Source organism: Colwellia sp. 6_MG-2023 (assembly GCF_030547765.1).
Taxonomy (GTDB): domain Bacteria; phylum Pseudomonadota; class Gammaproteobacteria; order Enterobacterales; family Alteromonadaceae; genus Colwellia.
The window spans coordinates 1-57,671 of record NZ_JAUOPP010000007.1 but is presented as its reverse complement, the minus strand read 5'-3'; the positions used below and the strand labels follow the sequence as shown (position 1 = coordinate 57,671).

General features: G+C 36.2%; 47 protein-coding genes. 35 read left to right on the top strand and 12 right to left on the bottom strand.

Annotation, left to right across the window (positions count from 1 at the left end):
* Nucleotides 1-198: 198 nt before the first annotated feature.
* Nucleotides 199-696 (bottom strand): hypothetical protein, encoded by a 498-nt coding sequence (locus tag Q4503_RS06380; protein ID WP_303601732.1) that lies wholly within the window; start codon nt 694-696, stop codon nt 199-201.
* Between the two features lie 225 nt (nt 697-921).
* On the opposite strand from Q4503_RS06380, the gene Q4503_RS06375 reads away from it, so the two are divergent.
* Together Q4503_RS06375 and pssA are read left to right on the top strand one after the other, a co-directional pair.
* A complete protein-coding gene (locus tag Q4503_RS06375) occupies nt 922-2,988 on the top strand; it encodes an FAD-dependent oxidoreductase (protein WP_303601731.1) in 2,067 nt (688 codons plus the stop codon).
* Between the two features lie 298 nt (nt 2,989-3,286).
* Nucleotides 3,287-4,651 carry a CDP-diacylglycerol--serine O-phosphatidyltransferase gene (gene pssA, locus Q4503_RS06370; RefSeq protein WP_252727644.1) on the top strand — a complete coding sequence of 455 codons (1,365 nt, stop codon included), beginning with the start codon at nt 3,287-3,289 and terminating at the stop codon, nt 4,649-4,651.
* Between the two features lie 17 nt (nt 4,652-4,668).
* On the opposite strand, the gene Q4503_RS06365 is transcribed toward pssA, so the two are convergent.
* The gene (locus Q4503_RS06365) at nt 4,669-6,303 is read right to left on the bottom strand and encodes a hypothetical protein (RefSeq protein ID WP_303601730.1); all 1,635 of its coding nucleotides are present in this window, start codon (nt 6,301-6,303) and stop codon (nt 4,669-4,671) included.
* A 227-nt stretch (nt 6,304-6,530) separates the two neighbouring features.
* On the opposite strand from Q4503_RS06365, the gene Q4503_RS06360 reads away from it, so the two are divergent.
* The 8 genes from Q4503_RS06360 (at nt 6,531) to Q4503_RS06325 (ending at nt 15,482) form a co-directional block, all read left to right on the top strand.
* Nucleotides 6,531-6,926: a thioesterase family protein gene (locus Q4503_RS06360; protein ID WP_215974221.1), complete on the top strand. Its 396-nt coding sequence runs from the start codon at nt 6,531-6,533 to the stop codon at nt 6,924-6,926.
* 190 nt (nt 6,927-7,116) lie between these two features.
* The gene (ssb, locus tag Q4503_RS06355; RefSeq protein WP_215974222.1) at nt 7,117-7,788 is read left to right on the top strand and encodes a single-stranded DNA-binding protein; all 672 of its coding nucleotides are present in this window, start codon (nt 7,117-7,119) and stop codon (nt 7,786-7,788) included.
* A gap of 94 nt (nt 7,789-7,882) precedes the next feature.
* Nucleotides 7,883-8,110, top strand: coding sequence for a glutaredoxin family protein (locus Q4503_RS06350; RefSeq protein WP_303601729.1), 228 nt, complete (start codon nt 7,883-7,885; stop codon nt 8,108-8,110).
* A 108-nt stretch (nt 8,111-8,218) separates the two neighbouring features.
* Nucleotides 8,219-10,165: a diguanylate cyclase gene (locus tag Q4503_RS06345; RefSeq protein ID WP_215974224.1), complete on the top strand. Its 1,947-nt coding sequence runs from the start codon at nt 8,219-8,221 to the stop codon at nt 10,163-10,165.
* The gene (locus Q4503_RS06340) at nt 10,155-11,345 is read left to right on the top strand and encodes a hypothetical protein (protein WP_303601728.1); all 1,191 of its coding nucleotides are present in this window, start codon (nt 10,155-10,157) and stop codon (nt 11,343-11,345) included. Before Q4503_RS06345 ends, Q4503_RS06340 begins: the two co-directional genes overlap by 11 nt.
* A 10-nt stretch (nt 11,346-11,355) precedes the next feature.
* Entirely contained in the window at nt 11,356-13,518 is a 2,163-nt protein-coding gene (gene ovoA / locus Q4503_RS06335) for a 5-histidylcysteine sulfoxide synthase (RefSeq protein ID WP_303601727.1), read from the top strand.
* Between the two features lie 198 nt (nt 13,519-13,716).
* Complete coding sequence (glnK, locus tag Q4503_RS06330) at nt 13,717-14,055, top strand: P-II family nitrogen regulator (RefSeq protein WP_159817380.1); 339 nt, start codon at nt 13,717-13,719, stop codon at nt 14,053-14,055.
* 146 nt (nt 14,056-14,201) lie between these two features.
* Complete coding sequence (locus Q4503_RS06325) at nt 14,202-15,482, top strand: ammonium transporter (protein WP_303601726.1); 1,281 nt, start codon at nt 14,202-14,204, stop codon at nt 15,480-15,482.
* A gap of 125 nt (nt 15,483-15,607) precedes the next feature.
* Here the strand turns inward: Q4503_RS06325 and Q4503_RS06320 are convergent, their stop codons facing one another.
* Nucleotides 15,608-16,381, bottom strand: a complete 774-nt coding sequence (locus tag Q4503_RS06320; protein ID WP_303601725.1) for a peptidylprolyl isomerase — start codon at nt 16,379-16,381, stop codon at nt 15,608-15,610.
* A 164-nt stretch (nt 16,382-16,545) separates the two neighbouring features.
* Here Q4503_RS06320 and Q4503_RS06315 point away from each other — a divergent pair, with 164 nt between their 5' ends.
* Both Q4503_RS06315 and Q4503_RS06310 read left to right on the top strand, forming a co-directional pair.
* Nucleotides 16,546-19,437, top strand: coding sequence for an ATP-binding protein (locus Q4503_RS06315; RefSeq protein ID WP_303601724.1), 2,892 nt, complete (start codon nt 16,546-16,548; stop codon nt 19,435-19,437).
* Nucleotides 19,438-19,580: 143 nt separating this feature from the next.
* Complete coding sequence (locus Q4503_RS06310; RefSeq protein ID WP_303601723.1) at nt 19,581-20,513, top strand: Dyp-type peroxidase; 933 nt, start codon at nt 19,581-19,583, stop codon at nt 20,511-20,513.
* 31 nt (nt 20,514-20,544) lie between these two features.
* Here Q4503_RS06310 and Q4503_RS06305 read toward each other — a convergent pair whose 3' ends face one another.
* Nucleotides 20,545-21,507 carry a hypothetical protein gene (locus tag Q4503_RS06305; protein WP_303601722.1) on the bottom strand — a complete coding sequence of 321 codons (963 nt, stop codon included), beginning with the start codon at nt 21,505-21,507 and terminating at the stop codon, nt 20,545-20,547.
* Nucleotides 21,508-21,740: 233 nt separating this feature from the next.
* Between Q4503_RS06305 and Q4503_RS06300 the strand changes: the two genes are divergently transcribed.
* From Q4503_RS06300 to lpxC, 18 genes are all read left to right on the top strand, one after another.
* Nucleotides 21,741-23,549: an acyl-CoA dehydrogenase C-terminal domain-containing protein gene (locus Q4503_RS06300; protein WP_303601721.1), complete on the top strand. Its 1,809-nt coding sequence runs from the start codon at nt 21,741-21,743 to the stop codon at nt 23,547-23,549.
* Between the two features lie 489 nt (nt 23,550-24,038).
* Complete coding sequence (locus Q4503_RS06295; RefSeq protein ID WP_303601720.1) at nt 24,039-25,085, top strand: GGDEF domain-containing protein; 1,047 nt, start codon at nt 24,039-24,041, stop codon at nt 25,083-25,085.
* A 502-nt stretch (nt 25,086-25,587) separates the two neighbouring features.
* Nucleotides 25,588-26,046 (top strand): division/cell wall cluster transcriptional repressor MraZ, encoded by a 459-nt coding sequence (mraZ, locus tag Q4503_RS06290; protein WP_215974233.1) that lies wholly within the window; start codon nt 25,588-25,590, stop codon nt 26,044-26,046.
* A 33-nt stretch (nt 26,047-26,079) separates the two neighbouring features.
* Nucleotides 26,080-27,030, top strand: a complete 951-nt coding sequence (rsmH, locus tag Q4503_RS06285; protein WP_215974234.1) for a 16S rRNA (cytosine(1402)-N(4))-methyltransferase RsmH — start codon at nt 26,080-26,082, stop codon at nt 27,028-27,030.
* Nucleotides 27,031-27,047: 17 nt separating this feature from the next.
* A complete protein-coding gene (gene ftsL, locus Q4503_RS06280; RefSeq protein WP_215974235.1) occupies nt 27,048-27,374 on the top strand; it encodes a cell division protein FtsL in 327 nt (108 codons plus the stop codon).
* A gap of 57 nt (nt 27,375-27,431) precedes the next feature.
* A complete protein-coding gene (locus Q4503_RS06275) occupies nt 27,432-29,198 on the top strand; it encodes a penicillin-binding protein 2 (RefSeq protein WP_215974236.1) in 1,767 nt (588 codons plus the stop codon).
* Complete coding sequence (locus Q4503_RS06270) at nt 29,191-30,816, top strand: UDP-N-acetylmuramoyl-L-alanyl-D-glutamate--2,6-diaminopimelate ligase (protein WP_303601719.1); 1,626 nt, start codon at nt 29,191-29,193, stop codon at nt 30,814-30,816. Before Q4503_RS06275 ends, Q4503_RS06270 begins: the two co-directional genes overlap by 8 nt.
* On the top strand, nt 30,813-32,339 hold the full coding sequence (gene murF, locus Q4503_RS06265; protein WP_303601718.1) for a UDP-N-acetylmuramoyl-tripeptide--D-alanyl-D-alanine ligase: 1,527 nt from the start codon (nt 30,813-30,815) through the stop codon (nt 32,337-32,339). Before Q4503_RS06270 ends, murF begins: the two co-directional genes overlap by 4 nt.
* Complete coding sequence (mraY, locus tag Q4503_RS06260) at nt 32,339-33,418, top strand: phospho-N-acetylmuramoyl-pentapeptide-transferase (protein WP_215974239.1); 1,080 nt, start codon at nt 32,339-32,341, stop codon at nt 33,416-33,418. The genes murF and mraY overlap by 1 nt, the downstream gene beginning before the upstream one ends.
* 57 nt (nt 33,419-33,475) lie before the next feature.
* Nucleotides 33,476-34,933, top strand: a complete 1,458-nt coding sequence (murD, locus tag Q4503_RS06255; protein WP_303601717.1) for a UDP-N-acetylmuramoyl-L-alanine--D-glutamate ligase — start codon at nt 33,476-33,478, stop codon at nt 34,931-34,933.
* Nucleotides 34,930-36,213 carry a cell division protein FtsW gene (gene ftsW, locus Q4503_RS06250; RefSeq protein WP_303601716.1) on the top strand — a complete coding sequence of 428 codons (1,284 nt, stop codon included), beginning with the start codon at nt 34,930-34,932 and terminating at the stop codon, nt 36,211-36,213. Before murD ends, ftsW begins: the two co-directional genes overlap by 4 nt.
* Entirely contained in the window at nt 36,203-37,378 is a 1,176-nt protein-coding gene (gene murG, locus Q4503_RS06245; RefSeq protein WP_303601715.1) for an undecaprenyldiphospho-muramoylpentapeptide beta-N-acetylglucosaminyltransferase, read from the top strand. Before ftsW ends, murG begins: the two co-directional genes overlap by 11 nt.
* A gap of 20 nt (nt 37,379-37,398) precedes the next feature.
* Nucleotides 37,399-38,847 (top strand): UDP-N-acetylmuramate--L-alanine ligase, encoded by a 1,449-nt coding sequence (murC, locus tag Q4503_RS06240; protein ID WP_215974243.1) that lies wholly within the window; start codon nt 37,399-37,401, stop codon nt 38,845-38,847.
* The gene (locus Q4503_RS06235) at nt 38,848-39,789 is read left to right on the top strand and encodes a D-alanine--D-alanine ligase (protein ID WP_215974244.1); all 942 of its coding nucleotides are present in this window, start codon (nt 38,848-38,850) and stop codon (nt 39,787-39,789) included.
* A gap of 29 nt (nt 39,790-39,818) precedes the next feature.
* The gene (locus Q4503_RS06230; protein ID WP_303601714.1) at nt 39,819-40,751 is read left to right on the top strand and encodes a cell division protein FtsQ/DivIB; all 933 of its coding nucleotides are present in this window, start codon (nt 39,819-39,821) and stop codon (nt 40,749-40,751) included.
* Nucleotides 40,744-41,979, top strand: a complete 1,236-nt coding sequence (ftsA, locus tag Q4503_RS06225; protein ID WP_215974246.1) for a cell division protein FtsA — start codon at nt 40,744-40,746, stop codon at nt 41,977-41,979. Before Q4503_RS06230 ends, ftsA begins: the two co-directional genes overlap by 8 nt.
* A gap of 83 nt (nt 41,980-42,062) precedes the next feature.
* Nucleotides 42,063-43,226: a cell division protein FtsZ gene (ftsZ, locus tag Q4503_RS06220; RefSeq protein ID WP_215974247.1), complete on the top strand. Its 1,164-nt coding sequence runs from the start codon at nt 42,063-42,065 to the stop codon at nt 43,224-43,226.
* A 326-nt stretch (nt 43,227-43,552) separates the two neighbouring features.
* Nucleotides 43,553-44,473 carry a UDP-3-O-acyl-N-acetylglucosamine deacetylase gene (lpxC, locus tag Q4503_RS06215; protein WP_215974306.1) on the top strand — a complete coding sequence of 307 codons (921 nt, stop codon included), beginning with the start codon at nt 43,553-43,555 and terminating at the stop codon, nt 44,471-44,473.
* 167 nt (nt 44,474-44,640) lie between these two features.
* Here the strand turns inward: lpxC and Q4503_RS06210 are convergent, their stop codons facing one another.
* Nucleotides 44,641-45,177: a DUF721 domain-containing protein gene (locus Q4503_RS06210; RefSeq protein WP_303601713.1), complete on the bottom strand. Its 537-nt coding sequence runs from the start codon at nt 45,175-45,177 to the stop codon at nt 44,641-44,643.
* A gap of 85 nt (nt 45,178-45,262) precedes the next feature.
* Between Q4503_RS06210 and Q4503_RS06205 the strand changes: the two genes are divergently transcribed.
* From Q4503_RS06205 to mutT, 3 genes are all read left to right on the top strand, one after another.
* Entirely contained in the window at nt 45,263-46,027 is a 765-nt protein-coding gene (locus Q4503_RS06205; RefSeq protein ID WP_303601712.1) for a M23 family metallopeptidase, read from the top strand.
* 181 nt (nt 46,028-46,208) lie between these two features.
* On the top strand, nt 46,209-48,914 hold the full coding sequence (gene secA / locus Q4503_RS06200) for a preprotein translocase subunit SecA (RefSeq protein WP_303601711.1): 2,706 nt from the start codon (nt 46,209-46,211) through the stop codon (nt 48,912-48,914).
* Nucleotides 48,915-48,927: 13 nt separating this feature from the next.
* Nucleotides 48,928-49,353 (top strand): 8-oxo-dGTP diphosphatase MutT, encoded by a 426-nt coding sequence (gene mutT, locus Q4503_RS06195; RefSeq protein ID WP_215974250.1) that lies wholly within the window; start codon nt 48,928-48,930, stop codon nt 49,351-49,353.
* 42 nt (nt 49,354-49,395) lie between these two features.
* Here the strand turns inward: mutT and yacG are convergent, their stop codons facing one another.
* The 7 genes from yacG to Q4503_RS06160 form a co-directional block, all read right to left on the bottom strand.
* Nucleotides 49,396-49,632 carry a DNA gyrase inhibitor YacG gene (gene yacG / locus Q4503_RS06190; RefSeq protein ID WP_215974251.1) on the bottom strand — a complete coding sequence of 79 codons (237 nt, stop codon included), beginning with the start codon at nt 49,630-49,632 and terminating at the stop codon, nt 49,396-49,398.
* A gap of 98 nt (nt 49,633-49,730) precedes the next feature.
* Nucleotides 49,731-50,477: a cell division protein ZapD gene (gene zapD / locus Q4503_RS06185; RefSeq protein WP_303601710.1), complete on the bottom strand. Its 747-nt coding sequence runs from the start codon at nt 50,475-50,477 to the stop codon at nt 49,731-49,733.
* A 156-nt stretch (nt 50,478-50,633) separates the two neighbouring features.
* A complete protein-coding gene (gene coaE / locus Q4503_RS06180) occupies nt 50,634-51,257 on the bottom strand; it encodes a dephospho-CoA kinase (RefSeq protein WP_303601709.1) in 624 nt (207 codons plus the stop codon).
* 82 nt (nt 51,258-51,339) lie between these two features.
* On the bottom strand, nt 51,340-52,224 hold the full coding sequence (locus tag Q4503_RS06175; RefSeq protein ID WP_303601708.1) for an A24 family peptidase: 885 nt from the start codon (nt 52,222-52,224) through the stop codon (nt 51,340-51,342).
* A gap of 137 nt (nt 52,225-52,361) precedes the next feature.
* The gene (locus tag Q4503_RS06170) at nt 52,362-53,609 is read right to left on the bottom strand and encodes a type II secretion system F family protein (protein ID WP_215974255.1); all 1,248 of its coding nucleotides are present in this window, start codon (nt 53,607-53,609) and stop codon (nt 52,362-52,364) included.
* Between the two features lie 42 nt (nt 53,610-53,651).
* Entirely contained in the window at nt 53,652-55,355 is a 1,704-nt protein-coding gene (gene pilB, locus Q4503_RS06165) for a type IV-A pilus assembly ATPase PilB (RefSeq protein WP_215974256.1), read from the bottom strand.
* A gap of 206 nt (nt 55,356-55,561) precedes the next feature.
* On the bottom strand, nt 55,562-56,011 hold the full coding sequence (locus tag Q4503_RS06160; protein ID WP_303601707.1) for a prepilin-type N-terminal cleavage/methylation domain-containing protein: 450 nt from the start codon (nt 56,009-56,011) through the stop codon (nt 55,562-55,564).
* Between the two features lie 531 nt (nt 56,012-56,542).
* Here Q4503_RS06160 and rplM point away from each other — a divergent pair.
* Nucleotides 56,543-56,971, top strand: a complete 429-nt coding sequence (gene rplM / locus Q4503_RS06155; protein ID WP_215974257.1) for a 50S ribosomal protein L13 — start codon at nt 56,543-56,545, stop codon at nt 56,969-56,971.
* A gap of 3 nt (nt 56,972-56,974) precedes the next feature.
* Nucleotides 56,975-57,367 (top strand): 30S ribosomal protein S9, encoded by a 393-nt coding sequence (rpsI, locus tag Q4503_RS06150; protein WP_114326795.1) that lies wholly within the window; start codon nt 56,975-56,977, stop codon nt 57,365-57,367.
* The last annotated feature ends 304 nt before the right edge of the window (nt 57,368-57,671 follow it).

The window sequence follows — 57,671 nt, the reverse complement described above, 5'->3', positions numbered from 1 at the left end:
ACTAGGGTTATGTAACTTACTTTGTTGACTTAAAAAACCTCATATTGAACTAAGTTCATGATGAGGTTTTTTTTGAAAATTATAGTGCTATTTTCTCAAAATGACGGTCAATATATCCTCGTAATTTTATCGCTATATTGATAGGAAATCTCTTGAATCAGTAGTATAAAGCTTGAATATCTTAATGAATAAGGCTTTTTATTGTATTGAAAAAATATAATCACTTAGCTTATTAGTACCAAGTGTAATATCGACCTCATCACCTTGATATTTATCAAGTAACGCTAATCCCATTGGGGATTGCGGTGTGATTACCGTAATATGTTGCCCGAATAATTCACAACGAAACCCACCTGCTGCAGGGCCGATAAAAAACCAATGTTGTTTAGTGTTGTCTTTAGCAAGTTGCACTAATGCTGTTAATTTTATTGGCTTGTCTTCATCAAAAACTAGCAAATTTGAGTCTTGATACGCTTTAAGTGCCGTTTGTAATTCTTGCACACGTCGAGATTGCCCTTCAGCTAAATAGCTGGCCTCAATCGCTAGCGTATCATATTGGGTTTCGGCAACACTTTGATCGTCTACTGCGGCAGCATGAGCCTCATTTGCGGCATTAATCGCTTGATTTAATTCTTTCTTTAGCTCATTTGTTACTAACGAAGTTAAAGCTATTTTATCAATCTTTGCTTGATTCATATTAATTATTTTTGTAGTTAATCGTATTTGATAATGAGGATATTTAAGGGCTAAACACTTAGATGAAATAAGTATATTACCTTTAGGTATATATACTACTAATATTAATGCATTATTAATATTTTAAAATTAATCTGACAGGTGTCAAAATATGCTTGTGTTTTTGTTTGAAGATGAGTAAATTAACAGCAACTATACTATCTGGTTTGACCAATAGGAAATAATATGACAGCACCAAATGAAATAAATAATTCATCTATAGAGCAGGCTTTTCCTCACTTATTAGCCCCTTTGGATTTAGGTTTTACTCAATTAGCTAACCGCACGTTAATGGGATCTATGCATACCGGGCTTGAAGAAGAGCGTGGGGGTTTTTCAAAATTAGCGGCTTTCTATGAAGAGCGTGCCAAAGGCGGTGTTGGGCTAATTGTTACAGGTGGTGTTAGCCCTAACAAGCGTGGCACAATTGCCCCTTTGGGCAGTGAATTAAGCCATTTTTGGCATGTAAATAAGCATAAAGAAGTGACAGCAGCGGTTCATAAATACCCAACAAAGATCTGTTTACAGTTATTACACACAGGTCGTTATGCTTATCATCCCTTTAGTGTAGCGCCGAGTAAAATTAAATCGCCAATCAATCCTTTTACTCCTAAAGCAATGTCTGATGGTCAGATTCGAAGCACGATAAAAGATTATGCTTACGCCGCTCATTTAGCTAATAAAGCTGGTTATGATGGTGTTGAAATAATGGGTAGTGAAGGTTATTTAATTAATCAATTTGCTTGTCTTCGTACTAATCAACGAGATGACGATTGGGGCGGTAGCATTGAAAACCGTATGCGCTTAGCCATTGAAACAATAAAAGCGGTGCGTGCAAAAGTAGGTGAAAATTTCATTATTATCTTCCGATTATCTATGCTGGATTTAGTTGAAGGTGGTAATACTTGGGATGAAGTAGTTTTAATGGCAAAAGCTGTTGAGAAAGCGGGGGCTACCTTAATCAATACCGGTATTGGCTGGCATGAAGCACGTATCCCTACGATAGTGACTTCTGTACCAAGAGCAGCGTTTACTTGGATTACTGAGCGAATGAAAAAAGAAGTATCGCTACCGTTAATAACTACAAACCGTATTAATACCCCTGAAGTGGCTGAAGAAATATTAGCAACAGGGCAGGCGGATATGGTGTCAATGGCAAGACCATTTTTAGCTGATGCAAACTTTGTTAATAAAGCAGCGGCCAATAAATCAGATGAAATTAACACCTGTATTGGTTGTAATCAAGCTTGTTTAGATCATGTGTTTCAACAAAAAAGAGCGTCATGTTTGGTAAACCCTAGAGCTTGTTATGAAACAGAAATAAATTTTGAACCCACAAATAATCGTAAAAAATTAGCTGTTATTGGCGCAGGGCCTGCAGGTTTAGCTTTTAGTGTTTATGCATCTGAGCGAGGGCATCAAGTTGAGTTATTTGACAAAATAAGTGAAATTGGCGGGCAGTTTAATGTTGCCAAACAAATTCCAGGTAAAGAAGAGTTTTATGAAACATTACGTTATTTTAATAAGCAACTTACATTACATAATATTCCGGTACATTTGAATAACGAACAAAGCGCAGAATCTCTATTATCGGCTGGCTTTGATGAAGTTGTTCTAGCGACAGGCATTAAACCTAGAAAATTAGATATTGAGGGCATTGATCATCCTAAAGTGCTGAGCTATTTACAAGTGTTGCGTGAGAAGATGCCTGTAGGAGAAAAGGTCGCAATTATTGGTGCTGGTGGCATTGGTTTTGATGTTGCTACTTACCTAGTGGAGTCGAACGAGTCACTGACAACTAACCTTGATGCGTGGTTAAAAAATTGGGGGGTCGATAAGAATTATCAAAGTTCGGGGGCATTATTAGAGCCGAGCGCAGCGTCTTCTGATAAACCAGAGAGACAAATTACGTTGTTACAGCGTAAAGCCACAAAAGTCGGTAAAGGTTTAGGGAAAACATCGGGTTGGGTACATCGTGCTAATTTAGTTAAACATGGTGTGAAAATGGTACCCGGTGTGAGTTATAAGTCGATAACTGATGAAGGATTAATTATCGAAGTAAATGGCGAAGAAACACTGCTTGATGTTGATAATATTATTATTTGTGCAGGACAAGAATCAAATCGTGATTTACAACAAGCGCTTGAAAATGGCGGCTTAAAAGTACACTTAATTGGTGGAGCTAATGTAGCCTCTGAACTTGATGCTAAGCGTGCTATTCGACAAGCTGCTGAATTAGCGATGATAATATAAGTTTTTCAATAGAAACAAGTCGTTGTTCATTGTTATTCCACCCTATATTTATATGCTATTTCTTTTGAAAGTCGGTAAGTAAAAAGGAATAGCAATGAATATTCTTTGTTGTGGCTTGCTTAAATGAGAGTATTAAAAACATACCTAAAGTATTTCATCAATGAGGCTGAAGTTATTCAGATGTTCAAAATATAGGGTGAACTGGTAAAAAACTGTTACAACTCGCTAATAGTTTATCGAGACAATTAGCAGAATTTATTTTAGAAAAATAAAAACTGACGTATACTGCTGAAAATGCATGTATAGTAAAGCCCCTCAACCTTTGACCTTTGAAATGAAAAATTTAGTGATCAGTAATTCCGATATTGAAATATTCTCTACTCCGAAACAATATAAACAACAACTATTATCATTAATTGCTAATGCTCATCGTCGTATATATATAACAGCACTTTATCTACAGGATGACGAGGCTGGCAGAGAAATATTGCATGCTTTGTACAAAGCTAAAGGAATTAGGCCTGAGCTAGAAGTTAATATTTTTGTCGATTTTCATCGAGGTCAACGAGGGTTAATTGGAGAAAAAGATAGTTTAGGTAATCGTGCTTTATATCTTGATTTAGCTGCACAATATGAGCAAAAAATTTCAATATACGGTATTGCTGTTAAGCGAAAAGAGCTATTTGGTGTTTTACACTTAAAAGGTATGGTTTTTGATGATAATCTTTTTTATACCGGTGCAAGTATTAATGACATATACATGCATCAAGGTGCTCGCTATCGTTTAGACAGATATTATCAAATTCAGTGTTCTTCATTAACGAACAGCTTTTGTCAGTATTTAAGTAATACTTTTATTCATTCAAATCTAGCGCCATTACTTAATGAGCCTGATTTACCGAGTTCTGTTGATCAAAAACGTAATATTTTAGCGTTAAAATTATTATTGAAAAAATCAGCTTACGCAATAGACTCCACGAGTACCAACAAAAATTCGGGAGTTATTAATAACCCTATATCAATAACTCCTTTAGTAGGATTTGGCAGAAGAAAAAATCACCTAAACAAAGTTATTCGCAAAACAATTCGTAATTCACAAAAGCAGTTATTAATTTTTACGCCTTATTTTAATTTACCTCCTGTGCTGGCAAAAGATGTTGTTAATGCATTAAAACGTGGTGTGAATATCACCTTAGTTGTTGGTGATAAAAAGGCTAATGATTTTTATATTGCTGATGAATCGGAGTTTAGTACTATTGGTATCGTTCCTTATATTTATGAAATGCTCTTAAAGCGCTTTGTTAAACGCTATCAAAACTATATTGAACAAGGGTTATTGAATATATATTTATGGCAACACGAAGATAATAGCTTTCATTTAAAGGGAATTATTAGTGATGAACGTTATCATTTATTAACAGGTAGTAACTTAAATCCACGGGCATGGACATTAGATCTTGAAAATGGCTTACTACTTGATGACCCATCACAAAGTTTAATGACAAAAGTTGCACCTGAGCTTGTTACTATTATGGAGCATACTCAAAAAATTAATCATTTTAGTGAGCTTGAAGCGGTAAGTGACTATCCAACAAAACCGAAGAAGTTACTGAATAAGATTCGCATCGCTCAACTTGATCGTGTTTTAAAGCGGTTCTTATAGATTATAATCAAGCTGGATTAAAAAGATTGTTTAGCTTCAATTCTAATTTCAAAAGTATCAATATTTGGGTTATCACTTTGAGGAAAAGCAAAGTCGACATGTATTACTTGTTGATTTCCTGCTGCATGTGGTGAATAAAACCTTGCTCCCATACCCACTGAATATAGCCAACCATTTTCAGCATTAGCTTCAATGCCTGCGACATCAATGTCACCAAAGGTTCGTGCGGTATCTAAAAATGCAGCACCAGCAAGATCAAATACCTTAAATAGATTGATTTTGGGATAATAACGTATTTCGTTGGTAAATTTCACACTATGCTCACCATGCTGATACTCTAAAGGAAAGCCTCTTAAACCAGAATCACCTCCAATACTAACAAGTTGGTCAAGATATTGATTATTACTGATTACATTGGTGTTGTTGAAGTAATATCCCCAGTTGTCATTGAAATTATAAAAGTATTCAGTATCAATATTCAGTAATAGTCGATCTTCACGTTGATGATATATGTCACCACTTAATTCTATATTGAGTAGCACCAGAGCATTATCATGTACTTCAAATCCTTTATGGATTTTTGCTTGAAATAGCGCCCAAGCATTATTTTCTCTTTCACCATCACTAATACCTAAACGAGAACTAAATTGCCAACCATGATTAAAATCTTCTATTTGTGTAATTAAATGAATATTTGTGAGTTTTTTAAAGTCTTTTTCTATGTAATCAAAACCGACCCAAGGGTAGATAAAATCACGATCTTGAGGTAATAAAAGTGAATGAGGGTTATCGTTTGCATTATCAGCATAATAAAATTTATGTTGTTCTTGTGTAACACCAACATGGTATCGTGCGAGCGCATTTTTATGGTTAAAGCCTAGCCAAGAATATTCGGCATTTTTATAGTTAAGGTCATGGGCAAATATCGCCAATTTATTATTATTTTGATAAATAGTGTCATTACGAGACTCTTCATCAAAGCCAATCATATAAGCATTGTTAGTATAAAAACTAGCAAAGTGCTTTTGTAAAAATATCGCTTGTTGAGTACCATCGTCATTGTCAGCAAAGTGTAATTTTAAATCAATATTCTTTTGGCTAAACAAGGGAATAGTGGTTCTTAGTTTATAGCCCTTACGTTGCGAGTTTCTATAAGTTTCGATTTCTGCATCTACGCCTAAGCCAGCAAGATTTCGCTCCTTAATACCAAAACTATAGGTACTTTCTCCTCCCTGACGACCAAAACTAACAGTTGGCATTAATGACCAATTATCCCAAGTAGTAATAGTGATATTTTCTACCGCTTCATCACTACTAACTTTAGCGGCACGTAAGTATTTTCTACTACGTAAATGTCGCTCTAACTCGGCCATATCAGCGATAGTTTTTGTACATTTATTGATAAAAAAAGCAGCTTCATTTTCTAATGTAAGTTGCTTCGTGGTTATATGAATTGCATTTGCCCAGCGATGTATAAAAAGGAAACCTTTTTCATTTTCATCAAAAATCGTTTGTGGATTAAAGATAATCTTTGGCTGTTCAAGGCCGCATTCTTCTATTTCGAGAATTTCGTTCTTGCTATTAGGTTCTTGTGCATAAGCCTTAGTTATATTACTAGTGAGTACCAAAGGAATGGTAGTGGTTATGATCAATAGTAAATATGAAAGTTTACTGTTAATAGGAATGATTAGAATCCTTCTGTATAGTCTAGTGAAATAATCACAAACAAGATAAACGAGCGTTTCAACGAATTTCAGTATAACTTAACTATTGTATTTAATTGATATGTTATTTAATCTTTTCTTTATTTTAGAAAATATACTTTAATCGATGTAAATTACTAGTCATTACAAACGACTATAACTAAAGAGAAATAATAATGTTCACAGAAAAGTTAATGCCACGTTTTAATGATACAGACGCACTTGGTCACATCAACAACACGACTATTCCTGTGTGGTTTGAAGGTGGCAGAGAGCCTATTTTTAGATTATTTATTCCAGATTTAGATCTATCAAAATGGAAATTAATTATTGCCAAAATTGAAGTGTCTTATCACGGTCAATTATTTTATGGGCAAGAGGTTGAAATACGTACTTTTATTGGTCGAATTGGAGGCTCTTCGTTTGATGCTTATCAAGAAGTTTGGCAACACGGTGAAAAATGTGCCTCTGGTAGTGCTTCAATGGTTCACTTTAATTACCAAACACAAGCCTCTGAAAAAATACCAGATGATATTCGTATTGAATTAGCAAAGCATTTATATCAACAATAGGCTTTACTTTTCGCTAATACGATATAAATCAACTAGCTAAAAATAAATAACGTTTTAAACGCAAAAAGCACTCGAATTTGATCGTATCTCACTATAGAATTACTCTCTTAATCAAATTTTTTAAACTCTAGAATAACTGTGTGTTAAGTACACAAATTGTTTTAGAAAAGCACAATCAATAGGATGTTTCATGGCGGGTGTAAATAAAGTAATTATTGTAGGTAACTTAGGTAAAGATCCTGAAGTGCGTTTTATGCCTAATGGTGGTGCGGTGGCAAATATCACTGTGGCAACATCTGACACATGGAAAGATAAGCAAACTGGTGAGCAAAAAGAAAAAACAGAATGGCACCGTGTTGTTATGTTCGGTAAATTAGCTGAAATTGCAGGCGAATACTTAAAAAAAGGATCAAAAGTTTATCTTGAAGGTTCATTGCAAACGCGTAAGTGGACTAATCCACAAGGACAAGATCAATATACTACTGAAATTGTATTACAAGGGTTTAATGGTGTAATGCAGATGTTAGACGGTAAACCGTCGGGTCAAAATACAGGTTTTCAGCAACAAGCACCTCAACAACAAGGTCAAGCTCAAAATACTGGTTTTCAGCAGCAAGCACCTCAGCAGCAAGGTGGTTATGCACCACAAGGGCAGCAACAGGCTCCACAACAAGCTTATAATAAACCAGCACAACAAGGTGGCTATCAGCAAGCTCAACAAGCGCCTCAACATCAAGGTGGTTATGCACCACAAGGTCAGCCACAAGGTGGCTTTGCTCCACAGGGACAACAACCTCAACAAGCACCTAAAGTGAATCCACAAGAGCCATCAATTGATTTTGATGATGATATACCGTTTTAACCAGAATCAAAATAAATTGTAAAGCTTAAGCTAAATAAGACCCTGTTAATTCAGGGTTTTTTGTAATGTTTTTAATATATTTATAGGTAAGCCCATGAAACGTATTGTACTTTATACCATGGAAAAATGTCCGCATTGTCAAACCGCAAAACGCTATTTAGATGAGCAAAGGATCCCTTATCGTTTATGTAATGTGCAAACACCAAAAGGTCAAAAAGAGTTTTCTGCAATAGGCATGCGAGCTGTGCCTGTATTAAAAATAGGCGATCAACTATTGAATGGCTTTTCGATCGCTAACTTTAATAAGCTATTTAAAAGTTAAGCAGTACCGCTAGTTATTAACTTTAACTTCATGTTAGGCTATATCTACTTATAATTCTGCTATTTACTGCTTGCGGTATATAAAATTTATTTTTAAGGATAAATTACCTTGCAGCTAGTTTTTCGATATGTTTTTCTGGTATTTGTTACCTGTTGTTTTTTTGTGGCTAATGCAGCGAAGTTAACAGATAGTTTGGCATTGCAAAATATAGAGCATGCCTTACATAAAGAACCATGGACAACATATCAATCATTACTCGAACAAGCTGATCAAATAGATGAAATGTCACCGAATTACAAACTTTGGTGGCTATTACGTAAAGCAGAGGCCGAAAATTTATTGTATTTCTTTGATAGGTTTGAGGCAACAGTTGAAGAGTCTCTTGCAGCTGTACATGAAAATACCCCCGCTAGAATACTTATTAACCTTGATATTTTTCGTGGTCTAATCCTTCAACGCGAAGGTCACTACCTTCGCTCACAAAAGTTATTGAAAAAAGCGCAAGAATCCGCACTAGCAAATGATTATATTGCTTTAGCTGTGCAAGCTAAACAAGAACTGGCGTATACCCTTAGCTTAACTGGCGTTTATGAATTGCCATTAACTGAATTACAACAGGCTTATATGGAAGCCTTTATGTTAAATAATGAGTTCTTAATTGCTAGAATTAATGAGGTCTATGGTGCCATTTATGGTTATATGCATGATTATGCTAAATCAATCGAGTATTACCATAAAGCATTAATAAGTTATCAACAATTAGCGTATCCATATTATGAAGGTGAGGCTGTATACGGTTTAGCGGTCACTTATCGTTATTGGGGGAAATATGAATTGGCAATTGAGTACTATAAACGGTATCGAAAAATAATTGAATTTAGCCCCAACAATATTAATGGTAAATTTTTTGCGGCTTATGGCATTGCCATGAGTGAAGCGAGTCGAGGAAGTTGTGAGCAAGCATTAAGGTCTATTAATTATGCTGTAAGTATTGAAGGATTAAGTGATTACAAAGCTGAATTATACAAAAGGAAATCGGAATGTTTGATTACAGAAGGTAAGTTAGATGAGGCAAAAATAGCGTTAAATAAAGCAGAAGAAATATTTTACTCGCTACCCGAACTACTTGGAACTCGCTGGCAAATAGAAACATTAAAAATTGAGGCTAAATTAGCAGAGGCTCAAGGTAATCATAAAGAGGCATACAAACTATTGGAACAATTTAATGAAAATGAAATTGAATTGTTAAAAGAAAATATGTCTGATCGGCTATTACATGTCAGAGCAACACTAGAAGCAGATCGGCAAAATGTAGAAATATCACTATTGCAACAACGTACTAAAGTACAGCAGTTGGAATTTGAACAACAGAAACAAGCTAATACGTTACAAGTATATGTGATTTTTTTTGTCGCTACCCTGGTTTTAATTATGCTGTTTTTCACTTATTTTCAATGGCACCACAATAAAAAATTAAAACAGTTATCGATTAGAGATCCGCTGTCTAATTCATTCAATCGCCGATATGTATTTAATTTTCTACATAAATTAATTGATGCTAACTACGATGAAAAAAATACTATTTCAATTATGGTGATAGATATAGATGATTTTAAGCGCGTAAATGATTTATATGGGCATCCTTTTGGAGATGAAGTAATTCGCCAAGTAGCAAACATAGGTGCTAATATTTTAAGAAAAGAAGATGTAATTGGTCGTGTCGGTGGTGAAGAGTTTCTTTGTGTTTTGCCAAGGATTGATGCTGTACAAAGTTTGCATATTGCGCAGCGTTTTGTAAACACTGTTAATCAGCACGAGTTCATTACTGAAAGCAATAATGGTGGTATTCAAAAAATTCAAGTGAGCGTAAGCATAGGTTTAGCAACAACCTCTAAAAAGGTTAACACGAGTACTGAGCTTTATTTGCAAGCAGATAAAGCGCTTTATCACGCAAAGCGTAGTGGTAAAAACCGTGCTATACAATATCAAGAGTCCATGCAATATATGAATAACAGCAAAAAAAATTACGAAATTCCTACATTTGATGAGAAATAATTACTTAAGTCAATCAGTCTCATCACCCTCTTTTTTAGCGTCTGTACCTTTATTCAATTGTGCCATCACGTTACTGCAAGACTATATAAAACAGTTAGGTTATCAGCCTCAAATTCATTTTGAACTTGAGGGGTGCTATCAAGTAAATAATGTAAAAAGTCGTACACAAAAGTTAAACTTTGATCTTATTAATCAATATTTACGTAGTGTAGATATAGACGGTGAAATTGTCAGTGAATATTGGCGAAACCAATGGGAGTACGTTTCTTTATTTAATGGCCAAAGTCCGCTAAAAGAAGCAATGAATTTGCATCAAATGCTTATTCAGTTGCCACAAATATTTCAACGGTTGTATGGTCAACATGGTGTTATTAATACGTTAATTGAACCGGTAGTTTGGTCTGGTGATCAAGGTAAGTTAGCAAACGGTTCTAGTCAAATTTTTACCGATGACACGAGAGCTGTTCATATCCCTAATGCTATTCAACTTAATGCTAGCGTGCTTAATAAGCAAGGCATGAACCTTATTGCCGAAAAAAGTTTTGGTGAGTACTTACAATTTTGTTTTTTACGTACTAGCTTTGAATGTTCTTTATTATATCTACCCGAAGAAGCAGCTTTTGAGCGTTTATTATTAAAAAGTCACTATGGTTTAGCCCAAGAATTATGTTCACCAGTAGATATTTCAGGGGGACATCAAGGGAGTATCGCGTTATACCAAAAAGTAGGTAAGCATAATCAGAATATGGGGGAAGAGCCTCTATTATTTGATAGATATAATCAGGTGATGTCTGTGCAACAAAACTGGCAAAAAACGGCTAGAATTGAACATCGATTAGGTGCTTCAAGCGTCTACTATAATCCTTATGTTAATGTGATATATGGTTTGCTAAATATTATTGATGCTATTGAAGCTTATGAAAATAATGACGATTTATCTGTGCCAACATTCCCTTCTAACACATTACCTAAGTCATTATTTACTCATAATGATGATGCCGACTCGCTTGGCGCTATCGATATATTTACTGCAAGTTCATGGTTTAGCGAAAGTTTAAATACAGTCCAAGAAAAATACAGTAAAACTAATTCAACACTCGTACTTGAAAGCCCAATGTTGCTGGGTAATAAAATTAAGCAAATAATATTAAATACTTATCAAGTAAATATAACAAAATAAGAAATGATTTATGGAAATAAAACCTATAAAGGCTCCTTTATTAAATGGCACTGATGTTAAGGCTAAAAAGCAAGAGCTTAAAAACTATTTCAGACAAACATGGACAGAATATGAGTCACTATTTTCTCTGATAAATAGTGATAGTGCTTATTTTTTAAGGCCAGAGCCTCTTCGTCACCCGTTAATTTTTTATTATGGACACACGGCTAGTTTTTATATTAATAAGCTTATGCTAGGTAAGTTTATTGCAACACGTATTAATGATCGCATAGAAGCTATTTGTGCGGTTGGTGTTGATGAGATGAGTTGGGATGATTTAAACGATGAGCATTATGATTGGCCGACAGTTGCTGAAGTTAAATGTTATCGAGATCAAGTTGCAATCCTGATTGAAAATCTTATTGATGATATGGAGTTATCGTTGCCGATAACAAAAAATTCACTTGCGTGGATTATTTTGATGGGTTGTGAACATGAGCGAATTCATATTGAAACATCATCCGTTATTATGCGTATGCTACCTTTGCAATACCTTAGTGAGAGTAAAGACTGGCCTACCTGTAAAAAGAGTGCTGATGCGCCCGAAAATAGATTAGTATCGATCAAAGGTAGGCTCGTCGAGTTTGGTAAACCTAAAAGTGATGACTCATTCGGATGGGATAATGAATATGGCTATAACACCCTCAATTTAGATGACTTTAAGGTTTCTAAATACTTAGTGTCTAATCAAGAGTATCTAGCATTTGTTAATGCTGGAGGATACCAAAACCTAACATTTTGGACAGAAGAAGGGCAACAATGGTTACGTTTTTCTAAAGCGAGTAAGCCCTATTTTTGGGTAGAAAAGAGAAGTGAAACTAATGAGAAATTATATTGGCAACGTAATTTACTGAATGAAATCCCGTTACCTTTAAATTGGCCAGTAGAAGTTAATTACTTAGAAGCTAAAGCTTTTTGTCAATGGAAAAACAGCCAGGTTGCCGATACTGAAAGCCAATATATACGCTTACTTACTGAAGCTGAATGGTTATGCTTACGTGATAAAGTTGATGGTGATTTAGCTTCTTGGGAGCAAACACCGGGCAATTTAAACCGTGAACATTATGCATCTTCTTGTCCTATAGATGAATTTGAGCATGATGGCGTATTTGATGTAATTGGAAATGTTTGGCAATGGACTGAATCAACTATTGATGGCTTTGAAGGTTTTGAAGTTCACCCATTATATGATGATTTTTCTACACCGACCTTTGATGGTAAGCATAATTTAATTAAAGGTGGTTCTTGGATTTCTACAGGAAACGAAGCTCAAAAATATTCTCGTTATGCATTTAGACGGCACTTTTTTCAACATGCTGGCTTTCGTTATGTGCAAAGCAATAATAAAAGAATACCAAATCTTGATGCTAACCCTTATGAAACTGACCGTGATATTTGCCAGCAACTCCATGCTCAATATTCGTTGAAAACGGAATCATTTATTAATGAAATTTTTAATGCACCCATTAAAAATTATAGTCAGCAAATATCTGACTATATTCTAGGCGCTATGGAAAAACATAATATAGCCGCCGATAAATGTTTGGATTTAGGTTGTAGTGTGGGCAGAAGTAGTTTTATTTTAGCCCAGTATTTTAATCAAGTGGATAGCGTTGATTTTTCTGCGCGTTATATACGTCATGGTGTTAGCTTGCAACAAGGAAACGCCGTTCGCTATTGCTTAGAAAATGAAGGGGATATAGTTGATTATTATGAGGTTAGTTTAAAGTCGCTTGGCTTACCTTCTCACAATAATATACATTTTAGCCAAGGAGACGCGGGTAACCTAAAAAGTGGTTTTGATAACTATGATATTATTTTAGCTCAACAGGTACTCGAGAGTAGTTATAATCCGCGTCAATTTTTACAAACAGCTCATCAACGCATAAAAAGCCAAGGTTTGCTTGTGATTGTTTCTGATTATTACTTTGGTGAACATCATACCGCAAAGAATAACTGGTTAGGAGGAGTAAAAGTTAATGGTGAAAATGTGACTGGCTTTGACGGATTGTCGGAGCAATTAGCGCCTCATTTTAACTTAGTTGCCCAACAAGAACTAACGCGGGTGATTCAAGTCAATCAACGTAATTTTATTTTAAAGCGTCCTCAATTAAGTATTTGGCAGTTAAAGTAACTCATTAATACTCCTCTTCTTATCTTTTGCACCAAATATAATCTCAGCAGATAATTGCTGTGCAATTTTGGTGCAACGTTTAATGTTTCTAAGTGTAACAAAAACACAAATTGTTGATATTGTTCGTTTAATTTTTATGGCACATGAATTGAATTATATAGTTCAATATTAACTAAAATTAAAAATAAGAGGTCTACAGTGAAAATAGTTAACGCAATAATTAAACCGTTCAAACTCGATGATGTTCGTGAAGCCATCTCTGAAATCGGTGTTGAAGGGATAACTGTTAGTGAAGTAAAAGGTTTTGGCCGTCAAAAAGGACATACAGAATTATATCGTGGTGCAGAATATCAAGTAGATTTCTTACCAAAAGTTAAACTTGAAATTGCTGTTAATGACGACATAGTTGAACGCTTAGTTGAAGCAATTAGTAAAGCAGCGTACACAGGTAAAATTGGCGATGGCAAAATTTTTGTCTATAACCTTGAACAAGCCATTCGCATTCGTACAGGTGAGCAGGATTCAGAGGCTATTTAATCTGTATTCATATTGCTTGCTGTAAAGCTAGGTAATGAATTCACATTAGTAGACTTAAATACTTCGGCTTTGTGTTTTCATTCAAATTTAATCTTACAGCTCATACCTGACCAATTACTGTTACAAAAATTATTATAGGATCAATTATGGAACAAAATATTTTTCAACTTCAATATGCTATGGATACATTCTATTTCTTAGTTTGTGGTGCCTTAGTAATGTGGATGGCCGCTGGCTTCTCAATGTTAGAAGCAGGTTTAGTTAGATCTAAAAACACAACTGAAATTTTAACTAAAAACGTTGCTTTGTATGCTATTGCTTGTGTTATGTACCTAGTAGTAGGTTACGATATTATGTATGGCGGCGGTGTTTTCTTAAGTGGTATTGGCCTTGATGGTGCTGCTGATGCAGACGCTTTAGTTAGTACGGTATTAGCTGAATCTGCCGAAGCGGGTTTCGATGGCGGTGCGGTTTATGCAAATGCAGCTGACTTCTTCTTCCAAGTAGTATTTGTAGCAACAGCTATGTCTATTGTTTCAGGTGCTGTAGCTGAACGTATGAAATTATGGGCATTTTTAGCTTTCACAGTTATCTTAACTGGTTTTATCTACCCAATGGAAGGTAGCTGGACTTGGAATGGTGATGCTGTATTTGGTTTATATACATTAGGTGACCTAGGTTTCTCTGATTTTGCTGGTTCAGGTATTGTTCATATGGCTGGTGCTTCTGCTGCTTTAGCAGGTGTTTTATTACTTGGTGCACGTAAAGGTAAATATACTAAAGATGGAAAAATAAACGCTATCCCGGGTGCTAATTTACCAATGGCTACCTTAGGTACATTTATCTTATGGATGGGTTGGTTTGGTTTTAATGGTGGTTCTGTATTAAAGCTTGGTGATATTAACAGTGCTAACTCAGTAGCTATGGTGTTCTTAAACACTAACGCAGCGGCAGCAGCAGGTGCAATTGCAGCGCTTGTTTTTGCTAAAATCTTATTTAAGAAAGCTGATTTAACCATGACATTAAATGGTGCACTAGCAGGTCTAGTTGCTATTACAGCAGAACCTTCAACACCAACACCATTACAAGCAACAATATTTGGCGCAATTGGTGGTATTATTGTTGTTCTTTCAGTTATTGCTTTAGATAAAGCTAAGATTGATGATCCAGTAGGTGCTATATCGGTTCATGGTGTTGTAGGTTTCTTTGGCCTAATGATTGTTCCAATTACTAATTCAGGTTCTAGCTTTAGTGGTCAGTTAATTGGTGCAGCAACTATCTTTGTTTGGGTATTTGTAACTAGCTTTGTAGTTTGGTTCGCATTGAAGAAAATTATTGGACTTCGTGTAACTGAAGAAGAAGAATATGAAGGTGTTGACCAAGCTGAATGTGGTATGGAAGCTTACCCAGAATTCACTCGAGGTTAATATTAATATACTGATATTAGCACTCTAAGATTGGTATATGTTAAAGTAATAACTGAATATTATTACTAAAAAAAGCAGCGATTTCGCTGCTTTTTTTTTGTCTTGTTCGGAATGACTTTAATTTTCTATGAATATCTTCTTATTAACAAAGGAATTAAGCTCAGCAGAATAAACCAAGCAAAAGTACCGCCACCACTACTATCATTATCAGGCGTAGGTGTTGGTTCAGTAGGTGCTGTGATTAGCGTGTTTCTAACAGGAGATAAATCACCATCAGTTACTTCAGCGGAGTCGACAATAACAATTTGTTCAACAATCACAAAGTTTTCTATACCAGGCGTTGCTAAATCACTACATTGTTGATCATCCGCAATAACCATTGGTATGCCTTCTAAATTTGCAGAATTACATAAAGTAAGTTGAGCTATGTTATCAATGGTTGTCATACCATCACCAATAACTTGGCCAAAAACAGTAAAGCCACTATTTTGTAAGTCTAGGTTGCTAGCGTTATCAGCTAAATTGAAGAACCATTGATCTGTTGCACTGTCAGGATCTCCGCCAAGCTTAGCCATGGCAATAGTGCCTCTGACATTAGAATATATTGGCTCGTTAATCACTGCCGGGTTTGTTTCGATTCGAGTTAGCGGAAAATTACCTTCGAATGTATATCCACCGCCTTGTACAACAAAGTTGGATGAAACACGGTGTACTACTGAATTAGTATAATGCTGCTCTTCAACATATTGAAGAAAGTTATTAACTGTTTCAGGGGTACTACTATCGAATAAATTAACTTGAAAATTTCCTTGTGAGGTTTGAAACTCAACAATTGTCGCATTTACAAGTGTGGTAAAACTAATGGATAACAATATGGTATAAATAAATTTTTTAAACATGATATACAGCCTATATAAGAAACATTGCTGCATCATAGTCGTAGTTGTATAATTATTCAATCATGCTCGTACTCATTACTAAACAGTTACATTCAAGAATTATTAGTGCTATAACTGAACAAGGTACTTCCTTTAATTCATCATCTATTTCCTCAAGGCATACTATGTGGCGCATCTTGTTGCTATTTATATTAATATTTACCGTTGCATTAAATGTTCGGGCGCAAAATATCGAAAATGAGTTGGAAGAGATCGGACAGCAAGCCAATAAAGCTATGGCGATCGTTAAACTCAGTCAATTACTTGAAAGTGAAAAACTGAATAAAACCCAGCGTATTAGAATACTTATACAACAAAGCAATGCTTATTTTACCTTGAGTAATTTACAAAAAGCGTTGGAAATAATTCAACAAGCGAAAGCCCTACTTGATGAGAATAGTTTGTCACAACTACAAGCCGATGTTGACAAACTAATGGGCATTATCTTGTATTTTCAAGGTGAATATGCTCAATCTTTAGTTGCGTATGAAGCAGCGTTAAATTATTTTCAACAGCAAGTTTTCTCAGCAGAAAAAGCAATTAAACAAGCTCACTTATTAAACAATATTGCATTGGTACAAACGTCTAAAGGGGATTCGCTTGCAGCATTGAAAGCTTATAAAGAAGCTGATGAGTTGTATCAATATTATGGTAGTGAAGTTGATAAAATCGATGTTCGCTATAACCTTGCTGTACTTTATTTAAGTCTGCGTCGTTATGATATTGCTATTAACATGTTTGAAGAGGTAATTAGCAAGAGGGAGGTTTTAAATGATGAACACGGCATTGCTAAAGCTTCCGCTGGTATTGGGGTTTCTTATAAACAATCAGGCCAATATCAGAAGGCCGAGAGCTATGTAATGAAAGCATTAACATACTTTCGAAACAATGATTACCATATTGATGCTGCTTCACAATTTCATAATTTAGCAGAAATAAACTATGAACTGTCTAATCTAGATAAAGCTTCAGAATATGCTAACTTAGGTGTGGAATTAAGTAAAAAAATAGGTCATCAAATGACTTATGGAGGTAGCTTACACACTTTAGCGAAAATTTATTTTTATCAAGGTGATATTGAACGCTCTCATATGTATTTAGATCTATCGAATGCGGTCGCAAAAAAAATGGGTTTCCAACAGCTAATTAATGGTAATTTAGGATTAAGTGCGTTGCTTTATGCTGCAGATGGAGAGACAGCAAAAGCATTAATGACTCAATTAGCTTACCAAAAGGAACGTTTAAAGTTATCAAACGAAACACTTAATGAGCAAATAGCACAATTTGAATCTGTACAACTTAGCCAACAAGTAAAAAGTCTGCAGCAAAGTAAGAAGCTACAGGAGTTAGAGTCTACTAAGGCAGATCAACAGCGCGAATTTATTATACTTATCTTCGCTTTTTTATTAACGGTATTGTTTTTGATATATCGACGCTATTTGGAAAGAAGGTTAACCAAAAAACTAGAAAATAGAGTAAAACAACGTACTGAAGCGTTAGAGTTTCTAACAAAAGAATTACAAGATGCCAGTATGGTTAAAAGCCAATTTTTAGCTAATATGAGTCATGAGATTCGAACACCACTTACCGCGGTTCTAGGACAAGCAGAAGCGATTATTCATGGCGATTTCGATAATGAAGATTTGCTCCATGAAGTTGAAGTTATTCATAATAATAGCTTACATCTACTACAACTAATTAATGATATTTTAGATTTAAGTAAAATAGAAGCGAATAAATTTGAACTCGAGAATAGACGTCAAGATTTACATACAATCGTAGATAAATTAAATGATATGTTTACTGAGCAAGCGCAACGTAAAAATTTATCATTTACAGTAAGCCATCATCTACCAACTCCCTTTATTATCGATATCGATGGTTTACGGTTAAAACAGATTTTGATAAATCTATGCTCTAATGCTATTAAATTTACCAAAGAAGGCTGGGTTTCGTTAGATATTGCCATTATAGATAAAACATTACTATTTACTGTCACCGATACAGGAATAGGAATGAATAAAAAGCAAATGGCAAAAATGTTTAATATATTCACCCAAGGTGATAATAGTATTAGCCGACGTTTTTCTGGTTCAGGATTAGGGCTATTTTTATCTGATCAACTAGCAAAAGTAATGTCAGGAAAAATAACGGTTACTAGTCAATTGAATCAAGGCAGTACTTTTGTTCTCAAATTACCTTTTGGCGAGGTGTATTCTGTTTTAGATGATGTTGAGAATAATGAACAAGCACTCGGTATTCGTGTTAACAAAAAGCAGTATACCGGTAAAATATTACTGGCAGATGATCATGATGATAACCGCCGTTTAATTGCTCGTTTACTCACTAACTTAGGTCTAGAGGTGCTTGAAGCATCTAACGGAATAGAGGCAGTCGAGTTATGTAATGAGCATAAACCAATAATAACGTTATTAGATATCCAAATGCCTAGAATGGATGGCATACAAGCATTAGAAGCGTTGCGAGAGAAGGGCTGTGATCGCCCTATTTATGCATTAACCGCTAATGCTATGGCACATGAAATTGCACAATACCTAGCGTTAGGTTTTGCTGGGCATCTTAAAAAACCTATTGAACGAGAGGTTTTTATTGCCACTATTGCTCAGCATTATCCTGAGAAGGCTAGTATTGACAAAAACAATGTTGAAAAAGGTAACATCGGATTCGCGAATTTTGAAGCTAATGTATTACTTGAACAAAAAGTAGATGACATAGATATATCGGATATTACTAAGTCATTTATAAATAATTTATCGCAAGATAAGCAAGAATTGATAGATTATCGTCATAATAATGAATATAAAGCGTTAGCTAAATTAGCACATAAAATTTCAGGTGCGGCACAAATGTTTGGTTTTATAGAAATATCACAAAGTGCTATGGAACTTGAAAGTGCTATTAAGAAACAAAAATTAGAGATTGTTGACGACTTGACTCATTGCTTAATTGATGAAATAAATCTTGTTCTAAGCAATTCTCATAAAGATAAAGATTAATTTACCTAATTTTAATAGACTGTAAGTCAGTTATAAAACTGTATTTTATTTATAGTTTTAACAGCTCTATAGATACTCGCATTTTGATTGGATTTAGGTATATACTCTTCTAATAAAACATAAAATTACTATCAGGATTTCAAATGGCTAGAGAACAATTTGGTGTTTGTGCAGAGCCAAACTTACATGGCAGTTATTTACTTTTTAATGTGTTAGATAATAGAAATGCATTTATTCGGACTGCTTTGTCTCGCTTACCTGAATTATTTGATGATTATGCAGATCAATTTTCAGAAGCTAATTTAACGGGTGTTGTTGCTATAGGTGCAAATTATTGGGACGAATTCTACCCGCAAGCACGTCCTGCACTGTTGAAAGCGTTTCCTTCAATGGATAATGATGACAGAGTCGCCCCTAGTAATAATGTTGATATTTATATCGAAATCCGTAGTGATCGCTCTGATGTTAATCATATTGTTTGCTCTAAAGTGTGTCAGCTACTTGCTGATAGTGTTGAGCTAATTGAACAAGTTCAGGCTTTTCGTTTCTTAGATGGTCGAGATTTAACCGGCTTTGTTGATGGCACTGAAAACCCTCAAGGTATGCAACGTAGAAATGTTGCGTTAGTGCAAGAATCTGATGACGCTAATTTTGCAAGCGGTAGTTATTTACACATTCAGCGTTACAAGCATAATTTAACACTCTGGAGTTCGTTGAAAAATGAAGAACAGGAGGATGTTTATGGGCGTACGAAAGTAGATAATATTGAGTATGAAAGTGATAAAAAACCATTAACAGCTCATACTAAGCGCACTAGCTTAAAAGATGAAAATGGTAAAAGTATTGAAATTTTAAGACAAAGTATGCCTTACGGTGATGTAAAGGAACAAGGGCTATTCTTTGTCTCTTATTGTCATTCACCTGAACCATTTGAGAAAATGTTAAAAAGCATGATTTATGGTGACGGTCATGGCCACGTAGATCATTTACTTAAATATACTCAAGCTGAAACAGGTGCCGCTTTTTTTGCCCCAAGCTTAACTTTTTTAACGGCACTTGGAAATATTTCCGTATAGCTATTTCGTGTAGTGCGTAGCTATTTGGTATTTACGAGTTATTATTGTCAGAATAAAAAACCTCAGCAACATAGCGCCCTTGATCGATAGCTAATTCAGACTCAGGGGCTATTTTACCAAGTTTGTAAAGTGCAGGGCCTGTTGGTTCGGCTAATAGATAAGTAACTCCTTGGTGTATTAAGGTTGTATCCCCAGCTTTAGCGGGAACAGCAATTCCCATGAAAGCATGTTTATCAATATAAACCATTACCATCTCAACGTTTGGCATCAAGGTACGCAATATAGTGGCAGTTAATGTTACTTTACTATCACAATCCCCCTGATTCTCCCATAATAATTTAGCTGGTGAATTAAAGCCTGATCCTGAAGATGTAACACGTGATTCCAACGTAGAATAAGGAATAGACTGTACGAATCCAAGCACGTAATCTGTTACTTTTCTAATGGTTTTTGCAGTAATCTTATCCAATATGATCGGTTTTAAGTGCTTGAAATCTACGAGTGAATCATTAGCAACATCGGCATGATTTATTTTTATTCCTGTTTCGCCATCATGTGTGTTGAATAATTGATAATAATTTTCTTGGAGGTATTGTTTAGTTGCTTCCTGTTTTATTGCTTTTACTTTTTTGTAGGCAAGTGCAATTTGTTGATCTTCTTGCCCTTTAATTTGCACTATCGTTTCGCCATCTTTCTGTAAGAAAAAAGCTTGAGCTGCATTTAACGGCTCTTCATCTAACTGTTTTTTTAATCTATGCATAATCGTTTTGTGGGCGAATTCACTTTGATACGGTTTTAGGTCGCGAAAGTGCTCAAATAATGCAGATTTAGTTAAAGCAAAACTGATCGATTGCTGTTGGTTACTATGATCAAGCCATTGATAGTTGAAATTATAATAATTCTTGTCGGCAGACTTAGAAAAGCTTACTTGCTTCGCATCAACAAAACTGGCGCAGCATAAAAAGAGATAAAATGTAATTTTGAAGGGGTTCACAGCAATTCCTAGTAAATTTTCTATACTTTACTCAGTAGTCATTATTTAACACTAACCTAAGAGAAGTAAAACACCAAATTTAGTGTAGTAATTTATCGTTAAACTTTACTTTAATCATTATTAATGTAGAATTAAAACACTTGTTTGAATTGGTCGTTTGATTTAGTACTCTTCTTATTGAAATAGCACTAATGAAATTAATTATTAAATTTAAGAAATTTTAAGGGGTTGTTGTGGCTGAATATAAAGTTCCATTAAAAGACATGAGCTTTTTGCTTTATGAAGTATTTCAAGCGGATAAAATGTGGCAGAAATTACCTAAGTTAGCGGAACAAGTTGACAAAGATACAGCCGAAGCAATTTTACAAGAATGCGCCAAAATCGCTGAGCAAGCAATTGCGCCTATCGCTCGAGAAGGTGATGAAACTGGAGTGAGCTTTAAGGAAGGCGTTGTCACTACAGCGCCAGGATATAAAGAGGCTTTTAACACTTATGCTGACGGTGGTTGGACAGCACTTGGTGGTGATGTAAATTATGGCGGTATGGGCATGCCAAAAATGCTAACTGCTTTACATGAAGAAATGCTTTGTAGTGCAGATATTTCGTTTGCACTTTATCCTGTATTGACTGCTGGTGCCGCACTTTCGTTAGCAAAACACGGCAGTGAAGAATTAAAAGAACGTTACCTTACTCGTATGTATTCAGGTGAATGGTCAGCTTCAATGTGTTTAACTGAATCTCACGCAGGTTCAGATTTAGGCATTATACGCACTAAAGCGATACCGCAAGAAGATGGTAGCTATAAAGTTACTGGTAATAAAATCTTTATCACTGGTGGTGAGCATGACCTTACTGAAAATATTGTTCACCTAGTATTAGCAAAACTACCTGATGCGCCTGCTGGTCCTCGTGGTATTTCATTATTCTTAGTACCTAAATTTCATGTTAATGATGACGAAACTTTAGGGGCGCGTAATAATGTTAGTTGTGGCTCTATTGAACACAAGATGGGGATTCATGCTTCTGCAACTTGTGTTATGAATTTTGATGACGCTAAAGGTTATTTAGTGGGTGAATTGAATAAAGGGCTAGCTTGTATGTTCACCATGATGAATTTCGAGCGTATTGGCGTTGGTATTCAAGGGTTAGGTGCAGCAGTACGTTCATATCAAAACGCACTAGAGTATGCAAAAGATAGATTACAAGGGCGTTCGCTTGATAGTAAAGTTAATGGCGTTAAAAATCCTAACCAAGAAGCTGATTCTATTATGGTTCATGGTGATGTTCGCCGTATGCTCTTGAACATGAAAGCACTTAATGAAGGCTCTAGAGCGCTTTCAAGTTATATCTCTATGCAATTAGATTATGCCACCTATGGTGAAGGTGAAGAACAAGTTAAGGGTGAAACATTAGCGGCATTAATGACACCTGTTGCCAAAGCCTTTTTTACTGATTTAGGTTTTGAAAACACTGTTGCTGGGCAGCAAGTTTTTGGTGGACATGGCTTTATTCGTGAGTGGGGGCAAGAGCAACTAGTACGCGATGCACGTATTACACAAATATACGAAGGAACAAATGGTATTCAAGCAATGGATTTATTAGTACGTAAAATAGCTACCTCTAAAGGTGCTATGTTAAATGTATTCATTGATGAAGTGACCACTTATATTGAAGCCACTAAAAATAATGCAGCCATGGGGGAGTTTATTACTCCGCTAACATTGGCTGTTGATGATTTAACTGAGCTTACTGATGATTTATTAACTAAATCACAAGCTAATATTAATGAACTTGGTGTATCAGCGAACGATTATTTGCATGTTTTTGGTTATACTGCAATGGCTTATATATGGGCTAGAATGGCTGATGTTTCTTTAGCTCAGCAAGAAAATAATGGTGAAAGTGGTAGTGATTTCTATCAAAGTAAGTTGCATACAGCACGCTATTACTTTTCACGTATACTTCCTCGTCGTATTTCATTAATTGCTTCGGCTAAATCAGGTTGTGATTGCTTATTTAATATTGATGATGAATTGTTTTAATTACTTCACTATATAAACCACAATTGACGTATGTAGACCCCGCCTTAGTGCGGGGTTTTTATATCGTATCCCATAACTCATTCATAGTCTTTTACAAAGTTTACTTTACCGTTTGGTATATAAAAAGGTATCATTTCGCTATAATATTTTGACTTAATGTCTAATATTAACTTGAAAAACAGTAAATTAACTGCTTTTATTAATATAGTTAAACTTATTATTAACAGAGTTTTGTTAATAATTACAATAATAATGTCTTGGTTTAATTCTTGGTGAAGGAAGCCAATATTAGTTTTTTTATACCGATATTAAAGCAAGGTTATTTAAGAGTTCCACTCTACCATTTGTAAAATAAATGAATTCAACTCGAAAAAATTAACAGATATTTAATCTTTTTCGTGCTGGTGTTCATCGTTTATTTTACATTGGTTAAAACAACAGATGAAAAATAGTTGCCGTGCCGTAAAGTGTTGTAACAAGAGAAGTTATATGCTGAATAATTTAGATCAAAATTTACAATATAGACGTAGTGTTATGCGTGTAATGTTACTGTTAGTAATGGTAGGCGGGGCAACATTCTCTGTTATTAATTTTTATCGTGGACTCTGGTCGTTAGCAATATTAGAAATGATATTTGCATTTTTTGCTTTTTTTTTATGGCGTAAAATTTTATATATTTCTAATTTTCAACGGTGGGTTAGTATTTTCTTGTTACCGTTTTTTACTACTATGGTTTATGCCATGTATGTACCAAACACATCGGTATCTATTTTTGTTTGGATAATCGCTATTCCCATGATTTCATATCTTATGATGGGACGTGTACAAGGTTTCTGGGTTTCAATATTCTTTATTGTTAGTGGTGTTTCTGTTTATCACTATCGTTTTATAGAAGGCAACTCAGTGATAGATATTGCTGATTCATTGAATATAATTCTTGGCGCTTGTTTGATGATCTCTCTAGCTCACGTATATGAAGTGAATAGAGAAAAAAATGAAGAACGTTTGCTTGAGTTAGCAAGTACAGACACATTAACGGGTTTAGCAAACCGTATGAAGTTAAAAGAAAATTTTACCTTATATGCCGAATATGCCAAACGCCATAAATCTTCCTTAGCCGTTGCTATTTTTGATTTAGATTATTTCAAAAAAATTAACGATGAACATGGTCATCACGTTGGGGATGCAACTTTATGCTATATCGCTAACTTTATTAAAGATAGAGTTCGAAAAACTGATTTATTAGCTAGGTTTGGCGGTGAAGAATTTGTTTTGCTTATTGTTGGCTCTAAAGATCAAGATTGTTACAAGCAGGTAGATTCACTAAGACAACAATTACAGGATACGCCTTTTATTTATGATGAAGTAACGTTAGCTATGACTGTCAGTGCAGGCATTGCTACCTATGGTAATGATGGCTTAAGCTTAGATGATCTATTATTAAAAGCTGATCGACGTCTATATTTAGCTAAAGATAATGGTCGAAACTGTGTAGTTGATGGTAGTAAGGAAAGCGAAATAAAAAATCATAATTAACATATTTATTAACTTATCGGTGTTAATTATGAGCTTGAGCTATGGACTTCAATTGCTGACTATAACTTCATTTAATAATTAACTTACACGTATTTATTCAATAATACTGATACTTATTTTAGATCTAATTTAATTAAGCTTTACTGGTGTTGTTAATTTAATCATCAAAGTAAAGTCTTGTTACATAAATTATAAACCTCAGTTTACTCATAAAAATCTTTTGATGATCATTTTTTATAACTTTTTGGGATGAAAGATCCACAAAAACCCACAAATTCATCCACTTCCTAAATATCTTTATCTAGGCCTTAATTTTACTAGTGTTTTGACCCGTGTTCCTATCTTGGTTTTCACTATTATTCACTTGACATAACTTTACTTTAGTCACTAAACTGTATCATTGTGGTAAAAAGTGGGTAATTGTGGATCATGGCAGCTACCTTATAAATAAACGAGTAAATTATCAGCGAATAACTTTAGTCAATAAGGCAAGTATTCAACTATGTTCAGAGGCGCTAGCGCAATTACACTTGATAGCAAAAATAGAATCACAATACCAACACGGTATCGTGAGGAATTGTTTGCCGATTGCCAAGGGAAAATGGTGTGCACTGTTGATATTCAACATGCGTGCCTATTGCTGTATCCCTTACCTGAATGGGAAGAAATTGAATTAAAGTTGTGTAATTTATCAAGCATGAATCAGCAAGAGCGTTTATTGCAGCAAGTTTTGTTAGGTAATGCGACAGATTGTGATATGGATAAAAATGGTCGTTTATTACTTAATGGGCCATTAAAAAAGCATGCAGGTTTAGAGAAATCAGTAATGTTGGTTGGGCAATTGAAAAAGTTTGAAATTTGGAGCGAGTCAGCATGGCAAGCACAATTACAGCAAGGTATAGATAAAATTCAATCAGGTGAAATTGAACTGACTGATCGTTTGTTAGATTTATCTTTATAAAATAATTAAATTAATAAGGTTATAAAAAACAACATGGAATTAGATAAAGCACATATTTCTGTTTTATTGACAGAAGCGATTGATGGCTTAGACATTGATCCTAATGGTTGCTATATCGACTGTACTTTTGGTCGTGGCGGCCATTCGTCTTTGATTTTATCTAAATTATCTACCAATGGTCGATTGATTGCGATTGATCGTGATCCTAGTGCAATCGCTGCAGCAGAAAAGTTTAGCAGTGATGAGCGTTTTCATATTGAACATCAAGGTTTTGCTAATCTCGCTGAAATAGCTGAACAGCATGAATTAACCGGTAAAGTTAATGGGATTTTACTGGATTTAGGTGTTTCTTCCCCACAACTTGATGAGGCTGAACGAGGTTTCAGCTTTATGAAAGATGGTCCGTTAGATATGCGAATGGATACTTCGCGTGGGCAAACAGCAGCAGAATGGTTAGCTGTTGCTGATGTTGAAGATATTACTTGGGTACTTAGAACGTTTGGTGAAGAAAAACATGCATGGCGTATTGCAAATGCGATTGTTGATGCTCGTGAAGAAACACCTTTCACACGCACTAGTGAGTTAGCTAAATTAATCAAAACCACCGCGCCACAAAGAGAAATTAAAAAACATCCAGCTACACGTAGCTTTCAAGCTATTCGAATGTATATCAATAGTGAGTTGGAGCAAATAGAAAAAGCCTTAGCAGCTTCTTTATCGGTTTTGGCCGAAGATGGTCGTCTAGTCGTAATAAGTTTTCATTCGTTAGAAGATCGACTAGTAAAACAATTTATGAAAAAGCACTCTCAGGGTAAGAAAGTTCCTCGAGGTATGCCAATTAAAGAAGAAGAATTAAATAAAGGCAAAAAACTTGAATTGATTGGTCGCAAATTAAAACCAAGTAAAAGTGAAGTGGAAGAAAATGTTCGTTCACGTAGTTCAGTATTACGTATTGCTAAACGTTTATCCCACTCAGTTGACTAATTTTGGTAAATGAACACGTGGCGCTCAAAAAAACAACATCAAGCCAGGTACTAGTACTGGATATTTGGCAAGATATTGTAGAGCATTTTATCACTTATATTTTATTGTTATTAGTGGTGGTGTCAGCATTTTCAGTTGTTTATTACACACATATGAATAGGCATAAAACGAGTGAATTAGAGCAGTTATATACACAACGAGATGAATTAGATATTGAATGGCGTAATTTATTGTTAGAGCAAAATAGTTTGGCAGAGCACAGCGCCATAGAAAGTAGAGCGAATAAAATGTTAAACATGAAGCGAGCTGATGCCGATTCAGAAATAATTGTCACCTTAAAATAATCCTTTATCGGTTGGGCTTTAGTCCGAAAGAAAACAACCATTAAGCACGTTAGTTAAATGAATAAAAAAGTAAATAACCGCAGTAGTCAACCTACAACAACAGCATGGCGTTATTACGTTGTGATAGGTGTTGTTGTCTTGATTTATAGTGGATTACTAGCGCGTAGTGCTTATATTCAGGTTATCGAACCCGATATGTTAAAAAAGCAGGGTGATATGCGTTCTATGCGTGTTGCTGCTAATACGGTACAACGAGGCACCATTGTTGATAGAAACGGTGATAAATTAGCGATTAGTGTGCCAGTAGAAACGGTGTGGGCTGATCCTAAAATTATTATGGATAACAATGCTTTGTCAATGAAAGAGCATTGGCAAGCCCTTGCTGATGTTTTGGGACAAGATGTTAAAGAGCTTACCTCGCGTGTTGCTGGTAGTTCGAGTAAACGATTTGTTTATTTAGAACGAAAAATTTCTCCAGCAATGGCGACATATATTCGTGAATTAAAAATACCAGGCATTTATTTACGTAAAGAGTCAAAGCGTTTTTACCCTACAGGTGAAATCAGCGCTCATATAGTTGGTTTTACAAATATTGACGATAAAGGCATTGAAGGTATTGAACGCGTATATGATGAAGTTTTAACGGGTAAAGGCGGTAATAAGCGTTTTAGAAAAGATGCTTCTGGCAGGAAAATTGAAATACTGTCAGTAGAAAAAGCACAAGCAGCGCAAAATGTTAAATTAACTATTGACCAACGTATTCAAGCGATAGCCTATAAAGAGTTAAAAGGCGCAGTACAGGCATTTAAAGCAACTTCAGGCTCTGTGGTGGTGGTTGATATTCATACAGGTGAAATACTAGCGTTAACTAATAGCCCCTCATATAACCCAAATAATCGTAGTAATACGGCAATTCATCGCTTTAGAAATCGTGCAATCACCGATGTTTATGAGCCTGGCTCTACCATGAAGCCATTAACAGTGTTAACCGCATTAGAGTTTGGCTCTGCGAATACTAAAACTATTATAGATACTAGCCCAGGCTGGATGCGTCTAGGTGGTAGACGTGTTAATGATCCTATTGATAGAGGAAAGCTTTCGGTTGAAGATATTTTAGTTACTTCATCAAATATGGGCACGACTAAGTTAGCTCTTTCTGTGCCTAAAAATTTCTTATTAGATAAGTTTTTTGATGCCGGGTTTGCTGATAGTACTGGTACCAATTTAGTGGGTGAAAGCTCAGGTATGATGCATGACAGGCAACGTTGGTCAAAGTTTGAATTGGCAACTTTATCTTGGGGATATGGTTTAGCAATTACACCGTTACAGCTAGCCCGATTTTATGCAACTTTAGCTAATGGCGGTATTAAGCGTGAGTTATCACTGGTTCAAAGAAATGATCAACCAAAAGGTGAACGGGTCTTTTCTGAAAAAAATTCATTAGCCGTGACTCAAATGCTCGAAAAGGTCGTAGATAAACATGTACAAAAAGCAAAAGTTGAAGGTTACCGTGTCGGTGGTAAAACAGGAACTTCCTTTAAAGCTGTCGCTGGTGGGTATGGTAATGATTATGTTGGATTATTTGCAGGCGTTGCGCCTATTAGTAATCCACAAATAGTTGTTGTCGTGGTCATCAATGATCCAGGTGGAGATTTGTATCACGGTGGTGAAGTAGCTGCGCCAGTATTTTCGCGAGTAATGCAAGGTGCATTACGTGTTTTAAATGTTGCTCCTGATGCTGATGATAAATTAGCGTTAAGACAAGGATCTATAACAAGCGAAGCTCAGCCAAATATTTTGTATAGGGAGGCTAATGATGTCTAATTTATCAATCAATAAGCCTTCAACTGCTTTTATCAAACAAGTATTACAAGACTTTTCTATTGTTTTACCTACACAGTTAAACTTTGATGGTGACCAAGGTCATTTAACAAATGATAGCCGCATGATAAGTTGTGGTGATATTTTTTGTGCCATTATTGGTTATGCTCAAGATGGTCGTCAGTATATTGAGCAAGCTATTAAACGTGGTGCCAAGCTAGTTTTATCGGAATGTGAAACTGAAGAAGAGCACGGTAATAGTTATTTTAGTGAATCAACTAATAAGCAAGTAGCGATTATTAGTTTTTATCAGCTTAATAAAAAGCTTTTCGCACTAGCGAGTGCCTATTATCAGTCACCTGAAAAAAGCATGACTATGATTGGTATTACCGGTACAAACGGGAAAACCAGTATTAGTCAACTGTTAGGACAAGCGCTAACAAATTGTCACAAACCTTGTGGTGTTATAGGCACAAATGGCGCTGGCATGGTTGATAATTTAGAAGTATTAGATAATACCACGCCTAGTGCTACAGATTTAATGCAATTATTCTTCCGTTTTAGCCACAATGATATTAGCCCCAAAAAGCTAAATGATGAGTGCATTACTCATATTGCTATGGAAGTTTCCTCTCATGCGCTTGAGCAAGGCAGAGTAACCGGAAATACCTTTGATATAGCTATTTTTACTAATTTAAGCCGTGATCATTTAGATTATCATGGCACTATGGCTGCTTACGCTGCCGCTAAAAGACAGCTATTTACCCCGAATGAAAAACAAATTGCAGTATTAAATGGTGATGATGAACAAACGCAACGTTGGTTAGCTAATTGGCCCACGAGTGAAAACTTATCGCTGTATAATACTTGGCTTTATGGTCGTAGTAAAAATATACGCCAACACGCAAAGTTTGTAACTTGTCAAAATATTAAACACCATCATCAAGGTGTTGATTTTACTTTGTGTACACACCTTGGCGATATTGACATACATAGCCCGTTACTAGGTGACTTCAATATTGACAACTTACTCGCCGTGATTGCTGTGATGTTAATTGAAAACGTGTCGTTAACTGCTATAGCCGCGCAAGTTAAAGTATTAAAACCTATTTCTGGACGGATGGAAGCTTTTTCATCTACTTATGCTCCATCACCTACCGCTGTGGTTGATTATGCACATACCCCTGATGCATTAGAGAAAGCATTAATAGCATGTCGACAGCATTGTGACGGTAATTTATTTGTTGTTTTTGGCTGTGGAGGTGATCGAGATAAAGGTAAACGACCACTAATGGCGCAAGCGGCGCAAACATATGCTGACCAGTTAATTGTTACTAATGATAATCCGCGTACTGAACAGCCCATGAACATTATTGATGATGTACTTGCTGGGCTTAATGAACAGTGCAAAGTACAGGTAATTGTTGATAGAAAAGAAGCAGTGTTAGCAACATTAGCAAAAGCACAAGCAAATGATGTGGTGCTATTAGCGGGTAAAGGCCATGAAGATTATATTATTTTAGGGTGTGAAAAAATTGATTATAACGAACGCGATATTGTGAAAAATTTCTTTGCAAATTATCACAGTGCAGACTCTTCAGTAGTTGGTGAATTACAATGATTAGCATAGCATTATCTACATTTTCGACCGCAATAAATGGCGATTTAATTTGCGATGATTCGATGAAGATGCTTGAAGTTAATAATGTTGTGACAGATTCTCGAGAATTTAAATTACAGCAGGCTGCCGAGAAGCAGAGTGCATTTTTAGCACTCAAAGGACCCAATTTTGATGGTCATCTTTTTGTACAGCAAGTGATTGACTATGGTTGCCAAGTTTTAGTGGTAGATCACAAGATTGAGAATATTGATAGTAATAAAGTAGCTCAAATTATTGTTGATGATACACGTATCGCACTTGGAAAAATTGGTGCTTATGTTAAGCAACAAGTAGCACCAAAAACTATTGGTATAACAGGCAGTAGTGGTAAAACGACAGTAAAAGAAATGATTGCGGCCATTTTATCTCGTTTAGGTAATGTTTTAGCAACGAATGGCAATTTCAACAATGATATTGGCGTACCACTGACTTTATTGCGTTTAGAAGATAAACATGCGTTTGCTGTTATTGAAATGGGTGCTAATCACATGGGGGAAATCGCCTATACCACAGAATTAGTCAAGCCTGATGTCGCGATGATTAACAACATTGCTGCTGCCCACTTAGAAGGTTTTGGTGATTTATGTGGGGTTGCTCGTGCTAAAGGTGAGATTTTTTCAGGCTTACCTAGTAACGGTGTTGCGTTATATAACCATGCGAGTAAATACACTGATAAATGGCAGTGGCGTTTAACTGACAAGCAAGTACGCACTTTCTCATGTACCCGAGTTAGTGATGATAAAACAAGCTCTCAGGCAGATTGTTATAGTGAAAACGCATCGTTAGACGAGAATGGTTGTGCAAGTTTTGATTTACAAAGCTCCCTTGGACAATGTGTTATTAAGTTGCCCATTCCTGGAAAACATAATGTGTGTAATGCCGTAGCAGCAGCAGCAGTCGCGATTGAATGCGGTGCAACATTGAAAGATATTCAACTGGGTTTAGCTGATATGGCGCCGGTAAAAGGACGTTTAAATGTTCATCATTTAGCTAAAACAAAAGTGAGTAACGAAATTAGGCTGATTGATGACACATATAATGCCAATGTCGATTCGATTAAAGCGGCAGTGGCTTTACTTGCAAGTTATTCAGGAAAAAGAATTTTGGTGTTAGGTGATATGGGTGAGTTAGGTAGCGATGCTGCTAGTTATCATCAAGAAATTGGTGAATATGCTCAAAATCAAGGAATTGATGTTTTATTAACATTAGGTGTTTTAAGTAAAAATACGCGCGATGCTTTTGCAATGAATAATACAGCAATTAGTGAACATTTTGATAATAAAGATACCCTTAACGCCTATTTGGCGAATCTATTAGAAAATGAGAGCAATACCGATCAAAAAAACAAAGTATTAGTTAAAGGCTCACGTAGTGCGCATATGGAAAATGTTGTGGAAGATATTCTTAACTGGCATGCAAAGCAACAACAAGATCAAATTTTAAATGAAAGTACACTTAGCTCACACAAAAAGGATAATGCTTAATGTTACATTGGTTAGCGGAATATTTAACTCAGTATTATAGTGTGTTTCATGTTTTTTCATATTTAACATTTCGTGCCATTATTAGCACGTTAACTGCGTTATTTATTTCCTTGTATTTTGGTCCTAAATTGATTCGCTATTTGCAAAAAATGCAAATAGGTCAAACTGTTCGTGATGATGGTCCTGAAAGTCATCTATCAAAATCAGGCACACCAACCATGGGGGGGATACTTATTCTCGCTGCGATTGTGGTTAGTATTTTATTGTGGGCAAACCTGAGCAATATTTATGTTTGGGTTGTGTTATTTGTGGTTGTAAGCTTTGGTCTTATTGGTTTTGTTGATGACTATCGTAAAGTTGTTCGTAAAGATTCTAATGGCTTAATTGCTAAGTGGAAGTATTTTTGGCAGACAGTTGCCGGGTTAACGACAGCAATATTTTTATATCAAATATCTCACCCTGATCAAACTTTTTTACTGATACCTTTCATTAAAGATGTCATGCCTCAATTAGGTATCTTTTATATTGTAATGACTTATTTCGTTATTGTTGGAACCAGTAATGCTGTCAACCTAACCGATGGATTAGATGGATTAGCGATAGTACCCACCATTATGGTTGCCGGTGCTTTTGCTTTTTTCGCTTACGTTACGGGCAACGTAAACTTTGCTGGTTATTTGAATATTCCTTATATAGCGATGACCTCTGAACTTGTTATTGTTTGTACCGCTATTGTCGGTGCCGGACTAGGTTTTTTGTGGTTTAACACTTATCCAGCACAAGTCTTTATGGGAGATGTTGGTTCTTTAGCACTTGGTGCAGCGTTAGGGGTAATAGCAGTATTAGTCAGACAAGAATTAGTATTATTTATTATGGGTGGTGTGTTTGTTATGGAAACTGTTTCTGTAATCTTACAGGTTGGGTCATATAAAATGCGCGGACAACGAATATTTCGTATGGCACCTATTCATCATCATTACGAATTAAAAGGCTGGCCAGAGCCAAGAGTGATTGTGCGCTTCTGGATTATTTCATTTATTTTAGTGTTGGTTGGATTGGCAACATTAAAATTAAGATAACTAGCGTGCGATAAACAACTTAAAATATTTAAATATCAACACAACTAGAGACAGAGAATGGCATTGTTATCAGACATGAAACATAAACAAATATTAGTACTGGGTGCAGGTATCACAGGGTTATCCTGTGCTCGCTACCTTAGCGCTCTAGGTTTGTGTTTTGCTGTTAATGACTCACGTGAAAACCCATTTTCTGGAGATTATACCGAACAGCAATTTTCTCAAGATTTTCCTACCGCTAGTTTATATCTAGGTAAGTGGCAAACTGACTTAATTACCAGTGCAGATATCATTTTAATCAGCCCTGGCATTGATAGTGTTGCTAATAATATTGCTCAATATATTAGTGCGAATTGTCAGGTGATGGGTGACGTCGAATTATTCTGTCAATTGAATCAAGAATACGGTCTTGAAGAAGATAATAAGCCAATTGATATTTTAGCATTAACAGGCTCAAACGGTAAATCCACCGTGGTTTCATTACTTGCCTATTTAGCTAATTGTTTGGGAATTAAAGCACAACTTGGTGGAAATATAGGTCAGCCAGTATTAGATATATTTACCGATAAAATAGTGAGTACTAGCTTTTCAAAAAACAATGCGTTACCTGAATTTTTAATTCTAGAGTTATCAAGTTTCCAACTGGAAACGCTTACCAGTATGAAAGCCATTGCCACGAGTGTTTTAAACGTAAGTGATGATCATCTTGATCGACATCAAACAATGGAAAATTATATACGGATTAAGCAAAGTATCTACCACCAAGGTAAGGTAGCGATTATTAATCGTGACGATGCCACAACAAATACACCTAATCCATCACAACCAACAATTTCAATTGGTAGTGATGCTCCAGCTGAAAATCAGTTTGGGGTTACTGTTGAAAACAGCAAAGCCTACTTAGCTTTTGGCAAGCAAAATTTGATTGCATTAGAAGAACTTCCTTTAGCTGGAATGCATAATGCACTCAATTATTTAACCGCGTTAGCCTTTGGTTATTGTGCGGGTTGGTCATTGACTAAGCTTGTTGATAATTTAGCTGGTTTCACTGGTTTAGCACATCGATGTCAACGTATTAAGACTCAAGACAATATCACGTGGATTAATGACTCTAAAGCTACAAATGTAGGTGCGACACTTGCGGCAATTAATGGCTTGGCGCAAACGTTGAGTTCAGAAAGCGATACAAAACCGCGCTTGATTCTTATTGCTGGTGGTGATGGTAAAGGTGCTGATTTTACACCTTTATCTGCACCTTTAGCACAATATGTTAGCCAAGTGATTACTTTAGGTAAAGATGGCGATAGTATTGCTAACATAGTTACTAATCAGGCCAATGTCAGTAAAGTTGTAAGTTTGCAAGAAGCGGTTCAAGTCGCTAATGCGTATGCTAAAGCAGGTGATGTTGTTCTACTTTCACCTGCCTGTGCTAGTTTAGATATGTTTAAGAGTTTTGTTGACCGTGGTGAACAGTTTATGGCAGCGGTTACTCAGCTAGCAAAGGAGGGCTTATGAAAGGCGCTTCAATAGACTTAGATAATACTGAAAAAACCGCTAGATTCTCTATTTTGTCAGATATTACTGCGAATATTAGTAGTAATGTCATGAAAGTTTTTAATAGTGAGTCTACGCCACAACAAGGGATGGTTTTTGACCGAAGTTTTGTTGTTATAGCACTTTTAATGTACATGATCGGATTAATTATGGTGGCAAGCTCATCTATGCTTGTCGCTGAGCGACTTTTTAATAATCCATTTCATTTTGTTATTCGTCATAGCATTTATATTGTACTGAGCTTAGGTATTGCTGCTGTTGCTTTACAAATACCCATGTCGTGGTGGCAAAAAAATAGCAGTTATTTATTAATCTTTGGCATTGTGCTGTTAGTGGCAGTACTGCTTGTTGGTCGTTCTGTAAATGGTTCAACACGTTGGATTGCCTTAGGCCCTATTACACTGCAAGCGGCAGAGCCAGCTAAACTATTTTTCTTTTGTTATTTGGCTGCTTATTTAGTGCGTCGTCGTGATCAAGTTATGGAAGATTGGAGAGGCTTTGCTAAACCCTTAGTCGTTTTTGCTGTATTGGCGGTCTTAATATTAAGACAACCTGACTTGGGTACCATTATTGTGATGTTTGTCACAACCTTCGGTTTATTATTTTTAGCTGGTGCAAAGCTTTGGCAATTCGTAAGTTTAGCTTCGGTAGGCTTATTACTGTTAACATTGTTAGCAATATTTGAACCTTATCGCTGGCGTCGAATTACAAGCTTTTTAGATCCTTGGCAAGACCCTTTTGGTAGCGGTTATCAATTAACACAATCTTTAATGGCTTATGGGCGAGGAGAGGTTTTTGGTCAAGGTTTAGGAAATAGTATTCAAAAATTAGAATACTTACCTGAAGCTCATACCGATTTTGTTATGGCCGTTTTAGCCGAAGAATTTGGTTTCTTTGGGGTTACGGTTATTTTGCTACTTAGTATGACATTAGTATGTAAAGCACTTGTTTTAGGAAAGAAAGCTTTAGTTAAAGAGAAGTTTTTTGAAGCCTTTTTTGCTTACGCAATTGGTATTTGGATGTGCTTTCAGGCTGCGGTTAATATTGGAGCGAGTGCGGGTATAGTTCCTACTAAAGGCTTAACGATGCCACTCATTAGTTATGGTGGCAGCTCTATGATCATTATGACTCTGGCTGTGGTTATTTTAATTCGTATTGATCATGAATTGAGAATGCAGAGTATTCAAGCGACTTCTTCAAAAAGAAAAACAAAAAAGCTAGGAGGCGATAATGAAAACTAACGTGTATTCTAGTTTGAAAAAAAAGCCTACTTTGTTGGTCATGGCGGGTGGTACAGGAGGGCATATATTTCCTGGTCTTGCAGTTGCTGAAAAATTAAAAAATGAAGGTTGGGCTATTCATTGGTTAGGTACATCTGATCGTATGGAAGCGCAAATTGTGCCTGCTAGTGGTTTTGAAATATCATTTATTACGATTACTGGCTTACGTAATAAAAAGTTGATCACGTGGTTAAAGCTGCCATTTAAACTCATGAACTCTTTATTGCAGGCTTTACGTGTTATTCGAAAAGTTAAACCTGATGTGGTACTAGGCATGGGTGGTTATGCTAGTGGTCCTGGAGGATTAGCTGCGTGGTTAATGAATAAGCCGCTAGTTTTACATGAGCAAAACGCAGCTGCGGGGTTAACAAATCGTTTATTAGCACGAATTGCTACTAAAGTTTGCTGTGCATTTCCGAATGCCTTTAAACAAGAAGTAACAGCACAAGTTGTTGGTAACCCACTTAGAGCAAGCATTGGCAATAAGGCGACTAAAAATAAAAATGAAGAAACAGTTAAAAGTAGCCACAACATTTTAGTTGTTGGTGGCAGTTTAGGTGCTCAAGTATTAAATGAAATTGTACCAATAAGCTTTGAAAAATTAGTGAATATTGGTGATAAAAATCACAATAAAAGTAGCGCAATAAACGATATCCACAAGGAGACATTATTGCCTTTTAATATTTGGCACCAAACGGGTAAAGGAAAAAAAGACAATGTTATCAATAGCTATAACCAACAGAGTTTAGCTGATGGCAAGGTAAAAGTGACTGAGTTTATTGATGATATGGCGAGTGCTTACCAATGGGCAGATATTGTGATTTGTCGAGCGGGTGCTTTAACTGTATCTGAATTAGCGATGGCTGCAAAGCCGTCCATCCTTGTGCCATTACCTCATGCTGTTGATGATCATCAAACCAAAAACGCTCAATATTTAGTGTCTCGTGAGGCAGGTATTTTGATTAAGCAGAATGAATTAACCAATGAGATGCTAACTACACAATTAAATGAGCTATTTAGTGATCCGCAAATTTTGCAAAAAATGGCAAAATCAGCCTTTGCTGCTGCGGATGCCGATGCAACGAATAAAGTCGCGAGTATTTGTCAGCAACTCGCAGCTGCTTAGAACAGAATATGAGTAATTATATGAGCCCAAAAGTAATGAGTAAGAATAAAATGAATGTACCTGAAATGCGTCGAGTTAAACGTATCCATTTTGTTGGTATTGGCGGCGCAGGTATGGGCGGCATTGCTGAAGTACTGCTAAATGAAGGGTATCAAATATCAGGCTCTGATATTGGCGAAAATCAAGTCGTAAAACGTTTACTTGCTCTTGGAGCAACGATCACCATAGGCCATGCAAGTAAAAATGTTGAAGAGGCAAGTGTCATTGTTGTTTCAACTGCAATAGAAAAAAACAATCCAGAGTTACTTGCAGCTAAAGCACTACGTATTCCTGTTGTTCGCCGCGCAGAAATGCTCGCTGAGCTTATGCGTTTTCGACATGGTATTGCCATTGCAGGTACGCATGGAAAAACGACAACAACAAGTTTGATTGCTAGTATTTTTGCGCAAGGACAGTTAGATCCTACGTTTGTTATTGGTGGTTTACTTAATAGTGCCGGCACTAATGCTCGTTTGGGCAGTAGTCGTTACTTAGTGGCTGAAGCCGATGAAAGTGATGCATCATTTTTGCATTTACAGCCGATGGTTTCGGTGATCACCAATATTGATGCGGATCATATGGAGACTTATCAAGGTGATTTTGAAAAATTAAAAGACACCTACATTGAGTTTTTACATAACTTGCCATTTTATGGTTTAGCTGTGGTTTGTATTGATAACCCGGTTGTGCGTGAATTATTACCACGTATTAGTCGCCAAGTTATTACTTATGGTTTTTCTGAAGATGCAGATATTCGTGCAGCAAATTATCAACAAGATGGTAGCGTTAGTTACTTTACTGTTGAGATAGATGGCCAACCTCCGCTTGATATGAGTGTAAATTTACCTGGCCAGCATAATGTATTAAATGCACTTGCAGGTGTTGCCGTTGCCAAAGATGAAGGTATTGATGATGAGTCTATTTGTAAAGCGCTAACTGAGTTTGCAGGTATAGGGCGTCGTTTTGAGCAACTTGCTAGCTTAACAACACCAGCAGGAAATATGGTGCTTGTTGATGATTATGGTCATCACCCAAGTGAGGTTAAAGCAACTATATTGGCAATGAGAACCGGTTGGCCAAATAAACGTTTAGTTATGATTTTTCAGCCACATCGTTATTCAAGAACCCGTGATTTATACGAAGACTTTGTTGAAGTTTTATCCGAAGTTGACTGTTTGTTTTTACTTGATGTTTATGCTGCTGGCGAAACTCCTGTTGCCACAGCAGATAGTAAAAGCTTAGCTCGTTCTATTCGTCAACGTGGGCAAATTGAACCAGTTTACGTGAGTGATGTAGAGATGCTTCCTGAATTATTGTTAGCACAGTTAAAAGATGACGATATGGTGATAACTCAGGGGGCAGGTAGTATTGGTACGGTTGCGAGAGACTTATCAAACAACCCTTTGTTAGTAACAGAAGAGACAAAGTAAATGAATACTGTAGCCGTGAAAGAATCGATCAAAAAAGACGTCATTGCTGTGCTTTATGGTGGTAACTCGGCAGAGCGAGAAGTTTCTCTTAAATCAGGAGCAGCTGTTGCTCAAGGATTAAAAAAAGCAGGTTTTAATGTGGTATTAATTGATACCAAATACACGCTGTTAACAGAGTTAGTCACGCAGGATATTAAGCGAGTGTTTATCGCCTTACATGGTCGAGGGGGAGAAGATGGTTGTTTACAAGGGGCATTAGAGTACTTAGGTATTGCTTACACAGGATCGAATGTTTTAGGCTCTGCTTTATCAATGGATAAAGTCCGTAGTAAGCAAATATTTAAAGCATCTAACATACCAACAGCACCCTTTGCCGTTGTTACTAAGGCAGAGTTTACGTCACTTGATGTTGAGCAACAGCTTAAAGATTTAGGTGGGAAAGTGATGGTAAAACCTGCTCATGAAGGCTCAAGTATTGGGATGGCAATGGCTGATTCTCCAGAAAAATTACATAACGCATTAATCGAAGCTTTTAGTTTTGATGGCGACGTATTGTTAGAAGCCTGGATTGATGGACCTGAATATACCGTGGCAATTTTAGGCGATGAAGCGTTACCTGCTATTCATATGGAAACTCCACGGGAGTTTTATGATTATAAAGCAAAATATCAATCTAATAGTACGCAATATCATTGTCCATGTGGGCTACCAGAAGCAGAAGAAGAAGTAATTAAAGCACTATCATTACAAGCCTTTAAATCAACAGGTGCTAGTGGCTGGGGACGTGTTGATTTAATGAAAGACAGTGCAGGTAATTGGCAAATATTAGAAGTAAATACGGTACCAGGTATGACAGAAACATCGTTAGTCCCTAAAGCGGCAAAAGTGCATGGTATAGGTTTTAGTGATTTGGTTGAACGTATAGTAAATATAAGCTTGTAAACACCGTATTATTGGAAATAGGTAACTAAATGAACGATAAGCAGTTAACACCGGAAAATCAAAAAACTATCGCTTTTGGCGTAGGTTTGGCGTTTTTCGTGTGCGTACTTATTGGCTTATTTAGTTTAGGTTGGTGGTTATCAGAAGTTTTTATTGAGCGAGAACGTTCACCGGTAAATTCTATTGTGATTATGGGGGAGATGCCATATACCCAACGTACCGAAGTATTAGAGTCGATGAGTAACATTGATTTAGGCAACTTTTTTCAAGTTGATGTTAATGAAATACAATCTCAAGTATCTAAATTACCGTGGGTTTATTCAGTTGCAGTAAGAAAACAATGGCCTAATGAGGTGAGAATATATGTTGTTGATCAAACCCCTATTGCGCTCTGGAATGGTGATTTTATATTAAATAAATTTGGTAAAGCGTTTCAAGCAGAGCAAAAGGCTATTAAACAAACATTACCTCAATTTTTTGGTCCTGAAGGAAGCGAACTATTAGCATTACAGAATTTTAACAATTTGAATGATTTATTAGAGTACAGAGACTTAGCGATTGATGAATTAATACTTGGTGAGCGTTTCTCATGGCAACTTACCTTAAACAACGGTATCAGGCTGAATTTAGGTCGTGAAGAGAGGGTGAAGCGGGTACAAAGGTTTATGGATGTATATCCTTTAATCAACGAACACTTACTTGAGCAAAATAAAAGCAAAAAAGAGTTAAAACAAGCGGTTGATTATATCGATTTACGTTATGATACCGGGCTGGCTGTTGGTTGGAAGGAAAAAGACGATTTGTCATCGAGTATTAGTGTTGACAAGCAGCAAAGAAAAAGCCGTATTGGAATGCTTAAAAAGCATGTGCTGCAAGAGTCTATGGTTCCAATTTATAAGTTTCGAGATGATTTATTTAGCCGTAATAAGCTACACACAGAAGAGTTGACCCTGAATGTCTAAAATTACAGAAAGAAATTTAGTTGTTGGACTAGATATAGGCACATCTAAAATATCCGTCGCGGTTGGTGAAATTACTCCCGACAACCAATTAAGTATTGTTGGTGTTGGTAATCAACCTGCACGTGGTATGGATAAAGGTGGTGTTAATGACTTGAACTTAGTGATTCAGTCAATTCAGAGAGCGATAAATGAAGCTGAGCTGATGGCCGATTGTCAAATTAGCTCAATTTATTTAGATATTTCTGGAAAACATATTAGTTGTCAAAACGAAAATGGCATGGTGCCAATTAATGACAAAGAAGTGGTTCAAGAAGATGTCGACAACGTAATTCATACCGCTCGCAGTGTGCCTATTTCGGCAGAACGTCGTATGTTACATGTGTTACCGCAAGAGTATAGTATAGATTGTCAGGACGGTATTAAAAGTCCTATTGGTATGTCTGGTGTGCGAATGGAAGCTAAAGTACATATCATTACTTGTGCGAATGACATGGCTAAAAATTTGGTAAAATGTGTTGAGCGTTGTAATTTAACTGCTGATCAACTGATATTTTCAGCATTAGCTTCTAGCTATTCAATACTTACCGATGATGAAAAAGAATTAGGTATCTGTGTCGTTGATATGGGGGCAGGTACTATGGATATATCAATATTCACGGGTGGCGCATTACGCCATACGGCAGTTATTCCTGTAGCAGGAAATCAAGTCACTAGTGATATTGCTAAAATTTTTAGAACACCATTGAGTCATGCAGAAGATATTAAAGTGCAATATGCCTGTGCATTAAGGCACTTAGTTAGTATGGAAGAAAGTATAGATGTACCAAGCGTTGGTGGTCGTCCAGCACGAACTATGTCTCGCCATACATTATCGGAAGTTGTAGAGCCAAGATACCAAGAATTATTCGAACTCATTCAAGATGAAGTACGTGAAGCCGGTTTAGAAGACCAAATTGCAGCGGGTTATGTATTAACCGGCGGCACATCGAAAATGGAAGGGGTAGAAGAGTTTGCTGAAGAAGTTTTTCAAATGCCAGTGCGTATTGCTTCACCAATAGCAGTTCAAGGGTTGAAAGAATATGTAGATGACCCAACTTATGCCACAGTTGTAGGTTTACTGCATTATGGTATGAAAGCTCATGAATCGGGCTTAAAGGAAAATAATAAATCAGAAGGGGTGACCGGAGCATGGTCACGTTTTTGTTCATGGTTTAAAGGTGAGTTTTAAGTAATTTAATAATCGCCTGCACAGAAGTTGTTTTGTAAGTCAGAATTTTTCTGACTAATTTAGAAGAAAACGGAGAGAGAAAAATGTTTGAATTAATGGAAGATCATAATGAAGAAGCGGTGATTAAAGTCATCGGAGTTGGTGGTGGTGGTGGTAATGCTGTAGAGCATATGGTTTGCCAAACCATTGAAGGTGTTGAATTTATAACTGCGAATACTGATTCACAAGCGCTACGTAATTCATCTGCCGACGTTACCTTACAATTAGGTAATGATGTCACTAAAGGTTTAGGCGCAGGCGCTAACCCTAATATTGGTCGACAGGCTGCTGAGGAAGATCGTGAGACCATCATGGAAACCTTAAAGGGTGCAGATATGATCTTTATCGCCGCTGGTATGGGTGGTGGTACAGGTACTGGTGCTGCGCCAGTTGTAGCTGAAATTGCTAAAGAAATGGGAATATTAACGGTTGCGGTAGTAACTAAACCTTTCCCATTTGAAGGCAAAAAACGCATGAACTATGCTGATCAAGGTATAGAGGCATTATCTAAAAGCGTTGATTCACTTATCACCATTCCTAATGAGAAATTATTAAAAGTATTAGGCCCTGGTACAAGTTTATTAGATGCTTTCAAAGCCGCAAATAATGTTTTATTAGGTGCTGTGCAAGGTATTGCTGAATTAATTACTCGTCCTGGCTTAATTAACGTGGATTTTGCCGATGTACGTACAGTAATGTCAGAAATGGGAACCGCTATGATGGGCTCTGGTATTGCATCTGGTGAAGATAGAGCTGAAGAAGCAGCAGAAGCCGCTATTTCAAGCCCATTACTTGAAGATGTAGACTTAGCTGGTGCTCGCGGTATTTTAGTGAACATTACTGCTGGTATGGACATCAGTATTGATGAATTTGAAACCGTTGGTAATGCAGTAAAAGCTTTTGCTAGTGAAAATGCTACGGTTGTAGTTGGTGCTGTAATTGACCCTGATATGACAGAAGAGTTACGTGTAACAGTAGTTGCTACAGGTATTGGTGCAGAGGTTAAGCCAGATATCACTTTAGTGAATCCGACACCTATGGTTGAGCAAAGAGTTGTTGGCTCTGATTATGCGCCATCAGCAGCACCACAAGCAGAAGTTGCTGCGGAAACAATTACTATGACTGACAGCAATGCACAAAAAGTAGCGCATGCAGATTTGGATAATTATCTGGATATACCTGCATTTTTGCGTAAACAGGCAGACTAGTATTAAACAACACTAGTTAATTTATAAATAATTACAGCACTAACTATCCAAGGATGACTAGTTTTTTGCGATTGTTATTTAGATTAATAACTGAAGTTAAACTGCGTGTGTAAATAACGAATAATCAATGATTTTTGAATTTATTGCTTTTTTTTGTTATATTATGTGCCCGCCGAATTAGGTGGCGTGTTCTGTGTTGTTGCTCTTTAGCAAGTTATCTTAATAAGAGGCTCTTAGTAAGACTCTTTTATAAGATGCTGCGTTAGTGCATAGGCAAATTAATGCGCAAGCAATACATAAGTGAAAACAGCAAAATCGAGGCTAATATGATTAAGCAACGTACATTAAAAACAAGCGTTTCAACCGTAGGTGTTGGATTACATAAAGGTGAAAAGGTGCAGGTTACTCTCCGTCCTGCTCCCGCTAACACTGGCATTGTATTCCGTCGTGTTGATCTTGACCCTGTGGTTGATATAAAAGCAACACCTGATGCCGTTGGTGAAACAACCTTGTGTACTTGTTTAGTTAACGAGCAACAAGTTAAAGTATCTACTGTTGAACATTTATTGTCAGCAGTTGCTGGATTAGGTATTGATAACTTAATTATTGATGTTGATGCACCTGAAATTCCAATTATGGATGGCAGTGCCTTACCTTTTGTTTATTTAATTCAATCTGTCGGTATTGAAACACAAAATGCTGCTAAGCGATTCCTTAGAATCAAAAAAGCGATACGCGTTGAAGAGGGAGATAAATGGGCTGAATTGCTACCTTATGAAGGTTTTAAAGTTAATTTTGCTATTGAATTTAATCACCCTGTTATTGCAAATACTTGTCAAACAATGAGTATGGATTTTTCTAGTTGCTCTTTTATCAAAGAAATTAGTCGCGCTCGTACTTTTGGCTTTATGAAAGATATTGAGTTTCTCCGATCTCATAATCTTGCATTAGGCGGTAGCTTAGAAAATGCAATTGTTCTTGATGAATATCGTATGCTTAACAAAAATGAATTACGTTACGATGATGAGTTTGTAAAACATAAAATACTTGATGCAATTGGTGATCTTTATATGGGAAGTGCCAGTATATTAGGTGAGCTAAATGCCTTTAAATCAGGCCACGGTTTAAATAATATGTTACTTAGAGAAGTCTTTAAGCAACAAGATGCGTGGGAATGGGTAACTTATGAAGATGATAAGCTAACCTCACCAATAGAATATCAGGAAATTAACGCGACTGCTTTTTAGTGTTAATTCACAGACGATTATTATAAGTCAAATACAAAAAACCGAGTAGATCCTCGGTTTTTTATTGCTTGTTATTCTTATTGATAGTCATGCTTAATTATGTCGTCTTTCTCTTTATATCCGGCTGCTTAATATTACATAGATAATAGCGTTAATTTGACTTCAGGTTATTTATTGCTCATTACATTTGCAGCCAGTCTTTCTAATGTTTCCTTTAGTCCTTTAGGTGCATTTTTAGCAATTTTTAATAAATTTTCAGCAGTGGCGGTCGACATACTTTGTACAGAGCCTTTTTTTTCTGAAAAAGAGCGGTTTTTTATTGAGTTAGTTTGAATTGAGCTGCTTTCAAGCGTATTCTGTTGATATGTGCTTTGATTTGGTATTTGTCGATGGCCTTGAGGATTCACTTTGATTTCTATGTGTGAAAATTTCCCTTGGGTTTGTATCATCAGTTGATTGCAAATAGTATTACGTTCAAATTGTAATCTTTGTCCCCAAACAGGTGATTTAACTTCAATAATTAATGTTGTATGTACAAAATTAGCAATATTAAACGCATCTTCTGGCAGGTCAGGGCATATTTGACGTACAATATCCGACAATAAGCCCAAAGAGTTGGTTTTTGATTTAATTTGTGCCAAAGTGCCTGTCGTCGAATTAAATAACGTAGACATGTCTTTAGGGGCTTTTGGTCTTCGTGCCATAGTTATACCGTAAATAATTAATCTACTTTAATGATTAATTAAGCTTGAAAGTTAAATATAAGTGATAAAGTATTAAGAAACATCTATGAGTTTAACACTACTATACCGTGGAAAGAATGTAAGATTTTCAATGCGCTTAAATAAGTTGTATTGGTTTTCTGTTGTGTTGGCTTTTGCACTATTTTCTACGGCTATTGTTTACTTGATATTATCAAGAAGTGAAGAGTCAAATTACAACACGGGTTATTTAACGAGTCATGATCTAACGATACCTTCTAATTATTTGAAAAAAATAGTACTTAAAAAGCAACAGATTACGGTACTGACCATAAAGCTTGCTGAGCTAAAAAGTCATGTTTTACGTTCGGGTTTTTTAGGTGAGCATTTAGCCAAAAGTGTTCATATACCTGAACAAGAATCTAGTTTTGACAAATTGGCTGCACATGTTGGACCGTCATTAACTACTGGCGATGTCAACCAAAAATCTTTTGGCCAATTGCTGGTTGAAATAGCACAATTAGAAAATTTATTAGCGCATCAAGAAAATAAGATGGAAATGCTTGAATCTTTGACTTTGGGTCTCCATATAGAAAATACACGTTATTTTTCTGGTCGACCTATTACAAGAGGTTGGTTATCTTCATATCATGGTGTGCGTAAAGAGCCTTTTAATGGAAGAGCGGCCATACATAAAGGAATTGACTTTGCCGGTAAAGAAGATGGCGATATCATTAGTACCGCATCGGACGTTGTTAGTTGGGCAGATGAAATACATGGTTATTTAATTGCAATTAACCATGGAGATGCGTTGAAAACACGTTATGCTCACAACAAAAATATACATTGTTAATGTTAATTATGAAATTTTGCATAACGATAAACAAATTGATCCGTTAAAATTTGTATATCGTAAAGCCGGTAATAAAAAACAAGTGTAGCTAGCGCTGATAATTCGGTATAACTACAATAATAATATTCACTCAGTGTTCCAAATGTTTTGGGCGCTAAATCTCACAAAATGGTTTAATAAGATGTTTGTAAATTTGTTGACAAAAATATTTGGCAGTCGTAATGATCGACTAATCAAAAAAATGGACAAAGAAGTAAAGAAAATAAATGCGTTAGAGCCCATTCTAGAAGCGCTAAGTGACGATGAGTTAAAAGAAAAAACCAGTGAGTTTAAAGAACGATTGTCTAAAGGTGAAACGTTAAACCAAATTTTACCTGAAGCATTTGCTGTTGTACGTGAAGCCAGTAAGCGTGTGTTCGATATGCGACATTTCGATGTGCAAATGATTGGTGGCATGGTATTACATGATGGAAAAATTGCCGAAATGCGTACTGGTGAAGGTAAAACGTTAACGGCAACCTTACCTTCATACTTAAATGCGTTAACAGGTAATGGCGTACATGTTATTACTGTCAATGACTATTTAGCTACACGTGATGCAGATTGGTGTCGTCCATTATTTGAATTTTTAGGGTTAACAGTAGGCTGTAATATTGCCGGCATGTCACCGCAAAGTAAGCAAGCAGCTTATCAATCTGATATAACCTATGGTACCAACAACGAATTTGGTTTTGATTACCTACGTGACAATATGGTGTTTTCACCAGAAGAGCGTACACAGAAAAAATTAAACTTTGCAATTATTGATGAAGTTGACTCAATCTTAATTGATGAAGCACGTACACCGCTTGTTATTTCAGGGCAGGCAGAAGATAGCTCTGAACTATACAAAGCAATAAACGCAATAGTGCCGGTACTTGAAGTACAAAATGAAGAAGATAAAGACGAGGATACTGGTCAGTCTGAAGACTTCGTTGAAGGTGATTTCACCATTGATGAAAAAGCGAAGCAAATATATTTAACTGAACGTGGTCAAATTCGCATTGAAGAAATTATGGTTGAAAAAGGCCTGTTGCAAGAAGGCGATACACTGTTTTCAGCAGCTAATATAACGCTTTTACATCATGTAATGGCCGCGTTACGTGCTCATAAACTATTTCAAAAAGATGTTGATTACATTTTAAAAAATGGTGAAATAGTTATTGTTGATGAACACACCGGACGTACAATGGAAGGTCGTCGTTGGTCTGAAGGTTTACATCAAGCTGTTGAAGCGAAAGAAGGTGTGAAAATTCAAAATGAAAATCAAACACTTGCTTCAATTACTTTCCAAAATTTCTTCAGAATTTATGATAAATTGTCGGGTATGACAGGTACAGCAGACACTGAAGCTTTTGAGTTTCAACATATTTATGGCTTGGAAACTGTTATTGTTCCAACGCATCGCCCTATGATCCGAAAAGATCTAGCTGATTTAATATATTTAACAGCAGAAGAAAAATTTGAAGCGATTCTAGCTGATATTAAAGACTGTGTTAAACGCGGTCAGCCAGTATTAGTTGGTACTATTTCTATTGAAACTTCTGAATTCCTTTCTGATTTTCTTAAGAAAGAAAAAATTAAACACAAAGTATTGAATGCGAAGTTTCATGAACAAGAAGCTCAAATTGTTGCTGATGCCGGTAAAGAGTTTGCTGTAACTATTGCTACTAACATGGCTGGTCGTGGTACCGATATTGTACTTGGTGGTAATTTAAATGCTGCAATTGCAGAGTTATCTAAAGGTAATAAACAACCGACAGAAGAGCAAATTGCAAAAGTAAAAGAACAATGGAAAATTGATCACGAACATGTGTTGGCATTAGGTGGTTTAAAAATTATCGCTACTGAGCGTCATGAATCTCGTCGTATTGATAATCAATTACGTGGTCGTTCAGGTCGTCAAGGTGATGCTGGTGCAACACGATTCTATCTTTCTATGGAAGATTCATTAATGCGAATTTTTGCTTCTGAACGTATTTCAAATATGATGCGTAAATTAGGCATGGAGCATGGTGAAGCAATAGAACACCCTTGGGTAACTCGTAGTATTGAAAATGCTCAACGTAAAGTTGAAAGCCGTAACTTTGATATGCGTAAACAACTATTAGAATATGATGATGTTGCTAATGATCAACGTGGTGTAATTTACGAACAACGTAATGAGTTATTAGATGAAGCTGACATTGGTGAAGTTGTCGATAATATCAGAGCTGATGTTATCAATAGTGTTATTGATCAGCATATTCCGCGTCAATCATTAGTTGAAATGTGGAATGTTGCTGGTTTAGAAGAGCAGCTAAAAGGTGAGTTCAACACCAACTTACCTATTGCACAGTGGATTGAAGAAGATAAAAAGTTACACGAAGAAAGCTTACGTGAGAAGATTGTTGCTGAATTCGAGAAAGCATACAAAGATAAAGAAGCTGTGGTTGGTGCTGACGTACTTCGTCAATTCGAGAAAGCCGTTATGTTACAAAGCTTAGATTCACATTGGAAAGAGCATTTAGCGGCAATGGATCACCTACGTCAGGGGATTGGTTTACGTGCTCACGCCCAGAAAAATCCTAAGCAAGAATATAAGCGCGAGTCATTCCAATTGTTTACTGAAATGTTAGATAATTTGAAATATGACGTTGTTGGTATTCTTTCAAAAGTTCAAATACAGGCAGAATCTGATGTTGAAGCAGTAGAAGAGCAACATAGAAAATCAGAAGTGCCTGCTGAATTTCAACACCAAAGTGCTGAAGGAATAGAAGAAAAGCCTGTGCCTCGTGTTGGGCGTAATGAGTTATGTCCTTGTGGCTCAGGTAAGAAATACAAGCAGTGTCATGGTAAATTGACTTAACGTGCTTCAAAGTATGCCTAAAACTATCCTTGTTGCCGTTGGGGTGATTATTTCAACCAACGAGCAACAACAAACTCAATATTTTCTTACAAAACGCCTTGCTGACGCTCATCAAGGCGGAAAGTGGGAGTTCCCTGGCGGTAAAGTAGAAGAGGGTGAAAGTGTTGCACAGTCGCTTGCTAGAGAGCTTAAAGAAGAAATAAATATAGATGTGTTAACGTGCCAGCCATTAATCACTATTAATCACCTTTACCATGAAAAAGAGGGTGTTGATAAAAAAGTGTGTTTAGAGGTTTTTATTGTTGATAACTATGCAGGAGAGCCAAGTGCGCAAGAAGGGCAAGGCGAAGGTTGGTTTTCACTTGTTGAGCTGCAAAGCTTAGATTTTCCAGAAGCAAATCAGGATATTATTTCAGCATTGGTTGAACGTAAGATTTAACTAATAAATCAATATTAATAAAAAAACCTAACGAACTCTTTGTTATTCAGGCTCTACAAAAAACTTATTATTTAGTAAGAATTCATCTTCCATTGCATCAAGCATATCTTCCGTTAACGGGGTTGCTCCTGATATTGGCTGGCTAATTTTATGGTTTTCTTCAGCCCATTCACCTAAATCAATCAATTGGCATCTTTTACTACAGAAAGGACGGAATTCGCTGCTTGCTTCCCAAACTACTTCTTTGGTGCAGTTAGGACAGGGTACTTTTAAAGTCATGATATTAAGCTAAGTATTTAGTAAATTGATAAAGAGATTATACGTTAATTGATCTTGTAGAGAAAGTTATAGCCAATGAGGATTAAAGAAAATCGCGATTAACAACGCGCTAATTCGAATTTAGTCGCTTGGTTTGAATACCGGCGACCATTTTGTTCACAAGACAATTTGAAACGGATAGAGTAACGGAACCTATTACCACTAATTGTTGGAAAATATTGGGCACTTTGCGCAACTTTAATACGTAATAACAATAAGCCTTCACCATTATCTTGATAAAAGCCACTTTCAGTTTCAATAAATTTAAAATCAGCTCGTTGACGTATAAATTTTAATATTAAAACCAATGCTCCTTTAATACTACTTAGTAGAGATAACCATTGGGAAATATTTTTATTGATAATAGTTTCAGGTTGATGAAGCCAAAAGTGTAATTGAGGTAGATCAAAACTACAGGTTCCACCTTGTATCGCAAAGCGTTGTTTTAAGCTGGCTAGCAATACATCTTCTTTTAATTGGCACCAAGCCTGACTACCAATTCTTAGTTGGCTAACGAGGGCTACAGATGTCTTTAAATTGAATTCCAGTGCTGTAGTATCTATATTTGGTGCTTGAGACCACACAACTAAATTTTGCTGTAACTTTTCTAAATCTTTAATTAAATCTCCTCGAACATCACTACGATCAAGTATATCAATTATAGAAAATAATGAATTAAAAAAAACGTGATGACAAGTAAGTATATCTGAAGCAGAGCAACTCTCAACTTGTTTGAATAGTTGCTCAAGTTTTAAATAGTGACGAATACGTTCATTAAGAGGGTGTTCATATAAAATAGTTGTCATGGGAGTATTACATTATTTAAATTAAGGAATTAAATTGAGAGCGTAGATTTAGATTTTATTGATTTGGCTATATTACCTATAGCCATTAGAAATGGCGAATCATTTGTTGTTTGTTTTTTGTTCATTAACTGTAGCGATACAGTATATGGTTATTATTTATGTTTTGTTTGCTTTTTTTTGTGCTGCATACGCTAAATAAGCATGATGTAATTGAGCTACGGCACTGGTTAAATCTTCAATTAAACAATCATCATTATTTAAAATGTCATCGGCATGTGACTGTCTAACTTGTCGACTAACTTGACTCTTAATAATAGCTTCTACTTGTTTTTTAGAGTTATTGTCACGCGCTATTGTGCGAGAGACTTGGGTTGCTTCGTTTACATCAACAACTAACACGCGATCTACTAATGTAGTTAGATTATTCTCAATTAGCAAGGGGGCTACAATAATACAATAAGGGCTTAATGACATCTGTGCTTGTGTAACAATTTGTTTTCTGATTAAAGGGTGCAACAGCGCGTTTAGCCATTGTTTATCTACTTCATTGGTAAATATTTTTGTGCGAAGCATTGCGCGATTTAATTGCCCGTCACTATGAAGGATGTCACTGCCGAAATGCGCTTCAATCAAAGTTAGCGCAGGGCTACCTTTTGCCACCACATCCCGAGCAATAATATCAGCATCTATAATATCGATACCTAACTTAGCAAAGATATTAGTGACCGTTGTTTTACCACTACCAATACCACCAGTGAGACCGACAATAAAATCAGACATATTTAGTTTTCTCTTAATAAAATAAGGGAGCTGTTTAATTTAGCTAAATGTGCATAAATTGTAATAAATGCAACTGATAGTACTAGCTGATTTGAGCGATATACCAAACCCAAATACCTTGACCCCATAATAATGTTATCCAACCCGAAACAGCTAGGTAAGGCCCAAAAGGAATAGCTTGTTCACGCCGATGATTTTTAAATAGCATTAATGAAATGCCAACTAATGCACCCACTACTGATGCCATTAATATCAACAGTGGTAATAGCTGCCAACCAGCCCATGCGCCAAATAAGGCAAAAAGTTTAAAGTCACCATGCCCCATGCCTTCTCTACCGGTTAGTAATTTAAATAGCCAAAATATGCTAAATAAGCTCATGTAACCTAATGCAGCACCAATTACAGCATCAGCTAGCGGTACAAAAATCCCTTGTAAGTTAACTAACAAGCCAAGCCATAATAGAGGCATGACGATTTGGTCTGGTAGCAGCATATGATCGAAATCAATTAAGGTTAAACATATCAAGCCCCACGTTAGTATAAGCAGTAATAAGGTCTCTATAGACACACCAAACTTTAACGCAATTATGACACTTAACACGGACGTTGCTACTTCCACCAGAGGATAACGGGCAGCAATACTATTTTTACATTGGCTACATTTTCCACCAAGTAGTAACCAACTGATTACTGGAATATTTTCGTAAAATCGTATTTTATGATCACACATTGGACAAGTTGAGTTAGGGATAGATAAGCTAAGTGGTGTAATTTTTTTCGCCGGTATATCTTTTAATTCATCAGCTAAAAACTCACGACAATCTGTATACCAAGTATTGTGCATCATTTGAGGTAAGCGGTAGATCACAACATTTAAAAAACTACCGATGATCAATGAAAATAAGGCGACAAAAATGTAGTATAAAAGGGGAGATTGTTGAAAAAATAATAACGTTTGTTCAAACATAAACTACTCGTAATCTAAAAATAATATATTCACTTTGGAAATCTTGTCGCAAACTGCTTACGGCATGCCATGTTGTCAGTAACTTGAGTACTACATTGTTCACTTGCTTGTTGTATTGTCATCTTGAGCTTAATAAACTAAACAATCATGCCAATTTGGAATATTGGTAAATACATCGCAATAATTAAACCGCCAATCACCACGCCTAATACAGCCATAATCATTGGCTCTAATAATGCTGTTAAATTATCAACGGCATTATCTACTTCGGCTTCATAGACATTAGCCACTTTTGATAGCATATCATCAACTGCGCCAGACTCCTCACCAATGGCAACCATTTGAATAACCATATCAGGAAATATATTACTATTACGCATAGCTAGATTCATTTGCATACCTGAGGTAACCTCAGTGCGAACCTCTAGAATGGCATCTCGGAATACTGCATTGCCAGCAGCGCCAGCCGCTGATTCTAGAGCATCTATTAATGGGACACCGGCAGCAAAAGTGGTGGAAAGTGTTCTGGCGTAACGAGCAACCGCCGCTTTTTCAAGTAAATCGCCAATAATGGGGAGTTTTAGAATTTGCCTATCAACTTGGTCGCGTAATTTTAAACTGTTTCTATGAGCACGTTTGAATAGAAAGATAAAGGCAAAAATAGCACCTAAACCTAAATGCCAATAAGCGACCATAAAGTCTGAAATACCAACAACAAACAAAGTAAAGCCAGGTAATTCAGCACCAAAGCCGGCAAAAATTTCTTGAAAAACTGGTACCACAAAAATTAGTAATATTGAGGTTACAACAGCGGCAATAACTAATACAGCGATAGGGTAGGTCATTGCTTTTTTTATTTTTGCTTTTAACGCCTCAGCTTTTTCTTTGTAGGTTGCAATACGGTCATAAATGGTTTCTAACGACCCCGATTGTTCACCTGAGGCAACTAAATCACAATATAGGTCATCAAAGTGTCTTGGGTGATCACGTAAACAGTCAGATAGCGGAATACCTGATGATAACTTATGAGCTATTTCACCGAGTAATTTTTGCATTTTTCCATTGTTATGACCCTTGCCAATCATTTCAATAGTTTGTACTAAAGGCACACCAGCACCTAACATGGTGGCAATTTGTCGAGATATAATGGCAATATCGCCTGGGGTAATGGCTTTATCGCCTCCTAAACCAAAAAGTGGTTTAGCTTTTTTCTTTACTTTACTAGGCGTAATACCTTGTTTACGTAATTGCGCCTTTAATTCGATAATATTATTTGCTGGCAGCTCACCGCTAATCTTTTTACCTTTTCGATTAACGCCTTGCCAAGTAAAAACATCTAATGCTTTAACCTTCGGAGCTTTTTTTTTTGCTACTGCTGTCGCCATAAAATTACCTACTGTTTATAACTGATTTATATAAAATATCGTCTAGGAGCTGGTTACACGGTTTATTTCTTTTAGGCTAGTCATGCCATCCATTGCTTTTTCTAAGCCTGATTGACGTAAATTATTATAACCTTCTTTTTGGCACTGCTCAGCAATATCTAACGAGTTACCACCTTCCATAATAATAGAGGCGATTTCAGGGCTAATTTTAATAACTTCATAAATACCCACTCGCCCTTTATAACCACCAGTACAGTGTTCACAACCAACAGGCTTAAACAGTTTTATTTCACTTAACTTATCTATAGGAAAACCTTGTTCGGCAAGTTGTGCTTCTGAAAGTACTTCATGGGTTTTACATTGTGAGCATAAACGCCTTGCTAATCGTTGTGCAATAATAGTAGTCACTGAACTCGCAACGTTATAAGCAGGCACTCCCATATTAAGTAAACGAGTTAAGGTTTCTGCAGCCGAGTTAGTATGCAAGGTCGATAATACTAAATGTCCTGTTTGTGCGGCTTTTATTGCGATTTCTGCGGTTTCTAAATCTCGAATTTCACCAACCATAACAATATCAGGATCTTGACGCAAAAAAGAACGTAACGCGCTAGGAAATGTTAAACCCGCTCGGTTATTAATTTGTACCTGGTTAATACCTTCTAAATTAATCTCTACAGGGTCTTCTGCGGTAGAAATATTACGTTCAGCGGTATTGAGAATATTCAACCCTGTATATAGCGAAACAGTTTTACCCGAGCCTGTTGGTCCGGTGACTAAAATCATGCCTTGTGGTTGCTCTAGTGCTTCCATGTATATTTTTTTCTGAGCTGGTTCATAGCCCAACATATCAATACCGAGCATAGCGCTGGAAGAGTCCAAAATACGCATTACTATTTTTTCACCCCACATTGTGGGTAAGGTACTGACTCGGAAATCAATAGACTTTTTCTTAGAAAGTGATAATTTTATGCGGCCATCTTGTGGTACGCGCCGTTCAGCGATATCAAGTTTTGCCATCACTTTCAAACGAGCTGACATACGTGATGATAGACTTACTGGTGGACGCGCAATTTCAGTTAAAATGCCATCAATACGAAAACGAATGCGAAAAGACTTTTCATAAGGTTCAAAATGTAAATCAGAGGCGCCTTTTTTGATGGCATCTAATAAAATTTTATTGATAAAAACAACAATAGGTGCGTCATCTTCACCTGTACTAACCGGGTCATCGTCACTTTGATCTTCTTGAACGTCTATACCCGATAACTCATTAGAATCAATATCAGTAATATTAAGGGAGCCACCTTCATCTTCTAATACTTTTTCAATACAAGCTTGTAAGCCAAGCTCATCAGTTAATATCAGTTCAGTACTATAGCCAGTATTAAATTGTATTTCTTCTAAGGCATCAAGGTCGGTAGGATCTGACATGGCGACAAAAAGCACTTTGCCACGTAAAAATAATGGCAAGGCATTATGTTTAGTAATGAGTTTTTCATTACGAACCCCATCAGGCACCAAAGTTGTATCAAAATTACTAAGTTGTATATAAGGATAACCGAACTTATAAGATAAAATAGCAGCAATCTTTTTGCTGTCGATTTTTTTATCTTCGACTAAGTAGCGAATAAAAGGTTTATCTTTCCCTGTGAAGTCATTAAAAATATCATCGACATTAGTAAGCGGTATAAGATGCTCTGTAGACAAAGCCGATAAAACACTGGATTGCTGGTGATTGCCTTTCATAATGTTTACAGATAACCTTTTGAATAAATTCAATGAAAATGTCAAATTTCAGTGTAGCGCAAAAGACTATAAAATAACAAAAATTTATTACAGCAACTTACTTAGTTGTAGAATTAATGTTAAAGCTCAAAAAATGTTGACTAAGTATAGACAATAAAAAAGCCCCCGAAGGAGCTTCTTGATTTACAATAGCTTAAGCCTAAGGATTAACATAAGCCAGCAGCGATACAGCTTGATGTTGAATCTGACCATGTTAATGTGTTATTGTTGGCTGTAGGTGTTAGAATATAAGTGGCTTCACCGAGGTCAGCTATAGCTTTAACCGTAATTACTGCAGTATCTTCAGTCATTGTTAATGTATCTACTTCGTTGCCGTTTGTAATGCCAGCACTAGTTATACCAATTTTGGCTAGAGTATCACAATTTCCAAGATCATATTTACCACGACCTTGAAAGCATACATCTACAGCACTTTTGACAGCTGAACTTGCTAAAACAACTTCGGAAAAGCGAGCTTTTTTAGTATATGTCTGATAAGCCGGTAATGCTACTGCGGCTAAAATACCAATAATCGCAACAACGATCATTAATTCAATTAAGGTAAAACCTTGTTGTGCTTGTTTAGATATATTCTTCATTGTATTTAAGTTTTTCATTGTCATAATTTCCATTAATTTATATGGGGGCTACATTTAATATGCGACATATATTTATAAATGTAAAATAATGTTGCAACTTTTTTGACTTAAATTAAGTATTTAATCTTTTCTTTACTTAGGCGATGAAGTTAATTAACACTAAGGAAAATAGTTAACAGTTTATTAACTATTTTCTATGTACGATTCATTGCTCAACAATAGCTTTATATATTTCGTTATTTAAATAGTTCAAACTTTATAGTGTAACAATAGCTATTTAGTATTTTTTTTGTGCTTTTTTTGAAAAGGGGCGTGATCTTCTTATTAATCTTCTGTATAATCCGCGCTCCCTACGTTACAAACTGTCTTTTAAATAGTCTGTTTCTTTAGATTTTTGCTTTAATTATATAGCTGATTCTTAGATGTGGGTGGTTTAAAGGCGTTAGGCTCGATACTCGAAGGGGTAATTGCGTAGTCTATTATTAACCGACAAATAAAACATAAGTTTGTTTTGTCATTTAAGTAACATTTTTTAATTTGGGTTTTTTAATGAAAACTTTTGTAGCTAAACCAGCAAGCGTACAACGCGAATGGTTCTTAGTGGACGCCGAAGATAAAACTTTAGGTCGTATCGCTACTGAAATTGCAAGCCGTTTACGCGGTAAGCATAAACCAGAATATACACCTCATGTTGATACTGGCGATTATATCGTTGTAATTAATGCTGAAAAAGTACGTGTAACTGGTAACAAAGCGAAAGGTAAAATTTACTATTCGCATACTGAATTCCCTGGCGGTCTTAAGCAAATTAGCTTTGAAAAGTTAATTGAAAAAGCACCAGAACGTGTTCTTGAATTTGCAGTGAAAGGCATGTTACCTAAAGGTCCTTTAGGTCGTGAAATGTTCCGCAAATTAAAAGTGTATGCAGGCTCTGAGCACATGCATACTGCACAACAACCACAACTTTTGGAGCTTTAAGTAATGGCTGATAATCAATATTACGGTACTGGTCGTCGCAAGAGCTCAACTGCTCGTGTGTTCATGAAAGCTGGTAACGGTGCAATCACAATTAACAAACGTGACATTTCTGAGTATTTCGGACGTGAAACAGCTCGTATGGTTGTTCGTCAACCGTTAGAGTTAGTTGAAATGTTAGAAAAGTTTGACTTTAATATCTCTGTAGTAGGTGGTGGTATTTCTGGTCAAGCTGGCGCAATTCGTCACGGTATTACTCGTGCATTAATGGAGTTTGATGAAACTTTACGTGGCGGTTTACGCGCGGCTGGTTTTGTTACTCGTGATGCTCGTAAAGTTGAACGTAAGAAAGTGGGCTTACACAAAGCACGTAAGAAACCACAATTCTCAAAACGTTAATTTCTTTATATTTTATATATCGAATTCAAAAAACCGACCTTGTGTCGGTTTTTTTATATTAATTTTTCGGTAAATTATTTATTTTTCCCCTCGTGAGGTTTGCAGCGTTATCCTCAATTTTACAGCGTTATAGCGCTGCGTTTAGGCGAACAACGAAATCACGAATTAGGCGAATAAATTCGCCCCTACGGTGATGGTAATCAATTCTTTCATCGGTGTTTTGTGGAGCGTTTTTGTAGGAGCGACTTCAGTCGCCTGATCACAAATACACATCAATAACATCTGTATTATGTTATATCCCATT

Excerpts from the sequence above, each read along its gene's own strand:
- murC (WP_215974243.1), top strand. The coding sequence starts at position 37,399 with ATGAGCCCAAAAGTAATGAGTAAGAATAAAATGAATGTACCTGAAATG.
- Q4503_RS06210 (WP_303601713.1), bottom strand. The coding sequence starts at position 45,177 with ATGGCACGAAGACCAAAAGCCCCTAAAGACATGTCTACGTTATTTAAT.
- Q4503_RS06325 (WP_303601726.1), top strand. The coding sequence starts at position 14,202 with ATGGAACAAAATATTTTTCAACTTCAATATGCTATGGATACATTCTAT.
- secA (WP_303601711.1), top strand. The coding sequence starts at position 46,209 with ATGTTTGTAAATTTGTTGACAAAAATATTTGGCAGTCGTAATGATCGA.
- Q4503_RS06205 (WP_303601712.1), top strand. The coding sequence starts at position 45,263 with ATGAGTTTAACACTACTATACCGTGGAAAGAATGTAAGATTTTCAATG.
- ftsW (WP_303601716.1), top strand. The coding sequence starts at position 34,930 with ATGAAAGGCGCTTCAATAGACTTAGATAATACTGAAAAAACCGCTAGA.
- Q4503_RS06315 (WP_303601724.1), top strand. The coding sequence starts at position 16,546 with ATGTGGCGCATCTTGTTGCTATTTATATTAATATTTACCGTTGCATTA.
- Q4503_RS06320 (WP_303601725.1), bottom strand. The coding sequence starts at position 16,381 with ATGTTTAAAAAATTTATTTATACCATATTGTTATCCATTAGTTTTACC.
- Q4503_RS06235 (WP_215974244.1), top strand. The coding sequence starts at position 38,848 with ATGAATACTGTAGCCGTGAAAGAATCGATCAAAAAAGACGTCATTGCT.
- zapD (WP_303601710.1), bottom strand. The coding sequence starts at position 50,477 with ATGACAACTATTTTATATGAACACCCTCTTAATGAACGTATTCGTCAC.
- murF (WP_303601718.1), top strand. The coding sequence starts at position 30,813 with ATGATTAGCATAGCATTATCTACATTTTCGACCGCAATAAATGGCGAT.
- coaE (WP_303601709.1), bottom strand. The coding sequence starts at position 51,257 with ATGTCTGATTTTATTGTCGGTCTCACTGGTGGTATTGGTAGTGGTAAA.
- ovoA (WP_303601727.1), top strand. The coding sequence starts at position 11,356 with ATGGAAATAAAACCTATAAAGGCTCCTTTATTAAATGGCACTGATGTT.
- Q4503_RS06380 (WP_303601732.1), bottom strand. The coding sequence starts at position 696 with ATGAATCAAGCAAAGATTGATAAAATAGCTTTAACTTCGTTAGTAACA.
- rpsI (WP_114326795.1), top strand. The coding sequence starts at position 56,975 with ATGGCTGATAATCAATATTACGGTACTGGTCGTCGCAAGAGCTCAACT.
- yacG (WP_215974251.1), bottom strand. The coding sequence starts at position 49,632 with ATGACTTTAAAAGTACCCTGTCCTAACTGCACCAAAGAAGTAGTTTGG.
- rsmH (WP_215974234.1), top strand. The coding sequence starts at position 26,080 with ATGGAATTAGATAAAGCACATATTTCTGTTTTATTGACAGAAGCGATT.
- rplM (WP_215974257.1), top strand. The coding sequence starts at position 56,543 with ATGAAAACTTTTGTAGCTAAACCAGCAAGCGTACAACGCGAATGGTTC.
- mraZ (WP_215974233.1), top strand. The coding sequence starts at position 25,588 with ATGTTCAGAGGCGCTAGCGCAATTACACTTGATAGCAAAAATAGAATC.
- Q4503_RS06295 (WP_303601720.1), top strand. The coding sequence starts at position 24,039 with ATGCTGAATAATTTAGATCAAAATTTACAATATAGACGTAGTGTTATG.
- Q4503_RS06360 (WP_215974221.1), top strand. The coding sequence starts at position 6,531 with ATGTTCACAGAAAAGTTAATGCCACGTTTTAATGATACAGACGCACTT.
- murD (WP_303601717.1), top strand. The coding sequence starts at position 33,476 with ATGGCATTGTTATCAGACATGAAACATAAACAAATATTAGTACTGGGT.
- mutT (WP_215974250.1), top strand. The coding sequence starts at position 48,928 with ATGCCTAAAACTATCCTTGTTGCCGTTGGGGTGATTATTTCAACCAAC.
- ftsZ (WP_215974247.1), top strand. The coding sequence starts at position 42,063 with ATGTTTGAATTAATGGAAGATCATAATGAAGAAGCGGTGATTAAAGTC.
- murG (WP_303601715.1), top strand. The coding sequence starts at position 36,203 with ATGAAAACTAACGTGTATTCTAGTTTGAAAAAAAAGCCTACTTTGTTG.
- pilB (WP_215974256.1), bottom strand. The coding sequence starts at position 55,355 with ATGAAAGGCAATCACCAGCAATCCAGTGTTTTATCGGCTTTGTCTACA.
- ssb (WP_215974222.1), top strand. The coding sequence starts at position 7,117 with ATGGCGGGTGTAAATAAAGTAATTATTGTAGGTAACTTAGGTAAAGAT.
- Q4503_RS06310 (WP_303601723.1), top strand. The coding sequence starts at position 19,581 with ATGGCTAGAGAACAATTTGGTGTTTGTGCAGAGCCAAACTTACATGGC.
- pssA (WP_252727644.1), top strand. The coding sequence starts at position 3,287 with ATGTATAGTAAAGCCCCTCAACCTTTGACCTTTGAAATGAAAAATTTA.
- Q4503_RS06230 (WP_303601714.1), top strand. The coding sequence starts at position 39,819 with ATGAACGATAAGCAGTTAACACCGGAAAATCAAAAAACTATCGCTTTT.
- Q4503_RS06170 (WP_215974255.1), bottom strand. The coding sequence starts at position 53,609 with ATGGCGACAGCAGTAGCAAAAAAAAAAGCTCCGAAGGTTAAAGCATTA.
- ftsA (WP_215974246.1), top strand. The coding sequence starts at position 40,744 with ATGTCTAAAATTACAGAAAGAAATTTAGTTGTTGGACTAGATATAGGC.
- mraY (WP_215974239.1), top strand. The coding sequence starts at position 32,339 with ATGTTACATTGGTTAGCGGAATATTTAACTCAGTATTATAGTGTGTTT.
- Q4503_RS06375 (WP_303601731.1), top strand. The coding sequence starts at position 922 with ATGACAGCACCAAATGAAATAAATAATTCATCTATAGAGCAGGCTTTT.
- Q4503_RS06160 (WP_303601707.1), bottom strand. The coding sequence starts at position 56,011 with ATGAAAAACTTAAATACAATGAAGAATATATCTAAACAAGCACAACAA.
- Q4503_RS06175 (WP_303601708.1), bottom strand. The coding sequence starts at position 52,224 with ATGTTTGAACAAACGTTATTATTTTTTCAACAATCTCCCCTTTTATAC.
- Q4503_RS06350 (WP_303601729.1), top strand. The coding sequence starts at position 7,883 with ATGAAACGTATTGTACTTTATACCATGGAAAAATGTCCGCATTGTCAA.
- lpxC (WP_215974306.1), top strand. The coding sequence starts at position 43,553 with ATGATTAAGCAACGTACATTAAAAACAAGCGTTTCAACCGTAGGTGTT.
- Q4503_RS06270 (WP_303601719.1), top strand. The coding sequence starts at position 29,191 with ATGTCTAATTTATCAATCAATAAGCCTTCAACTGCTTTTATCAAACAA.
- Q4503_RS06340 (WP_303601728.1), top strand. The coding sequence starts at position 10,155 with ATGAGAAATAATTACTTAAGTCAATCAGTCTCATCACCCTCTTTTTTA.
- Q4503_RS06275 (WP_215974236.1), top strand. The coding sequence starts at position 27,432 with ATGAATAAAAAAGTAAATAACCGCAGTAGTCAACCTACAACAACAGCA.